The organism is Cryobacterium sp. Hz9 (genome assembly GCF_004402825.1).
Taxonomy (GTDB): Bacteria; Actinomycetota; Actinomycetes; order Actinomycetales; family Microbacteriaceae; genus Cryobacterium; species Cryobacterium gelidum.
Genome location: NZ_SOFC01000008.1, coordinates 286,566 through 328,288, shown reverse-complemented (window position 1 = coordinate 328,288; position 41,723 = coordinate 286,566). Strand labels below are relative to the sequence as shown.

The following is a 41,723-nucleotide window of genomic DNA, read 5'->3' as shown; positions in this document are numbered from 1 at the left end:
AAAGCCCACTCTTCCACCGTAATCACCCATCAATCGTGCTCGGGTGGCTCAGTTTTTACCGTCGATTCTGGCTCAATTTCTAACCGTCGCTGACACCGCGTGCAAAACGAACTTCAGAAAGTGGGCTATCTACGTAACTGCCGCGATCATGCGGCCGACGACCAATTCCGTAGGAAATGAGTGGGCCTTCAACTTCGTTGACTCAGGTTTCGCTTGCCAGCGAAATGGGAGCACCTGAACGTGACTTCGAGCATCGCGCACACGCCCTCTGGGTGTCAACCCTGCGCCGAGACAATGGATCTCTTTGATGTGATCGGGAATGTCGGACTCTTACCGTGGTATTTATTCCGTTTCGTGAGACGGGGACCATTTGGCAGGGCGGAAACCCTTAGCGTGTTATTGATTCCGTATCGAGAGCTGACCCCTAGAACTGCCCGTTGGTGGCCATGAGATCTGCTCGCTTCCTTTTGCTGAGCCCGACCGGTTAACCGGCGGGGACCCCTCCCTGGGGTTTGATTGCGGTATCTAGACGCATCAAGCCAGCTCAGGAGGAGGCCCATTTATAAACGGTAAACCCAGGTGGGCAGATCTGTTGGCCATGACTGGGCAGTTTTCATGGCCCTGACAGTCGAGCGCCGCGGGTGTCAGCGGCGCCGGAAACCGAAGATGTCGAAGGCGACCGTGACGTCCGGATCACCGTGCGCCTGGCTCGATCCAGCGGAACCGGAGTGGTGCGCAGACGGGCCCATGCCGATGAGCGACGCCACTTCTGCGGGCGTCAACTGCACAGTTCGCTCGACCTGGTCATGTACTTCGAGGCTGAACCAGGTAGCAAGAGTCCTGGTGAGATGGGTCGCCTTGTCTGCCTGCATTTCCACGGCCAGACCGGATTCGCGCAGCTGGCGGAGGTGCGTCGGCTGAGGAACAACGACCAATAGCAGGCCATCTGTTCGGAGCACTCGGTAGAATTCGGAGGCGTTGCGGGGTGCAAAGACGTTGAGGATAAAGTCGGCGGCGCCATCACGGACGGGAAGCGGCGACCAGACATCCGCTACCAGCCCGTCAACGCGATCGTGGGAGCGCATGGTGCGGCCAACGGCTGTGGGGGAGAGGTCCATTCCCAGCGCCCGCACGTCGTCTCCTGGGGGCAGCGCTGCCCGCAGGTAGTAGCCCGTGCCGCAGCCCACATCGAGTATGCGCCGGGCCGCCTCGCCAGCGACGATCTCGCGGATGGAATCTTGGAGGGGTTGATACCATCCGGCACCGAGAAAACGATCCCGGGCACCGAGCATGGCCGCACTGTCGCCGATGAACTTGTGCGGTCCGGTGGTCAGGTTGACGAAGCCCCGCTTGTTCACGTCGAAGCAATGCCCGCGCTCACACTCCAGCAACAGGGCACCGCCGGGGTGGAGGGGGAGAAAACAGTTCGGGCACCGAAGCCACTCCGATAATGACTGGAGTGACATCGATGCCCGTTCTGTTGGGTTCTGCTACTTTTCGGTGATCTCCGCCGGGTGATCGCCGTGGGCCCGACTCAGTTCGGTCTGCGTGACCGGAGTGATCCGGTCCTCGAAGAACCAGCGGGACAGGCCTGCACGAACCTTCTCGGCCGGGCCGATCTTGCCCTGAGCATTCGGACGCAGCATGAGCGGCTTGAAGTCGCTGTAGCTCGCCAGCTTCCAACGCTCGTACTCGTCGACGGGCTGGTGCACCTCGACGAACTCGCCGCCGGGAAGCCGAACGATCCGACCTGATTCATAACCGTGCAGCACGATTTCCCGGTCCTTCTTTTGCAGGGCCAGGCAGACTCGCTTGGTGATGAAGAAGGCGAGGAACGGGCCGAGCAACGTGGTCACCTGAAGCGTGTGGATGACACCCTCCATAGTGAGGTGGAAGTGGGTGGCCATGATGTCCGACGACGCTGCTGACCAGAGCGACGCGTAAAACGTGACACCGGCCGCTCCAATAGCGGTACGCGTTGGCGCATTGCGCGGACGGTCGAGTACGTGGTGTTCGCGCTTGTCCCCGGTGATCCACGCTTCAATGAAGGGGTAGACCATAACGGTCACGATGAACAGGCCTACCACGATCAACACCACCATGATGTTGAGCGAGTAGGTGTGGTTCAGCCAGACGAATTCCCACCCGCTCGGAATCAAACGCATGGCGCCGTCGGCGAAGCCGATATACCAGTCGGGCTGGGTGCCGGCAGACACCGGTGAAGGGTCGTACGGTCCGTAATTCCAGATCGGGTTGATCGTGAACAGCGACGCGATGAGCATGACGACACCGAAGACGATGAAGAAGAACCCACCAGCCTTGGCGGCGTAGACCGGGAGAACCGGGTAACCGACCACGTTCTGATTGGTGCGTCCCGCCGCCGGGTACTGCGTGTGCTTGTGCACGACGACGAACAAAAGGTGCATGGCAATCAGCGCGACAATAATGGCCGGCAGCAGCAGGATGTGCAGCGAGTACAACCGTCCAACGATGTCAGTGCCGGGGAATTCTCCACCGAAGAGCAAGAATGAGACCCAGGTGCCCACAACCGGGATGCCCTTGATCAGGCCATCGATGATGCGCAGGCCGTTACCGGAGAGCAGGTCGTCGGGGAGGGAGTAGCCGGTGAAGCCTTCGGCCATGGCCAGGATGAAGAGGATGAAACCGATGACCCAGTTGAGCTCCCGCGGTTTGCGGAACGCACCCGTGAAGTAGATGCGCAGCATATGCAACCCGATGGCCGCAACGAAGAGCAGCGCTGCCCAGTGATGGACCTGACGCATGAGCAGGCCACCACGAATGTCAAAGGAGATATCCATCGTGGACGACATCGCAGCGGACATCGGAATGCCCTTGAGTGGGGCGTACGAACCCTCGTAAACGACTTCGGCCATCGATGCCTGGTAGAAGAACGTCAGGAATGATCCGGACAACAGAATGATGACGAAACTGTACAGCGCCACTTCGCCCAGGAGGAAAGACCAGTGATCGGGGAAGATCTTGCGGCCAAGCTCCTTGACCGCACCTGAAATGCTCGTGCGCTCGTCAATGTAATTGGCAGCGGAGGCGGTGAAACCGCCGGATTTCTTCGCCCCGACGGCTTGGCCGTCAGCAGAATCGCGGGTGATTAGTGTTGTCATGCTCGCTCCCAGAAACTTGGGCCGACTGGTTCAGTGAAATCGCTTTGCGCGATCAGGTAGCCCTCAGCGTCCACGGCGATCGGGAGCTGGGGTAGTGCCCGTTTGGCCGGTCCGAAGATGACCTTGCAGTGGTTCTCAACGTCGAACTGCGACTGGTGGCACGGGCAAAGCAGGTGGTGCGTTTGCTGTTCATAAAGTGCGACCGGGCAGCCAACGTGGGTGCAGATCTTAGAGTATGCAACGATTCCATCATACGACCAAGACTTGCGGTCTTCCTGCTCGATCAGGTCGTTTGGGTCCATACGCATAAGGAGAACAGCGGCTTTCGCCTTCTCTTCCAAACGACCGTGGCCCATTTCGGACAAGCCCTCGGGAATGACGTGGAACGAGGATCCAAGCGTGACGTCTGCTGCTTTGATCGGGGTTCCGCTCGGGTCCATGGTGAGACGGACGCCCTTTTTCCACAGGGTCTCGTGGAGCAGGGCCACCGGGTCCTGGTCCATGGGGCCAAGCCCACGAAACAAGACGACGGCCGGCAACGGGAAGACGACGAGCGCGCCGATCAGGCTGTTCCGAATGAGCGTACGGCGACCGAAGCCCGACTCCTCATTGGCCTGCTGGAAGATCTCGACGGCGCGGGCACGAACCGGTTCGGTTCCCCGTACGGGGTGGCGTTCGTCAACACCCTCCTGATCAGCCATGAGGGCTTTCCCCCAGTGCACGGCTCCGATACCGATCGCCAGCAGGGCGAGACTGAGGCCGAGTCCGATGAAAAGATTGTTCAGGCGAACGGACCCGGGATCTTCTGCAACGATCGGAAAGGCCATGTATGCGGCGATCGCGAAAACACTACCCACGATAGACACGTAGAACAGCGTGTAGACGGTGCGCTCAGCCTTGCGTTCTTCCTCGGGATCAAGGTCGGTGATACGCGGGCGGTGCGGCGGGAGCCCTGGATTGACCAAGGCATCCCGTGTAACGACGGCTGTGCTTGCGACGGATGTCGCGAGCTGCGCGCCAGGCGAGTCGGCGGCGGTTACGTCTTCCGCGCCGTTTTCGTCCTTGGCCATTGTTCTCCTTCGTGGGCTGTGTAAAAACTTTGCACTGTGGTGCTCCGTGACGTCCGATCGGTTCCGAACGTCACGTCAGGACCGGATACCCGGCCTAGTTTGATTTTGCGGTGATCCACACGGTGAGGGCCACGATTGCACCCAGACCAAAGATCCAGATGAAGAGGCCTTCCGCTACCGGCCCCAAGGACCCGAGAGCCAATCCGCCCGGAGACGGGTTGTCCTCGACGTACTTCAGGTAGGTGATGATGTCCCGCTTGTCTTCGGGCGTCATGTTCATGTCGTTGAAGACCGGCATGTTCTGGGGGCCGGTAAGCATGGCCTCGTAGATGTGCTGGCCCGACACGTTCTCGATCGCGGGGGCGAACTTACCCTCGGTCAGCGCGCCACCGGCACCGGCGACGTTATGGCACATGGCGCAGTTGATGCGGAACAATTCGGCACCCGCCGAAGCATCGCCGGAGGCTTTGACCAAGTCGGCGGTGGGAATGGCCGGGCCAGGAGCAAGTGAAGCGACGTAAGCGGCCAGTGCGGCAGTCTGCTCGGCTGTGAACTGCACCGGCTTCTTCTGTGCTTGCGGACCTTGCATCTGCAGCGGCATACGACCGGTACCGACCTGGAAGTCGACCGAGGCAGAGCCGACGCCGATCAGGCTGGGACCTTCTGACGATCCCTGAGCGCTGAGCCCATGGCAGGTGGCGCAGTTGGCCGCGAAGAGTTTTTCACCCTGGTCGATGGTCTGCTGCGAGGAAGCATCGGTTGTGGCAACGGCGGTGCTCGTGCTGAACGCTACGTACGCGCCTCCGGTGAAGAGCAATCCGATGGCGATCAGGGCGACACTGGCAAGAGGATGGCGACGCCCGGTCTTGCGAGCCCGGCGTGTGCGTGGGGTTTTGATCGTGGTCATGCTGAAGTTGTCCGCTCCTGTTTTCTATTTAAGAACGTAGATGACCAGGAAGAGCCCGATCCAGACGACGTCGACGAAGTGCCAGTAGTAGGAGACCACAATGGCACTGGTGGCTTCCTTGTGGCCGAAGTTCTTGACCGCGAAACCGCGCCCAATCACAAGAAGGAAGGCGATCAGGCCGGCAGTCACGTGAATCCCGTGGAAGCCGGTCGTGATGTAGAACGCCGAACCGTAAGCGTTCGACGAAAGAGAAATTCCCTCTGAGACCAGAGTGGCGTATTCGAACACTTGGCCGGTGACGAAGATCGCGCCCAGCGCGTAAGTGAGGAAGAACCATTCGACCATGCCCCACTCGCTCGGCTTCCAACCCGTCGAGCGCGCCTGCAGCCGTTCGGCGGCAAACACTCCGAATTGGCAGGTCACCGAGGACGACACCAGGATCAGCGTGTTGATCAGCGCGAAGGTGAAGTTATGCTTGTCGGCCTCGAAGAGCCAGAGCTCGGGGGAGGTTGAACGGAGCGTGAAGTAGATTGCGAAGAGACCCGCGAAGAACATCACCTCGCTGCCCAACCACACAATGGTGCCTACAGCCACGCTGTTGGGCCGGTTCACGACGGGCGCACTCGCCGTCTGAGTAATTGAGGTGCTGGTCACCCTTCTATTATGGCCGATATTCCCACAGGTTTTTCTCAATCGGGCGTGCAAGTGAGACTTTCTACCCGATTGGAGTCGGCTAATTCAGCACACGAACGGCGTGAATTCGGGGGAGTTGCGTCGGTTCTCCTAAGATCGGATTCATGCTTGAATCGCAGTCTTGGCCCGACATATTAAATTCCCTCCTGGATGGACGGAACCTGAGTGTGGCGGATGCCGCCTGGAGTATGGAACGGATCATGCTCGGCGAGGCGTCTCCGGCCCAACTGGGCGCTTTTCTGGTGGCCTTGCGTGCCAAGGGGGAGACTGTTGACGAGATTGTTGGATTCCGGGATGCGATCCTCGAGCAGGCCGTTGCGTTGCCGGTCAATCCCATGGCCCTCGACATCGTGGGGACCGGTGGAGACAAGTTCGGCACCGTCAATATCTCGACGATGGCATCGATCGTGTGCGCGGCGGCCGGAGTACCCGTCGTCAAGCACGGCAACCGGGCTGCCAGCTCCGCCTCCGGATCGTCCGACGTTCTGGGCGAGTTGGGAATCGACTTGTCCCGAGACGCGACACGGGTGGCCCAGATCTTCAGGGAGACCGGGATCACCTTTGCCTTCGCGGCGGCTTTTCACCCCGGATTTCGGCATGCAGCGCTCACCCGGAAGGAGATAGGCATCCCCACCGTGTTCAATTACCTCGGCCCGCTGTGCAATCCGGCAAGGCCGGAGGCATCCGCTGTCGGTGTGGCTGACCTTGACCGCGTTCCGCTGTTCGTTGGAGTATTTCAGACGCGTGGTGCGACGGCCGTGGTCTTTCGCGGCGACGACGGACTCGACGAACTGACCACGACCGGGCACAGTCACGTCTGGGAGGTGTCACGCGGCCTGGTTACCGAACACGACATCGACCCGCGAGAGCTCGGCATCAAGCGGGCGCATATCAGTGACCTGATCGGCGGTTCGCCCCGGCACAACGCGGGTGTCGTGCACTCCGTACTCGCTGGCGACCCGGGACCGATTCGCGACATCGTGTTGCTCAACGCCGCAGCAGGTCTGGTCGCCTTCGACCTGGCCAATGACGCCTCTCAGGTACAGGTGGCCATTCTCGATCGTTTTGAGAGCAAGTTGGCTGTCGCGGCCGAGGCCATTGATTCCAGCGCGGCCACGGCCAAGCTGTCGGCGTGGATTGCGGCGACCCAGGTCTGAGGCCGGAGTCGCCGCGCCGTGGTCGCTCGCTAGAGAACGTCCTCGTCGACCCATCCGAAGGTCTTGGTGACTGCCTTCTTCCAGTTGCGCAGTTGTCGGCTACGTTCACCCTCGTCCATCTGCGGTGTCCACCGGCTGTCTTCCTGCCAGTTCGTGCGAAGTTCGTCCAGGCCGCTCCAGAAGCCAACCGCGAGGCCGGCTGCATAGGCGGCGCCCAGAGCTGTGGTCTCCGCCACGACCGGCCGCACCACGGGCACGCCGAGGATATCGGCCTGAAATTGCATGAGCAAGTTGTTCGCGATCATGCCTCCATCAACCTTGATCTCGGTCAGGGGAACACCCGAATCGGCGTTGACCGCGTCGATCACCTCCTGAGTCTGAAAAGCCGTCGCTTCCAATGCCGCGCGGGCAATGTGACCCTTGTTCACGAACTGGGTGAGTCCGACCAGGGCGCCGCGGGCGTCGGAACGCCAGTACGGGGCGAACAGTCCCGAAAACGCCGGCACGAAGTAGGCTCCGCCGTTGTCGTCCACCGTTTCGGCCAGGCCCTCAATCTCAGAGGCCGAGCTGATCATGCCGAGGTTGTCGCGCATCCACTGAACCAGTGCACCGGTCACCGCGATAGACCCTTCCAGGGCGTAGTGCGGAGCGCCGTCGCCGAGCTTGTACCCCAGAGTGGTCAGCAGACCGTTCTTGGAATGCACAATCTCGGTACCGGTGTTGAAAATCAGGAAGTTGCCGGTGCCATAGGTGTTCTTGGCTTCGCCCTGGTCGAATGCAGCCTGACCGAAGGTCGCTGCCTGCTGGTCACCAAGGATGCCGGCAACAGGAACCTCACGCAGCAGGCTCGAGGTGTGCGCGGTGCCGTAGACCTCAGAGGAGGAGCGGATGGAGGGCAGCATCGATTTGGGCACGTCGAAGATGGCGAGTATCTCGTCGTCCCACTGCAACGTTTCCAGGTCCATGAACAGGGTGCGGCTCGCGTTGGTGACGTCGGTGGCATGCACGCCGCCGTCAACGCCGCCGGTCAGGTTCCACAACACCCAGGAGTCCGTTGTGCCAAAAAGTAGGTCACCGGCATCGGCTTTAGCCCGGGCTCCCTCCACATTTTCGAGGATCCAAACGATTTTCGTGCCGGAGAAGTAGGTGGCCAGGGGTAACCCGACCTTCTTCTTGAACCGTTCGACACCGCCATCAGCGGCGAGGCGGTCGACGATCGGTTGAGTGCGGGTGTCCTGCCAAACAATGGCGTTGTAGACGGGAACACCGGTGATTTTGTCCCACACCACGGCAGTTTCGCGCTGGTTGGTGATTCCGATGGCCCTGATATCGTGCCGGGTGAGGTTGGCCTTGGACAGTGCCTGCCCGATCACTAGTCGGGTGTTGTCCCAGATTTCTTTCGGGTCGTGCTCGACCCAGCCGGCCTGGGGAAAAATCTGCTCGTGTTCGAGTTGACCGGTTGACACGATTGATCCGGCCTTATCGAAAATAATGGCTCGAGAACTGGTCGTTCCCTGGTCGATGGCGAGAATGTAGTCAGTCATTGGTGCGTGTCCTCCTTGTGAGTGTGCGGGAAGTACAGATGTGCTCACACGACAACAGGCCGGTTCGCTCGGGGAACCGGCCTGTTTGTTCGAGTCAGGTGGCGAGCAGTGGCAGCAGAGACAGCGCGGTCCAACCGGCAAGCAGGCCGCCGATGATCGGCCCCACGACGGGTACCCAGGAGTAGGCCCAGTCGGAGCTGCCCTTGCCCTTGATCGGCAGGATGAAATGGGCGATGCGCGGACCGAGGTCACGAGCCGGGTTGATGGCGTACCCGGTCGGGCCGCCGAGGGACGTGCCAATGACGATCACGAGCACGGCGACGGGAAGTGCCCCGAGCGAGGCCAGGCCTCCGCTCGCGCCCTGCCGGTTACCACCGAAAGCGATGACGACGAAAACCAGCACGAAGGTACCGATGATTTCGGTGACGAGGTTCCAGCCGTACGAACGGATGGCCGGTCCGGTGGAGAAGACACCGAGTTTGTTGGCCGGGTCTGGTTCGGCGTCGAAGTGTGGCTTGTACGCGAGCCAGCAGGCGATAGCGCCAAGAATTGCGCCGACCATCTGCGCGCCGATATAGGCGAGAACGGATACCGCGTTGACGGGAACGCCCAACCCGAATTCCTTGGCACCGTTGGCGACGAGGCCGAGGGTGACAGCCGGATTGAGGTGTGCCCCCGAACGGTACGCCACCACCACGCCGGCGAACACCGCGAAGCCCCAGCCGATGGTCACCATGAGGAACCCACCACCAAGACCCTTGTTCTTGGCCAAAGCAACGTTGGCCACGACGCCGGTTCCAAGGAGAACAAGCATGGCAGTGCCGACAACCTCCGAGACGAATACAGCTCCGATATTTTCCACGAGAACCTTTCTGGTCAGGCCGGGGATGCCGCAGCTACCCCTCTGCGGTGAGCGGACGGCAATAACATAGCGCGCGGTGCAACGGAGGGGAATGGTCTGGTGCACTTCGTTCCTGCCCCTTATTCTGGGCGGTGGCACTGCGTATGTTGACCGTGGGAAACTGACTGGTGTTGGCGGTGCCCGGCCCCGCCGTCTTCCCCGTGTTTCGAGCCGAGTGTCACCGAGTGAATGGATGGTCATGAAAAAGCTCATCAACGATCCTAAGAACGTCGTCAACGAAGCCGTCGCCGGATTTGAGTCGGCGCACGCCGACATTGTGCGGGTATCGCACGATCCGATCTTCATCGCGCGAATCGACGCACCTATTCAGGGCAAAGTGGGAATCGTCAGCGGTGGTGGCAGCGGGCATGAACCGCTCCACGGAGGATTTGTCGGGTACGGCATGCTGGATGCCGCGGTTCCAGGCCCCGTTTTCACCTCACCGACACCCGACCCGATCATGGCAGCAACCCAGGCCGTGAATGGGGGTGCCGGCGTGCTGCATATCGTGAAGAACTACACCGGGGACGTGTTGAACTTTGAGACGGCGGCAGATCTCGCTTCCGCTGAAGGCATCGACGTGCGCACGGTCATCATCAACGACGACGTGGCCGTGAAAGATTCGCTCTATACCGCTGGACGCCGCGGGGTGGCCGGAACGGTGCTGGTCGAGAAGATCACCGGAGCCGCTGCCGAGCGCGGCGACGATCTGGATAGCGTCGTCGCCGTGGCGGAAAAAGTGAACTCACGCGTGCGCACAATGGGCGTCGCGCTGAGCCCGTGTGTCGTGCCCCACGCGGGCGAACCGAGCTTCGTGCTCGCCGACGACGAGATCGAGATCGGCATCGGAATTCACGGCGAACCGGGTCGGGAGCGGATCAAACTTCAGCCCGCCGATGCCATTGTCGACCGGCTGCTCGGCCCCATTCTCGAAGACCTGCCGTTTGTCAGCGGGGATGAGGTGCTCTTGTTCGTCAACGGTATGGGCGGTACACCGCAGATCGAGCTGTATATCGTGTTCCGCCGGGCTGCTGAAGTATTGAAAGAACGGGGGATCACGGTCACCCGCAGCCTGGTCGGTAACTACACAACAAGCCTTGAGATGGCAGGTGCATCCATTTCCGTTTTGAAGCTCGATGATGAACTCACCAGCCTGTGGGACGCCCCGGTTCAAACCGTGGGGCTACGGTGGGGTCGGTAGAAAGAAGATTCAATGACCCCGAACGAGCAATTCGACGCAGCCCTCACCGACGAGGCGCCCACACTGGACACGGCCTGGACCGTGCGGTGGATTCGGCGCAGTGCTGAGGTGCTTGCCACCAACCGCGCCGCGCTCAATACTCTCGACCGGGATATTGGCGACGGTGATCACGGTGAAAACATGGATCGAGGCTTCCAGGCGGTGTTGCCCAAGCTCGAGGGCCTGGCCGACGAGACAACGCCCGGCGCCGTGCTCAAGCTGGTCGCTACGACACTGATCTCCACCGTTGGCGGCGCTGCGGGCCCGCTGTACGGCACGGCTTTTCTCAAAGCCGCCGGTGCTGTCGGGTCTGCAGAATCGCTGGATGCGGCCGCACTGGTCGCCCTGATGACGGCGGCCCGCGACGGTATCGTGCTGCGCGGCAAAGCCGAGGAGGGCGACAAAACCATGATTGACGCCTGGACTCCGGCGGTGAACGCGGCGGCGTCAGCGCAGGCGGCAGGTTCGGGTGTGGCTGCTGTATTGCACGCCGCAGCGGATGCCGCAGAGCAGGGTGCGCAGGCCGCGGAACCGCTCGTCGCGCGCAAGGGACGGGCGAGCTATCTCGGTGAGCGAGCCATCGGGCACCGCGACCCGGGCTCGCAGTCGACCGCGCTGCTGCTGCGTGCTGGGGCCGACGTGGCGCTGGTGACCGAGTGATGGCTGTGGGATCAGCACCCCGTGTCGGCATCGTCTTCGTCTCACACAGCGAGAAAATCGCGATTGGACTTGTTGAACTGGCTCGGCAAATGGCCCCGACCGCGCGCCTCATCGCGGCGGGGGGAACGGACTCCGCCGGGATCGGAACAAGCTTTGAGAAGATCAGCGACGCTATCACTGAAGCAGACACCGGCGACGGTGTGGTTGTGCTCTGTGACCTTGGTTCGGCAATTCTGACCGCGGAAACAGTCCGGGATTTCCTGGAGGCGTCTGAGCAGCACCGGGTACGGATCGTCGATGCTCCGCTCGTCGAGGGCGGGGTGGCCGCAGCGGTGGCCGCCGAAATCGGGGGAGACCTGGATGCAGTGGTGGCGGCGGCGCAGTCAGCGTTCCAGCCGACGAGTAAAACCATGCTCCCAACACGCCACGATGAAACCGGGGACGATGCTTTGGGCGTGGATGCCCCCCTTCCGGCGGCGATATCGCGCACGGTGATACTCATCAACAAAGATGGCCTTCACGCCCGCCCGGCCGCAGAATTCGTGAACCTGGCGAGCACATTTTCTGTTCCGATCACCGTGAACGGAACGGACGCGAGCAGCCTGCTGAGCATCATGTCGCTCGGGCTGGCCCGGGGGAGCAGCGTGCAGCTCGCCTCGACGGACCTGTCGGCCTCGCCGGCAATCAACGCCCTCGCGGACCTGCTGCAATCCGGCTTCGGCGAGGACTAGTCCGTTCGGTCCCGGGAGATGGTCGAAAGATACGAAAAAGTCGTGTGCCTTTGTGTCGAATCCGGCGTATTGTGAGGGCATGATTCAGGACACGAACACCCCGAGCGGTCCGGAAGAGCGGGGCCCGACCGATTTGCAGGCGTGCCCGATCTGCGGCGAGGTCATGCGCGAACACACCATCGATCACTCCACTCGAAATACCGTGGTGAACTGTCCTGTTCCCCACCCCGGGGCCTGGGACCGCGACGCCTTCGAACCGGTCAATGAATTCGGCATGGTGATTCACCGGTCACACGCCTGAGTCGCAGGATGGACAACGCCACCGCATGACGGCCCGCTCGCCGCGATGGCGCGCCAACCGCTCAGAAGAAAACGGCTCCGAGGTTAGCCCGGCGACGCGATCAATCCTTGGTCCGCGCGCTGTTGCGGTTTTCGGCGCCGGTTTATCGCTGAATGCACGAGGGCGCTTTCCTCGACGATTTCTGCACTGAAAGCCGGTTTGTTGACATAATGTGCATTATCGGTCATGCACATACCGCTCTCGAGAGGGGTTGAGAATCTTGATTCTGGCGGCGCTACTGCGGTGATTCAAGCCCCCAGCGTCGGCACCGACATACGTCGCGAGATGTTCGCCGGTGAGAGTCGACCGAGCCGCTACGAGGTCTGCGGGAATGCCTTCAAAGACGACCCGACCGCCGTCGTGGCCGGCGCCTGGGCCGAGATCGATGATCCAGTCGGCGTGTGCCATAACCGCCTGGTGGTGCTCGATCACGATGACCGATTTACCCGAGTCGACGAATCGGTCCAGCAGGCCGAGCAGATTCTCGACATCGGCCAGGTGGAGGCCGGCGGTCGGCTCGTCCAGAACGTAAACGTCGCCCTTCTCGGCCAGATAGGTGGCGAGCTTCAGCCGCTGCCGTTCGCCACCGGACAGGGTTGGCAACGGCTGGCCAAGGTGGAGATAACCGAGTCCGACGTCGTTGAGCCGACCGAGAATCGCGTGAGCAGTCGGAATGCGTGCCTCCCCCGCACCGAAGAATTCTTGGGCCTCGGCCACTGACAATGCCAGCACCTCGCTGATATTGCGCCCACCGAGGTGATAGTCCAGAACGGATGCCTGGAATCGCTTTCCTTCACATACCTCGCAGGGTATCGCGGCGCCTGCCATCATTCCCAGGTCGGTGTAGACGACCCCGGCGCCGTTGCAGTTCGGGCAGGCCCCTTCAGAGTTGGAACTGAACAGTGCGGGTTTGACACCGTTGGCCTTGGCGAATGCCTTTCGGATCGGCTCGAGCATCCCTGTGTATGTGGCTGGGTTGCTGCGCCGGGAGCCCTTGATCGCGCCCTGGTCAACGGACACCACGCCGTCGCGGCCCGAAACCGATCCGGTGATCAGTGAGCTCTTCCCCGACCCTGCCACGCCGGTGAGCACCGTGAGCACGCCAAGCGGAATGTCGACGTCGACGTTCTGCAGGTTGTGATCGCGAGCGCCGCGCACTGATAGGGTGCCGGACGGCGTGCGCACGGTCGGCTTCAGGGTGGCCCGGTCATCCAGGTGCCGACCCGTCAGCGTGCCGCTGGTTCGCAGCTCGCCGAGGGAGCCCTCAAACACCACTTCACCACCGTCTGTTCCAGCACCGGGACCCAGATCGATGACGTGGTCGGCGATACTGATCATCTCTGGCTTGTGCTCCACCACGAGTACCGTGTTGCCCTTGTCCCGAAGTTGGAGCAGGAGGGTGTTCATGCGCTGGATGTCGTGCGGGTGCAGCCCGATCGTCGGCTCGTCGAAGACGTAGGTGACGTCGGTGAGTGAGGAGCCGAGGTGACGAATCATTTTGGTGCGCTGGGATTCCCCGCCGGAGAGTGTGCCCGAGGAACGGTCAAGGGACAGGTAGCCCAGCCCGATCTCGCCAAACGAGTTCAACAGATGCTGCAACGAGGCAAGAAGCGGCGCGACGGACGGGTCGGCCAGCGCCCGCACCCAGTCGGCAAGGTCGCTGATCTGCATCTTGCAGGCATCCGCGATGCTGATCCCGCTGATTTTCGATGATCGGGCCCCCTCGCTCAGCCGCGTGCCGTCACAGTCGGGGCAGACGGTGAAGGTCACCGCCCGCTCCACGAAGGCGCGGACGTGCGGCTGCAGGGAATCCACGTCTTTGGAAAGCATCGATTTCTGGATTTTCGGGATCAGTCCCTCGTAGGTGAGGTTGATGCCGTCGATCTTGATTTTGGTAGGCTCCTGACGGAGTAGGTCGTTCAGCTCTTTTTTGGTGAATTTGGCAATGGGTTTGTTGGGATCGAAGAATCCACAACCGTTGAAAATGCGCCCAAACCAGCCGTCCATGCTGTACCCGGGGATGGTCAGGGCGCCCTCGTTGAGCGACTTCGTGTCATCGTACAGCGCGGTCAGATCGATGTCGGTGACGGAACCCCGTCCCTCGCAGCGTGCACACATTCCGCCGGTGATGCTGAAGCTGCGCCGCTCCTTCACGGTCTGTCCGCCGCGTTCGATGGAGACGGCGCCCGCGCCGCTGATCGAGGCGACGTTGAAGGAGTACGCCTGCGGCGAGCCGATATACGGCTGGCCGAGCCGGCTGAACAAGATGCGCAAGAGTGCGTTGGCGTCGGTAGCGGTACCCACGGTGGAGCGCGCGTTAGCACCCATCCGTTCCTGATCGACAATGATGGCCGTCGTCAGTCCGTCGAGCACGTCGACGTCAGGCCGGCCCAACATGGGCATGAATCCCTGCACGAACGTGCTGTAGGTTTCGTTGATCATGCGCTGGGACTCGGCGGCGATCGTGCCGAATACCAGGGAGCTCTTGCCGGAGCCGGACAGACCCGTGAACATGGTCAGCCGCCGCTTCGGGATGTCAACGCTGACGTTCTTGAGATTGTTTTCGCGGGCGCCCTGCACCCGGATCAGGTCGTGGCTGTCGGCAATGTGCAGTTCAGACGACGGGGTGGCCGCTTTCGTGGTCCTGCTCATCGTTTCTCCTGTGATTGAGGGCACTGGGCAGGTGACGGGCCCACCAGTCCAGAATAATCTCGAACCGTTGCAAACGGTGCCGTGGATGACCGGTGCGGCTCAGGTCGTGGTTCTCCCCCGGAAAAATGACCAGTTCGGTCGGCACTCCCCCGCGTTTGAGCGCCGCATAGTAACGCTCGCCCTGTGACAGTGGGCAGCGCAGGTCCTGAGCCGAGTGCAGTACCAGGGTCGGGGTAGTCACCTGCCCGACGACAGCCTGTGGACTTTGCGACCGCACGAGGGTGACATCCGTTCCAACGTACTCGTCGCCGAAGAAGTCCCCGATGTCGCTGGTGCCGACGAATGCTTCGGGATCGAGAAAGCCGCGTTCCACGATGGCCGCGGCAAATCGGTGGTCGTGCGCGATCGTCCAGGCGGTCAGATAACCGCCGTAGGACCCGCCCATGATACCGACCCGGTCTGCGTCGAGAACGGGCTCGGCCCGCAACGCTCCGTCGAGGAAATCCAGCACATCGGCCAGGTCGAGGGTTCCCATGCGCTGGCGAATGGCGCGACCGTGTGCCTCGCCATATCCAGATGACCCGCGCGGGTTGCACAGCACCACCGCATAACCCGCGTCGACGTAGACCTGGGTCTCATCGAGGAGCGCGCCGGTGTACTGCGCGAACGGGCCGCCGTGAATGGTCAGGAGGACGGGGTGGGGGCCCGGCCCGGGTGGGGCATGCACCCAGCCGTGCACCGGGTAGCCGTCCCGCCCGGTGACCGTGAGCTCGATGCCCGTCACGAGACCGGTGGCGCGCAGGGCGGCGGAGAAATTAGTGAGGCGCCTGGGTTCGATGTCCTGCGGTTGTGTGCCGTGGAGGACGGCTCGGGCGAGAACGAGGTCACCGGACGTGGCGGCGGACTGCACCGCCGCGACGATTGTTGTGTCCCGCGCATCCACGGCGGTGACGACGGCCGCGCCGCAGTCGACTATCTCGACGTGTCCCTGGTTGTGCACCCGGAGCAGCTCGACCCGGCCCCGACTGCCGTTGAGCACGAGTACGGAGCCGTCCGCCAGCGGCGTGATCTCCCCCGTGGCGTCCAAGTTGAGACGGTTCGGGTCGGTCTGGTCTGGGTCGGTCACGCGGATCGGGGCTGAACCCGCACGTGGGGCACCGCTGCGGTACAGAGCGGATACCCGGCCGACGAAATCTCGACCGGTAGCGCCCACATCCGTCGCGAGTAACCAGAGCGTACCGTCATCGGCGCAGGCGAGCGCCGAGATGCTCAAGTTTGCCTCCGCACGCACCGTCGTGCGAACCGGAGCGACCGTTCCGACGCCATCGGTATCGTCGAGGTTGAGTTCGAAGACTTCGCTGCGCAAATCGTTGTCGCGACCAGCATGACGTGCCGAGATGGTGAAGAGTCGGGATCCATCGGGTGCGAAGACCAGCCCGGAATGATCGAAGTCCCCGTCGGTCAACTGCTGCGCGACCGGAACACCGGAAGGCCGGGTGGCGGGAACAGCGAGATCTGTCTCGGGCGCGCTTCCCGACTCTGTGCGAGTGACATCGGCCACGGACGGCGCGGTATCCGGCGTCGGCTCGTCCCACACGTTGGGCACGACGGCCAGGAACACGTGCACGCGGCGATCGGTGGTGTAGCCGACCCCGTTCGATCGGTATCGCAGGGTGACGATTCGCCGGTACGGCTCAGACTCCGCAGACAAGCCGGTTACAGTGCCATATCGGCCTTCCTCTGGCACCCGGGCCAGGAAGGCGATCGTTTGGCCGCTCGGATGCCACCGAAATTCGGTCACGCCCACAGGGGCGTCGGTCACCGCCACAGGCTCTCCCCCCGCCGCGTCGACAACGTGCACCTGCGCCGCACCGCCGGCACTGACCCGCAGGAACCCGATCAGACTGCCATCCGGGGAGTACCTGGGCGCCGAGTCACGAAAGCCGCGAGTGATGCGGTGTGGAGCCGGCTCCCCTTCCAGCGCGACGGTCCAGAGTTGGCCGACATAGTCATCCGCTGCAAAATCCGCTCGTATCCGGGAGACCACCGCTCGCGAACCGTCGGGATGGATCGTGGGGCGTGACACCGATGTGAGCAACGGCAGATCGGCGGCCTTCATCGGTTACTCGCCAGCTACTCGCCGGTGAACCCGGTCGTGTCTCCGACGTACCGGGTGTTGCCGACCGGAACGGGTTCGACGGCGGCCGCGACGATTTCCGCTGCGAACTCGCTCACGTTGTAGAGGCGACCCGCCGCCTCTTTGCGGGCACTCAGGGCACCCGGGTTGGACCGTTCGAGCAGGGTCGCCGTGATGGTTCCCTCGATCATGTCGCCGGAGACGACGACGAATCCGATGCCGGACTCTTCGAGCTGTGGGATGACGGCGCGCAGGGCGTCTTCGCCGGCCCGTTTGCTGCGGGCGACCGGCTCATACTCCGGCATGGTCGGTGTGGTCTTGATGAAGTGCGCCTGATGGCTGGTCACGAAGACAACCCGGGAGTCGTCGCCGAGAAGCGGGATGGCGTCGGTCAGCAGGTTCACCTGGGCGTCGCGGTTGAGCTTCATGGCGTAGTTTTCGGCCATGCCACTCTCCATACCTCCCGACGCATTCATCACGAGAATGTCGAGGCCACCGAATTCGGCCCGAATGGTCGCGAACATCGCGGCAACGGACGCCGGATCGGTCAGGTCGGCACCGACTGTGATGGCTTCCCCCCCGGCGGCACGAATGGCCTCGGCGAGTTTGTGGGCCCGTGCCTCTTTGTTGCGATAGTTGATGACGACGCGCGCGCCCGCTTCGGCGAAGTAGCCGACCGTGTCGGCGCCGATGCCGCGAGACGAGCCGGTGACGAGTACACGCTTGCCCTCGAGTGATCCTGCTGCAAGTGGATTGGTCACGCATGCTCCTCTAAATTCAGTCATCTTGATTTCATGGGTACCTGGTGACCCGATCAGCCGCCAGCTCCACTTTCGACCTTATCAACAAGCCTCGGCCTCTCCCCCGGCGTGTTGTCCCCGGCACCTGCTAGTTTCAGAGTGAAACGGAACGTGGAGGGTGTCACACATGGTCGACCTGACCGACTATCTCTGGATTTTGTGGCTCGTGTTCATTCTCGTGGCCATCACCGTCGAACTTTTGACCCTGGAATTCACGTTCCTGATGATTTCCCTCGGCAGTCTGGGGGGGCTGGGCGCGAATTTGCTCGGCTTGGACTGGTGGCTGCAGATCGTGGTTGCTGCGGGCCTGTCGGTATTGCTGCTCCTCACCATTCGCCCTTTTTTACTGCGTGCCTTACGCAAGGGAGGCGATCCGGCGCTCAGCAATATCGACGCCCTGATCGGAATGACGGGCCGGGTCGTATCGACGGTCACCGAAACCGGCGGACTGGTGAAGCTCGCCAACGGTGAGACCTGGACCGCTCGTCTTCTGCCGCCCGGCCCCGGTGATCAGACCAGTTTCCAAGCCAGCGCCGACCCCGGCCAGCCGGTCACCGTGCATCTCATCGAAGGCTCCACCGCCATCGTCATCTCCGCCGAAAGGACCCCGCACAATGCTTGACCCCGCAGCTTTCATCGGTCAGATCTTCGTGTTTGCCCTGCTCGCCGTTTTAGCGGTGTTCGTCATCGTCATCCTGTTGCGGGCCATTCGCATCATTCCTCAGGGTAATGCCGGGGTAGTCGAACGCCTCGGCAAGTACCACAAGACGCTTCTGCCTGGCCTGAACCTGCTCGTGCCGTTCGTCGACCGGGTGCGGCCGCTCCTGGACATTCGCGAGCAGGTCGTATCGTTTCCGCCGCAGCCGGTGATCACCGAGGACAACCTGGTCGTCTCCATCGACACCGTCGTCTACTTTCAGGTGACAGATGCCCGGGCCGCCACATATGAGATCAACAACTATCTCGGTGCGGTCGAACAACTCACCACGACCACGCTCCGCAACGTGGTCGGCGGGTTGAACCTCGAAGAGGCGCTCACCAGCCGCGACAACATCAATAGCCAGCTGCGCATCGTGCTGGACGAAGCGACCGGCAAATGGGGCATTCGCGTCGGCAGGGTCGAGCTCAAGGCGATCGAACCGCCCCACTCCATCCAGGACTCCATGGAAAAGCAGATGCGCGCCGAACGTGACCGTCGTGCGTTGATCCTGACGGCGGAGGGCACCAAGCAGTCTGCCATTCTCACCGCTGAGGGAGCACGTCAGGCAGCGATCCTCGAGGCCGAGGGCGACGCAAAAGCCGCTGTACTCCGCGCGCAAGGCGAGGCCGAAGCCATCACCACCGTATTCAAGGCCATCCACGACGGCGACCCCGACCCGAAACTTCTCGCCTACCAGTATCTGTTGACCCTGCCCAAGCTCGCCGAGGGCAGCGCCAACAAGCTCTGGATCGTGCCGAGCGAACTGACCGAGGCGATGAAGGGAATCGGCAGCGCGTTTGGTGCGAACACCCAGAACCCCGCCGCGGCTCCGCACTCCGCGGCCACGCCGACAGTATCCGCCACCCCTACGTCGCCGCAGGTTTAGTCGGTGGCTGGGAGCGCTCAGTCAGTATTTCTAGCCGCACCCTATCCTCGTGTATTCGCCCACCGCGGTCTCGCGCAGGACGCTCCGGCAAATACCCTGCTCGCGTTCGCGAAAGCATTAGCGGCCGGCGCAACCCACCTCGAGACCGACGTGCACGTGTCGCGGGACGGTGTGGCCGTCATCAGTCACGATCCCGACCTCGCGGCGCTCGGACGGGACGTGCGCATCGACCAGCTTGCGATCGCCGAGCTGAAACGGATCAATCTCGGTTTTGGCCAGTCGTTCACGTCTCTCGCCGATGCACTCGCGGCTTTTCCTGCCGCGCGATTCAACATTGATATCAAAACAGATGCCGCGGCGGAGCCGGCGGCCCGCGCGATACGTGACCTGCGAGCCACCCCTCGGGTGCTCGTGACCTCCTTCAATGAACGCCGCCGACAGCACGTGGTCGGCCTGCTTCCCGGCGTGGTCTCGTCGGCGTCAGCATCGCTCGTCGCCCGAGCCGTAGCTGCGGCGAATCTCGGTCTCTACGCCCAAGTCCGACGCACGCTGCGGGGGTGCGTTGCGGTGCAGGTGCCGGAACGGGCTGGTCCCGTTCGAATAGCCACTCCCCGCTTCGTTGCCATGATGCATCGAGCGGGCGTTGAGGTGCACGCGTGGACCATTAACGACCCCCTTGACATGATTCGTCTCCTCGACCTAGGTGTTGACGGTCTCGTCACGGATCGCACCGATCTCGCTGTAGCCGCCGCTACTCGTCGAAGCTGAGAATTACCTCCCAGAACGGGGGGTCTGGGAAGGTTAACGCCCAGCTTGATGGTTTAGAACTATGAATGCATCGTGGTCGAATTGTGATCGCGAGCGAGAGGAGACCACACTATGGCTGACCGCAGTTTGCGTGGCATGAGACTGGGCGCACAAAGCCTACAGAGCGAAGAAGGCGTCACCTTCTCCCCGCGGGTCACTCACACCTACCGGTGTGAGACGTGCGGGCGCGAAACGGTAATGATTTTCTCGGCCGATGCCGAGGCTCCGGACGAATGGGAATGCAAGTACTGCGCACGGACCGCGACTCGCCTCGTTGACTCCCTGCCGGTGATTGTCGACCACTCTGATGAGAAGATTCCCCGGACCCACTGGGATATGCTGCTGGAACGTCGCACCAGGGACGAACTCGAAGAGTTGCTCGAAGAGCGCCTCTCCGTGTTGCGTCTGCGCCGTGGTGGCCAGCAAAAGATCGGCGCTTAACCGCTGATTGCTCCCCGAACGACCCCGCGCCCCGTGCCGGGGTCGTTGTTGGTTCACGACCCGCGCGGCCAGCGGCGCCGGGCGGCACCGATGCATAGGGCCAGGCCAGCCAGTCCCAGACCGGACACGAACCATTCCACGCCCCGGCCAGCCGACATCGCCGGCGTGATGGTGTCGCTGAGCGGAACTGTCTGCACCATGGAACCCGCCGTGAAGGTCGGGAGGCTGTCCAGGTTTTGCCCGTCGGGCGTGATGATGGCGCTCGACCCGACCGTGGAGATATTCACCACCGTACGCCCGGTCTCCAGCGCGCGGAGCCGGGCGATGGCCAGCTGCTGAACACTCTCGTCGGTCCGCCCGAAGTCGGCGTTGTTGGTTTGGGCGAGAATGATTTGCGCGTCATCGTCGATCATCTCGTGCACGAGCTGATCGTCGGCGATGTCGAAGCAAATCGCGATGCCCGCCAGAACGCCGTTGATGTCGAAAATATTATCGCGGGTGCCGATGCCGTAGTCCCGCCCAATGAGGTCGATCAGTTCCGGCGCGAATGGCCGCCAGAAGGCCCGATCGGGCATATATTCCGCGAAAGGCACTGGGTGCACCTTGTCGTAGACGTCAACGGCTCCCCGACCGGCCTTCCAGAGCAGCGAGCTGTTGTAATAGGTGTCCCCCGGCTTGGTGATGGTGCCGGTGATGAGCGGGGCGTCCATTTCGGTGCTGACGTAGTCGAGCACCTGCGCGGCCGGCGCCGACCGGGTGGGGTCGATGTCGCTCGCGTTTTCCGGCCAGACCACAAAATCGACCTTCTCGCCGATCAGCGGCAGGGTGGCCGAGGTGTGGTCCTGCAGAATCTGGCCCGGCGAATTCTCGGCGAACAGTCCGGCATCCGCGTTGCCCTGTACCGCGGCCAGTCGAACCTGGCCACTGGGGATGGTCGGCCAGTTTGGGATGGCGAGCGTGAGCGCGACGGCGCCGACGGCAAGGCCCGTACGCAGCATTCGGGCTAGATCGGGTTCCCTGAACAGCTGCACGGCGAGGGCGCTCAGCCAGACCATGATGAAGCTCAGCCCGGACAGGCCGACCCACGCCACGAGCGGTCCGAACGGGCTCTCCGACTGCGACAAAGCGATCCGGCCCCAGGCGAAGCCACCATACGGCCAGACCGCGCTGATCGCCTCCCGTGCCGTCCACAAACCGGCAACGATCACCGGCACGATGCCGAGCCGGCCCCAGACGCTCGGCCACACGCTGGGACCATGCCTCAACACGACGGCGGTGAGGCCGAGCCCGACAGCGAAGAACAGGCTCTCCAATCCGCCGAGCGCGAACCACGGCACGAGGCCCAGGTAGAGGGTGATCCAGACGATATGAATCAACCAGAACGACAATCCGGCGACCAGTCCGACGAGTAGTCCGGTGGCGAGGCTCCGGCCGAGGAGGGCCAAGAGCATGAGCGCGACACCGACGGGCGCGAGGAACCACCAGTTTCGATCGGGAAAACCGGCATCGAGGATCGCTCCGCCACCGGCCGCGACGAGAACGGATGCCCATAGCGGCAGGCTGAACGCGCGCTTCCTCCCCCACATGTGGATTCAGGCCACCGAGGAGTACGCGACAATGCCGCGACGAATCGCGTCCATGGCTGCGCGGGCGGTCGGTCCGACCTGTGCATCACCGGCTATTGAGAGCTGGTCGAGCAAGTCGATGGTCTGTTTGGTCCAGCGCACGAAATCGCCGGCGGCCATCTCCGCCTCGTAGAGCACGTCGCTCAGCGCCGCGCCGCGAGCCCACTTCCACATGGCCAGGCTGAGGCCAACCGCGAGCGGGTTGCTGCCCGGTAGTTTGTGGTCGCGTTCGAGGTCGTCGATGCGGCTCCATAGGTCCTGGGTGTCGTCCAGTGCCGGACGGAACGGTCCCTTCGGCAGGTAGCGAGCATCGATCAGTCCTTCCTCGCGCCGAGGTTCGAAAACGAGCGCGCAGGCCATCGCTGCGAGGCTCGCAGCGTCGAGCTCGCTCCATAGGCCTCTGCGCAAGGACTCGGCCACGAGCAGGTCACGTTCGGCGTAGATGCGGCGCAGGATGCGGCCGCTGTCACTGAGCGCGATCGTGCCACCGGCATCGGATTCGAGGTAGCCGTAACCAAGCAGCACATCGGACACACGGTCGAAAACGCGGGCGATAGCTCCCGTGCGCTGCGAGATTTGCTGGTTGAGGCCATCCGTTTGCCGTTTGAGCTTGAACCAACGTTCCGCCCACCGGGAATGGGCCTCCCGGTCCGGGCAGTGGTGGCAGCCGTGGGCGCGCATCTGTTTGCGCAAATTGGCCACTTCACGCTGGCGTTTGTCGCGTTCACCGCGCAGGGAATTATCGGCTTTGGTACCCTCGCGTTCCAGCTCGGTCAGGCGCCGACGAATCGAGGAGTATTCCTCGAAGTTACCGAGATGGCACGTCATGCTGGTCTCAAACCCGGCCAGGGACTCCTCCTGCTGACGCACCGAGCGGGCCAGGTCGACGACGGCCCGATCCGCTTGGAATTGGGCGAACGACGACTCCAGCACATCGCGGGTGCGGGCGACACCGAACTGGTCGATGAGGTTGACCGCCATGTTGTAGGTCGGCTTGAAACTGGAATTCAATGGATAGGTGCGCCGGGAGGCGAGTGAGGCCACAGCCTGCGGATCCAGCCCCTGCGCCCACTGAATGACCGAGTGGCCGAGGGTATCGATTCCGCGTCGACCGGCACGACCGGTCAGCTGGGTGTACTCCCCCGGAGTGATCGGCACTCGCGCCTCGCCGTTGAATTTCTCGAGCTTGTCGAGAACGACCGTGCGGGCCGGCATGTTGATGCCGAGCGCGAGCGTCTCGGTCGCGAAGACGGCTTTGACGAGCTTCTTCTGGAACAGCTCCTCAACGACCTCCTTAAACGCCGGCAGCAGACCGGCGTGGTGGGCGGCGACTCCGCGTTCGAGCCCGTCGAGCCACTCGAAGTAGCCGAGCACGCCGAGGTCTTCGTCGAGCAGTGTGCGACAGCGGTCGTCGACGATCCGGCGAATTTCTTCGCGCTCGTGTTCTTGCGTCAAACGCACCCCGGAGCGGAGCACCTGCCGCACAGCTTGGTCGCAGCCGACCCGGCTGAAGATGAAGAAAATGGCCGGTAACAGGTGTTTGCCGTCGAGCATACGCACGATGTCGCCACGATCCATTCGGCCGGCGTCAAACTGTGGTCGCTGTTTGTCGTGACCTCGATAACCCCCAGCGGATCCGCCCTGGCGGCCAGATCCCCGACCGCGCCCACCCGCCGAGCGCCCGCCCGCATGCGCAAGACGCACAAGTTCTGGGTTTACCCGATGAGTGCCGATCAGGCCGGTGGAATCGAACAGGTCGAGCATATTGTTCTTAACGAGTACGTGCTGCTCGAGCGGCACCGGCCGCTCTTCAGACACGATTACGTCCGTATCACCGCGGACCGCCTGCAGCCAATCTCCAAATTCTTCCGCGTTCGACACGGTCGCGCTGAGCGACACCATGCGTACTGGCTGCGGTAAATGAATGATCACTTCTTCCCAGACGGCTCCGCGAAAACGATCGGCGAGGTAGTGCACCTCGTCCATCACCACGAAAGCGAGATCGGTCAGAAGATCGGAATCGGCGTAGAGCATGTTCCGAAGCACCTCGGTGGTCATGACCACGATGCGTGCCCCCGGGTTGATGTTGCTGTCTCCGGTGAGCAGCCCAACCTCATGTGCACCGTATTCGGCGACGAATTCCTGGAACTTTTGATTGCTCAGTGCCTTCATGGGCGCGGTATAGAACACTTTCGCGCGGGACTGTTGCATCGCCAGATAGATGGCGAACTCGGCCACGATGGTCTTGCCAGCTCCGGTCGGCGCGGCCACGAGCACACTGTTACCGGCCTCCAGGCAGGCGCAAGCCTCACGCTGGAACGCATCCAGGTCGAACTTGAGGCCGTCTTCAAATGCGCGCAGTTGTGGCTGGGCGGCCCGGGTGCGCGCGGCCGAATACCGTTCGGCTGGCGATTGCGTGTGCGTCACGTGATCCTTAATAGTTTCTATGTCCGGGTCTGCGTACTACAGCGCGAGTTCTTTTTCGAAAGCCAGCACTTTCTTAGCCGCCCGGCGATCGTGCAGCCAGGCGATGCCGTAGGCGGCAAAGTACAACATGACCATGGGAATGGCCAACAAGAACATGGAGACAACGTCGGCTGCCGGGGTGGCGATCGCCGTGAAGAGCACGATGACCAGAATGGCGATCCGCCAGGATTTGATAATCGACGCCGCACTGATCACGCCGGCGAAGTTGAGCAGCACGATGAAGACGGGCAGGACGAACGCAATGCCGATCGCCACGACGAGTTTGAGCACGAAGTCAAAGTAGCCCTGCGCATTGATGAATGCCGAATCCTCGGTGGGTGCGAAACTCGTCATGAGCTCGACTACGTGTGGGAGCACGATCCAACCCGCCGCACAGCCGGCCAGGAACAGGGGAATGGCCGTGAAGATAAACCCGAAGGTGTATTTCTTCTCGGTTCGGGTGAGCCCGGGCACCAGGAACGCGAAGACCTGGTACAGCCAGACCGGACTGGAAACAATCAGACCGACGTAGAGCGAAATCTTCAGTTTGAGGTCGAAGGCGCTCGTTATGTCGGGATAGTTGATCTGGGCGTTGCGATGCTGCGCATTGATGATGGCGTAAATCGGTTCGCGCAACTGATCCCAAACGAAATCGGAGAGGAACCAACCGGCGATAGCGCCGACGAGAAGGCCAGCGGCCGCGAGATACAGGCGCTTGCGCAGTTCGATCAGATGCTGCCCCAGCGACATTTTCCCCGCTTCGGTCGCATTTCTGCGGGCGCGGACCGCCACCGGGCTAGGGCTTGACGGCGGGATCGGCTGGGCCGGCCGCCGTCGGGCCGGACGTTGTCGATGCGTTGTGACCCGTGTTGCCGCTCGGCTGGGCCGGGGCGTTGGGATCCGGTTCGACGGCGTCGCTCTTGATCTCGCTCTTGAATATCTTCATCGACTGGCCGAGGCTACGAGCGAGTCCGGGGAGCTTGGGCGCACCGAAGAGTAGCAGTACGACGACGAGGATGATCAGGAAGTGCCATCCGGTCAGGTTTTGCAGCATGAGGTTGTGTCCTCTGTGTAAGCGGGCGTGTCGGTTAGCGGGTCTTGCGTATCAGTTTACCCCGGAGGATCCGCGCATCACGACGAAGCTGCCGCCGGTGGGCGCGGTCCCCTCGACGTTGCTCGACATTTTGGAACAGTACGGCCGAATCGGCGAACACTGCTGGAGTGAACAGAACGGAATCGGGAACCCGATCGAGATCCACCGCCGAGACTTGATCACTGAGTGCTGCCAATGCGCGCAGGATGCCGAGCGATTTACGGTACAGCGTTATCGCGAACCAGCTGAGGACAGCGAGCAGAGTCAACGCCAGGCCAGTCCAGATGAGCAGCCACGACCACCACGGCATGGGCTAATCCTTACTGGTCGGGGACTGTTCATCCCCGCCATATTGCGCAAGTCCGGCTTCAGCCCAGTCCAATACAGCCCGGCGAGATTCGGCCGGTTCGAGCACGGTCACGATGCCAGCGAGGCTGGTGACGAGGCGTTTGAGCGCGTGGTCATGAGCAACACGCAGGGTGGTGCGGGTGCGTGCGCCCGAATCGACCAACTCCGAACGTTCGGGACGGTAGTCCGCGAGCAACGGCAGCGCAGCGGTTGCTAGCTCAAGCCGAACGTCGACATCGTCGGCGGAGGCCTGGAAGAGAGTATCGGGCAGCAGCAGGTCAACCGGGTGGGCGCTGAGTGGCACGGCAGAGACGCGGGGATCGCTCATACGGTCCAGACGGAAAGTTCGTACGGCTTCTCGCAAATGGCACCAGCCGCGCAGATACCAGTCGCTGTCGACGGATTCCAGGCGCAGCGGATCGACGACACGGTGTTCATGGGCGCCGCGAGCATTGAGGTAGTCAAATTCGACCTGCATCCCCGTGCTGAGGGCCGTCTGCACGATGTTGCGGGTGGTACCGCCGTCACGCTGCGCGACGGCGAGCTGGGTGGGCGGTGCGGATGCGCCACGGGTCAACTTGGCCATCAACGATGCGATGGCGTCGGTATCGGCATTGTGGGGAAGGGCCGACAGATACTGCAGGCCGGCGATGAGCGCCGCGGCCTCGCGGGCGGAGAATCGTGGGGAGTCGTCGATGGCGACCTGGTGCGTGAGTACGATCCGATCATTCGTTTCAAATTCGTCCCACAAGATGTCAAACAGGTCGCCGTGCAAATACTGGCGTGTTTCTCCGGGGATGCCGGACAGCGCGATGAGGCTGACCAGGGCACGCACCCGCTCCGCAGTCAGTCCGAAGTGCGCGGCCACCTCGGTGACGGTGACTTGTCCCTGATCAAGAAGGTACGGAACGAGGGCAAGTAAGAGCGTGAGCTGGTCGCTGGCGACTCGCGCATGCGTGCCGGTTTGAGCCGTCATCGCGTGCAGCGACGTAGTCCGGCGGCGCGGTAGGCGCCCAGACGGAGCAACCAAGAAGTTGGCGGCATGAGCGTCACGGGCGGCGACCAGTCGATTTCGCACGGCGGCCCGGAGAGCAGGAGGACTCTCGATGAACACTTCCGGGCCGAAGCCGGCCAGTTCGTCGGCAAGAATGTTCAGGTCGGTGAAGTGCAGAGTGCGCTCGGACGCCGTCGACAGGTCTACCGTGGACGCCGGGTTCTGCGCAGTTTGCCGGGCACCGAGCCGCACCTCGGCATCAGACCCGGGCGCGACGACGATGCGCGCGGTATTGCTGGCCCACAAAGCATCGAGCTCGGCGAGAGCCCGCGCGCCGTCGGTTGTGCCGTTGGCCGCGTTGCCGATGCTGGTCTCGTTCCCTCCGGCACTGGTTGGAGTAGGAATCGCATTGGGTACCACTGCAACCGTGCCGACGATGCGGCCCAGCAGGAACGTGCGCGGCGCCTGAACAACCTCGTCCGTGGCATACAGATGCCAGCGGCCTTCGTGTTGTACGAGGGCACGCGGAGTGACCACCCGACGGGCCGAATGCATCTCCCCCGGTTTGAGGTAGAGGAAGGCGACGACCTGCGCACGGCCGAGGGCCTTACTGAGCGGTTCAAAGCTCAGGTCTTTGGTGCGCAGCAGCGGCGCGTAACCGAGGAGCGGCTCGCTCGATTCCACACCGAGGGAGTTCAACTTCATCAGGGCCCGGCGGGATTCGCCGGACAACGATCCTTCCCGCCAGACCGTGCCAGCGAGCTTGAGCAGGGATACCTCGTCGGGAGTGAAGGTCACATCGGCGGGTAGGTCGTAGAGCCCCTTCGGAATTCGATACCGGAGGAAGTGGTTGCTTCCCGGCTCGTCCGCGGGCTCGATCGTTTCGAGTGGAATTCCCAGCTCACGAATGTCGTCCTTGTCGCGTTCAAACTGCCGCTCGAGACTGTCGTTGGATCCGGCCGACGAGTACCGCTGGCGGTAGCCCTGCACGTTGGTGAGGATATCGGCCTTCGTCAGACCGGATTCCGTCGCGACCAAGGCCAGAACCAGGCTGAACAGTCGTTCAGGGGCCGTGACCGCCTGCGATTTGAGAACGGTCCGCGCGGTCGAATCTGGGTGCTGAGGCGTCGAAGTCACGGTGTGATCCTATCGTCCGAACCACACCGCACCCGCGGGACCACGGGCGCGACGGGTACGTCACGCACGACGGCGTGCAGCGTGTCGAAAATCAGTTGATGCCAAGAATGTCCACGGCGTAAACCAGCGTTGATCCGCCGGGGACCTCGCCTTGCATGTCCGGACCGTAGCCCAACGCGGGGGGAACAACCACAACAAGCTGGGAGCCGACGGTCTGACCAGAAATCGCGGTCGCCAGGCCGGCGGGCAGGTCGGTGAGAGGTGTCAACCGGGGGCTCCTGGTCGGCCAGGTGGATTCGAAGACCGTGTCCCCCTCCCACAGCACACCGGTGTAGTGGATTATGACCGTGGAGTCATCTTGAACCTTGTCGCCCGCACCCTTTTTGAGCACGCCGACTTCCAGGTCTTTCGGCAAATCCCCGGAGGGAACGACGATGCCCGGAGTGCCGTTGGCATCCAGCACAACGGCGGGAAGTCCATTGGCGACGGCCTGGTCAACTCCGTCGGCTTGCGGCAGGAAGGCCTTGACGATGTCCACAACGAGAACAAGGGAATCAGTCGCGGCGATGCCAAGCTGGTCGTTGGCACCGATGCCGTCCTCCGGCGCAATCACAACCGCGACACGCCCGCCTTCACGGGCACACACCAGACCGTCGACAATTCCGGGAAGGGTCGTGTCACCCAGAGCCAGGGGCATGGCCGTGCTGCCGTCGAAAGCGCTCACTTGAAGCGCAGCACCGGTGGTGCCGTTATACAGGTTCAATTCAACGGAGACCATCTGGCCGGCAACGACCTTCTGCCCCGAACCCGCGATGACTTCGGTGCGCTGGGTGGTGGAGGACTTCAAAGGGGTCGGAAAGTGAACGTCCGGAGCCGAGCCGAAGTCCCCGGTAACCGAGACCAAGTCCGAGGCCGGACCCGACGTGGCGCCGGTATCGCAGGAGGCCTGGCCTGTGCCGGGGCTAGCGCACGCGGTCAGTGCCGTCATCAGGAGGCCAGCGGTGACGATCAGCGCGGATGCTTTGCGCACAAGTCCTTCTTTCGGTACGGGGTTGCTGCAGCATGGATCTGCTGCGCGGGTTGAGGATGCGGGTGCTGGGGGGCCAGATGGCTCCGGCTTCAGCGCAGTACAACCGAAACGGGCCGGGGCCTATTCTAACCGGCGTCGAGGTCGCGAGCCTTGGACAGCTCGGCGCTCATTCCGGCTGCCCGCACGCGTTTACGCATGACCTTGGCGCTCACGTTGCGTTCGCCCAGCGCTCCCGGGGTCCAGGCCTCGACATCCGCGTCGCTGAAGTCCGTCTTGGACGGACGTCGCTTCAGTTCGGGCAGGATCGTGTCGGGGGCGAGGCGGCGAACGGTGATCAGGAAGCCGGTGTGGCCGATCATGCGGTGGTCGGGCCGAACGGCGAGTCCCTCGACATGCCAGCCACGAATCATCGTTTCATTGGAATCCGGATTGGTGTAGAAACCGGTGCCGCGGATGGCCTCAGCCACGCGGGAGAGCTGGGTCACCGTGGCCACGTAGCAGAGCAACACTCCCCCCGGCTTGAGGGCATCGGAGACGGCGGCGAGGCATTCCCAGGGCGCCAGCATGTCGAGAACGACCCGGTCGACGCTTTGCGCCGGCATGGTATCGGGCAACGTCTCGGCCAGGTCCCCGAGCGTGATCGTCCAGTTCTGCGGATCGTTCCCGAGAAAAGTGGCGATGTTGTCTCGGGCGACGTCGGCAAATTCCTCGCGTCGTTCAAAGGATGCGAGGTGGCCGGCCGGTCCGATGGCTCGCAGCAGCCAAAGCGACAGCGCACCCGATCCGACGCCGGCTTCCACGACCGTGGCACCGGGAAAGATATCGGCCTGCGCCAGAATCTGGGCCGCATCCTTGGGATAGATGATGGCGGCGCCGCGCGGCATGCTCATCACGAAATCCACCAGCAGCGGACGCAGCGCGAGGTGCTCAACGCCGACATTGTTCACTACGACCGAACCGTCGGGCTGCCCGATGATATCGTCATGCGCGAGGATGCCGCGGTGGGTGTGAAAGGTCAGCCCAGCCTGCAGCGTGATGGTATTCATCCGCCCCTTGGGTCCGGTGAGTTGCACACGGTCGCCCACGCGAAAGAGTCCACTGTTTTGAATGACCTGGTTGTTGCTCATGCGAGTGGTGCGCTTTCGTTGCGGGCGGACCCGATGGGGGCGAGAGGATGACCGGGAATGGCCGAAACGGTTGACGTGGAGATGTGGTACAGCGCCGTGATGTCATCAAGCGTGCGCCCGTCGAGTGTGGGCCAGCGGGTGTAAGCACCGCTCTCCGGCAGGTCGATCTGGTGCGGAACGGCGATGGTGATGGTGCCGGCGGCGACAGCGGAAGCGACGCCTGGAACGGAATCCTCAATCGCGACGCACTCCCGTGGATCCACGCCGAGTCGCTCGGCGGCAAGCAGATACGGATCGGGATGCGGCTTGCTGTTAGCGACCATATCACCGGCGACGACAACCTCGAACGCGGCGAAATCGATGAGGTCGATGATCTGGCGGGCCATGCGCTCAACGGACATGGTCACCAATGCGGTCGGAACGCCGGCGGTTTTCAACTCCTGCAGGAGCTCACGTGATCCGGGACGCCAGGGAATGCCGTGTTCGGCCAGCTGCTCTTGCACGCGGTCGGTGAGGCGCGCCACGATGGCATCCGGGGTGAGATCCACACCGCGGGATTGCAGGATCGCCGCGGAAGCCCACAGCCCGGAACCGACCAGCAACATGCCGTCGTCGTGGGTCCAAACACCGCCGAACTCGGCCACCAGCTCGGTTTCCGCGCGCATCCAATACGGTTCGGTGTCGACGATGGTGCCGTCCATGTCCCACAGAACGGCGGCGGGCAGGCAGGCGGGCGTGGGGACGGGCAGAGGAAAAACATTCACGGGATTCAAGTGTAGGGCCACCGCCTATCCTTGACTGAGGCCTCCACGCTGGAGGCCTCAGGAATTGAGGACGTACACGGTGGCTGACGGTAATGGGTTTCTGGGCGGACGACTTCTCGTCGTCGCTTTCGAAGGCTGGAACGATGCCGGCGAGGCCGCGACGGGCGCCGTTCGCGCGCTGAAGGATTTGCTCGACGTCGAGATGATCACCGAGGTTGATCCCGAGGTGTATTTCGATTATCAGTTCAACCGGCCAACCGTTTCAACCAACGAAGACGGCGTTCGAGTCATCGGTTGGCCCGGCGCGATCATGTATGGCCCGACCACACCCGGTGTCCTCAACGTTCCTCTGGCCGAGGACGCTCAGTTGCGCGTCAGCGGAACCAATGCCGGCAACATCTATCTGTGCATTGGCACGGAGCCGTCGCGGAGTTGGAAGAGCTTTGCCGCGGAGATTGTCGATGCGGCACTGGCCGCCGATGTGAGCGGCGTGGTATTTCTGGGAGCGATGCTCGCCGACGTTCCGCACACCCGTCCCATTTCTATCTTCGTATCGAGCGACAACGCCCAGGTGCGCGCCGAACTGCAAATCGAACGCAGCAACTACGAGGGGCCGGTCGGTATTCTCAGCGTGTTGTCGGATGCCGCCGAGACGGCGGGAATTCCTACCCTGTCGATTTGGGCATCCGTTCCCCACTACGTGCATAACGCACCGTCTCCCAAGGCGATGCTCGCCTTGATCGACAAGCTGGAAGAGGTCATCGACGTGGTGATCCCCCGGGGGGCGCTCGTGACGGAGGCTGCCGAGTGGGAGGCCGGTATTAATGTTCTGGCCGGTGAGGACGAAGAAATGGCCGCGTACATCGTTCAGCTTGAACAGGCCCGCGACACCGTAGATTCGCCCGAGGCGAGCGGTGAGGCGATTGCTCAGGAATTCGAGAAATACCTGCGCAAGCGCGGCAGCGATGGGCGCGACGGGCGTGCTGATGGCCGGCCCGATGGGCCCGGCAGCAGGCCTGACGGGCCACGGCACTAGTTACCCGAAGGGCAAGCCAAGAGGTTGTGACCCGCGAGGCAGCACCGGGCTCTACAGGGCGACGCCGAGCAGCGCACTGATCGCACGATTGACCAGCGCCGGATCGTCGAGCGGGGCGGCGGTGGCGTCGTCGATGAGCTGCAGGGCCTCGGGGGTGTTCAGGTCATGTCGGAGCGCGACGCGAAGGGATTGCACGAGCGCGGCGGCGGCACCCGCCGTCTCAGCGTTGGTTTCGCTCACGCCCGTAGCTCCGAAGGCCGCAGTCCACGCGGCCAGGCGCAGGACGGCTTCGTCGAGATGAGCCGCGGTCCATTCCCAATCGGTGCGGTAGTGGCGGGCCAACAGGGCCAGTCGAATCGCACGCGGGTCAATACCCTCGGCGCGCAGTCGTGAGACCAGAACGAGGTTCCCGAGCGACTTGCTCATCTTCTCGCCCTGATAGGCGACCATGCCGGTGTGGCTGTACACCCCGGCGAGCGGATGCCCTGACAGCGCCTGGGCATGACCGGCACTCATATCGTGGTGCGGAAAGATGAGGTCAGACCCACCGCCCTGCACGGTGAAGTCGGTGCCGAGCTCTTTGAGGGCGATGACCGAACACTCGATATGCCAGCCGGGGCGCCCCGCACCGACTGGCGATTCCCATGCCGGTTCCCCCGCACGCGCGGCCTTCCACAGCAGGGGGTCGAGGCGATCACGCTTCCCCGCCCGTTCGGGGTCTCCCCCACGCTCGGCGAACAGGCCGAGCATGCTGACCAGGTCGAGGTTGCTCTCGTCGCCCAGCGTCCAGTCCGTGCTGGCTTCGGCGGCACGAACGTCGAAGTACAGGTCAGCGGAGATCGTTCCGTCGGCACCGGCGATGGCATCGTCGGTTGGCACGGTGTAGGCGAGGCCGGCATCCTGCAGCAGCGCCACCGCGGCGGCGACCTCGTCGATGACCTCGGTCACCGCGACGTAATCATTCGGCGGAATGATCCCCAGGGACTCCATATCGGTGCGAAAAAGTTCAACCTGCGATTCGGCCAGATCCCGCCAGTCCACGCCGGTCGCGGTCGCCCGCTCCAGGAGCGGGTCATCGACGTCCGTCACATTCTGCGCGTAATGCACGCGAAAGCCAGCGTCAAGCCAAACCCGCTGCAGGGTGTCGAAAGCGAGGTAGGTGTTGGCGTGGCCAATGTGGGTCGCGTCGTAGGGAGTGATGCCGCAGACGTAGAGTCGGGCCGCATCGAGCGGGCGGGCCAGCACCAGGCTGTCGGTTTTTGTGTCGTGGAGCCAGGGTGCACTCGACTCGCCGGGGACAGAGACAATTTCGGGTCGTTTCCATGCACGCATAGAACCAGCCTAGCTTCGATGCGGCGATCGCTTTGCGACCCGGCTTCGACTTGGCAACCGCTTCGCAGGTCGGCTACGCGGAGATGACGTTGGTGCCGAGGAGCACGAACAGCACGATGCCCAGGACGATGCGATAGATCACGAACGGTAGAAAACTGCGCTTGGAAATGTAACTCATGAAGAAGGCGATCACGGCGAGGCCCACGCCGAAGGCGACGACCGTCGCCACGAGCGTTTCGATCGGGCCGAAGATTTCGGGGGTGCAGGTGGTCGCGCCGGCCAGGCAGGGCTCGGCGATGGATTTGTAGACCTGGTACAGGCCACTGCCGAATACGGCGGGAATCGCCAGCAGGAAGGCGTACCGGGCCGCTGCAGCGCGTTCGTAGCCGAGGAACAACCCGGCGGTGATGGTGCCGCCCGACCGCGATACGCCGGGGATCAAAGCGAGCGCTTGCGCAAAGCCGTAGATCGCGCCGTGGCCCACGGTGATGTCCTGCAATTGGCGCCGTTTGGCGCCGACGTGGTCGGCAATACCGAGCAGGACGCCGAAGACGATGAGCATGGTGGCGGTGATCCAAAGCGAGCGCAGCACGGTTTCAATCTGGTTCTGGAACAGCAGACCGAGAACGATGATGGGCAGTGAACCGAGGATGATCAGCCAGCCCAGGCGGGCGTCGGGATCCGTGCGGGGGACGCGGCCCGTGAGCGATTTCGCCCATTGGCCGATGATGCGCACGATGTCACGCCAGAAGAAGATGACGACGGCCGTCTCGGTGCCGATCTGGGTGATGGCCGTGAAACGAGCACCGGGGTCCTCACCGGTGCCGAGAAACTGGCCGACGATGGCGATGTGCGCACTCGATGACACGGGAAGGAACTCGGTCAATCCCTGAACCAGGCCCAGGATGATCGCATTCAGAAAGTCCACAGGCTTCGCTTTCTCACAGGGCACCCGACCCCAAATGGGCCGAGCGTGACGCTCGGGGCATCAATAATTTGACAGCAGATCGGTCAAAACCTGCTTGCCAAACACTAATGCGTCCAGCGGTACCCGCTCGTCCACTCCGTGAAACAGTGCCGGAAAGTCCAAGTCGGTCGGAAGCCGAAGCGGCGCAAAACCGTAGCCCTTGATACCGAGGGTGCTGAGTGCCTTGTTGTCGGTTCCTGCGGACAGCAGGTAGGGCAACACCGGCGCTCCGGGGTCGTGGCGTTCCAGGGTGCTCACAACGGCGTCGATCAGCGGCCCCTTGAATTCGGTCTCGAGGCCGATGTCGCGGTGCATCGTGACGATTTCGATGTCCGAACCGACAATCTCTTGAATCTGGGCGAGCACGAGGTCTTCCTCCCCCGGCAGCGAACGAATATCGATGAGGGCTTCGGCCGTGTCGGGAATGACATTGTGCTTGTAGCCGGCGGTCAGGCCGGTGGGGTTGGTTGTCGTTCGCAGGCTGGCCTGAATGAAGCCGGAGGCCGTCCCGGTTGCCAGGGCGAGCTCGTCGGGGCCGACCCGCTGCGGGTCAACACCGAGAATATGGGCAATTTCACCGAGCAATTGCTCAGTCGTGTCCGTCAGCCGAATCGGCCATTCGTATCGACCCAGTTTCGCCACGGCCTCGGCGAGCCGGGTGACGGCGTTGTTCGGGTGGATGCGGGAGCCATGCCCGGCGTCGCCGCGCGCGACCAGTTTGACCCAGATCAGCGCCTTTTCACCGGTTTGCAGCAGGTAGGCACGTTTGCCGCCGAGGGTGATCGAGTACCCGCCGACCTCGCTGATGGCTTCGGTCGCGCCATCGAACAGGTGGGGATGCTCGTTGACGAGAAAGTGCGATCCGAGCACACCGCCCGCCTCCTCGTCGGCGAAAAACGCGACGACGAGGTCGCGCTCCGGCGCTCCGCCGGATCCGATGATGTCTTCGAGGGAGGCGAGGATCATCGCATCCATGTTCTTCATGTCAACAGCCCCGCGACCCCACAGCAGGCCGTCCTTGATGACGCCAGCGAACGGATCAACGCTCCAGTTTGTCGGGTCGGCCGGAACGACGTCGAGGTGGCCGTGTACGACGAGCGCGTCGCGGGTCGACCCCCGCCCCTGAACCCGCGCGACGACGCTGGTACGACCGGGTTGCGAATCGAACAGTTCGGGCGCGAGGCCGAGGGCCCGCAGCTTCCCAGCAACGTACTCGGCGGCATCCGTTTCGCCGTTGGAACGGCCCTCCCCGTAGTTCGTCGTGTCGAAACGGATGAGATCACGCGCGATTTCGGCGGTCCGGTCGAGTTTCTGACGGACGTCTACGGTTGGGGTACCCGCTGAATCAGCGGAACTCGAGGCCGGGGGTACGTTCAAAAAGGAAGCCATGATCAAACGCTACCCGTCGGTGCCGTGGGCGGTGACACAACCGGGGTTGTAATCCGTGCTAAGTTATTACCTCGGCAGCCGGTTCATCCGGAGGCCGTTTCACCCAGTCCGGGTGGCGGAATTGGTAGACGCGCTGGCTTGAGGTGCCAGTGCCCGTTAAGGGCGTGTGGGTTCAATTCCCATCTCGGACACGGAGATTTCTTTCGGGAGATCAACGAGGACTGGTTGAGACAGTTCACAAGGCCGGATCCTTTGGATCCGGCCTTGTCTCGTTAAGCCAGCGTTCTGTCCTCGGGTCGATGGTCAGGACAAAATGTCCTTGGTCACAAACCTGCTGTACGCCAACGCCCCGAAAACTGCCAGGTAACAGACCTGCACGATCGCGTTCTGGCCGAACGAGCTGAGGTCGAGTGGTTGCCGGAGCAGGTCAGCGAAACCGAGCCAGTAGTGGCTGAACAGCCACGGATGCAGCCAGGATAGTTGCGGAATGACATCGAGGATCTGCGCGACGACCGAGACCACGATCGTCGCCGCCATAGCCCCCACGGGAACATCGGTGAGGGTAGAAATGAACACCCCGATCATCGACAAGCCGAGCAAGGATACGGTGACATAGGCGGCCACCAGCAGCGAACGCAACAGCGACTCGGTCACGCTGATGGTGTCGCCCGACAAGAGCGTGACCGGTCCAACCGGAAACAGGGCTGCCCCGATGAGCGCACCCGAGACGGTGAGGGTCAGCGTCGCTACGAGGCAGAACAGAGCCGCGCCCGCGTACTTGACCAATAACAGCCGTACCCGGCCGGCTGGCGCCACGAGCAGGTAGCGCAGGGTACCGAGGCCGGCTTCCCCGGCGATCGTGTCTCCGGCCACCACACCGATGGTGAGCGGCAGGAACAGGGGGATGGCGACGACCATCGCGGTGAAGCCGACGAACAGGCCGTTCTGGGTCACCCGATCGAGAAACGGCGGCCCCTGCCCCGGCGCCAGCGTGGAGGACGACAGACGAACGGCGACGGCGAGCAGTACCGGGATCAGCGCTACTGCGACCAACATGGCCCAGGTCCGGCGGCGGCGAAACAGCACGGAGATTTCGGAACCGAGCAGGTCCCACCCGCCCCCGCGGCGCACCGGGATATCGCTGCGGCTGGCCGCTGGCAGAACATCACTGGACGACATCAAAACCCTCCCCGGTCAGTGCGACAAAGCGTTCTTCGAGGCTCGGTTCCTCGATGGCGAAGCCGCGGATACGCACCCCGCCGGCGACGAGCGCCGTCACGATGGCCTCGGGCTGCCAGTGGCTACCGACGAGCGGCGCGACCACGACCGGGTCAGCATCATCGAGCACGCTGCGCGCGGGCTCCAGCCCCAGGTGGCTGAGCACGCGGATCGCACCCGGCGCATCCGGCGTGCGCACACGCACCCGGGTCTCACCGACCTGCCGCAGCGCGGCCAGCGTGCCCTGGGCGACGAGGCGGCCGGCACTCATCACGGCGGCGTGCGTGCACATCTGCTCTACCTCGGCGAGCAGATGGCTCGAGACGAACACGGTCGTTCCCTCTGCGGCCAGTGAGCGCACGAGGCTGCGCACCTCCCGGGTACCCTGGGGGTCGAGGCCGTTCGTGGGTTCGTCGAGTACGAGCAGCTGCCGCGGGAGCAACAGGGCGTTGGCGATGCCGAGCCGCTGCTTCATGCCGAGGGAGTAGGCATGAACTTTCTTGTTGGCCGCATGGGAGAGTCCGACCCGCTCGAGGGCCCGCTGCACCCGCGCACGCCGGGTGCCGCTCGGCGCATGCCGATCGGCAGTGTCGAGGCGGCGTAGGTTTGCCGCACCGGAAAGAAAGGGATAGAACGCCGGCCCTTCGACGAGGGCGCCGACCTGGGGCAACACCTCGTGCAGGCGGGCGGGCATGCTTTGGCCGAGCACGGCGATCGTGCCGCTGGTCGGCTGAGTGAGTGCCAGCAACATGCGGATACTGGTGGTCTTGCCCGAACCGTTCGGACCCAGGAAGCCGAAGACCGATCCGCGGGGAACCGCGAGGTCGATGCCATTCACGGCGGTTTGCGGGCCAAACCGCTTGGTGAGACCCCGGCTCTCGATCGCGAGGTCGAGAGCCGGGGTATCGCCGGTCACAGTGTGATGCGCCTCACTGCGGTGCGCGTCACTGCGGTGACGATCACTCTGCGGCGGCCTGGAGTTGGGCGAGCGGAACCGCGCCGGCGAACATCCGCCCGTCCGCGGCCAGGAACACCGTCATGAGGGACGTTGTCAGGGCGCGACCTTTTTCGACACCATTGGTCAGCTGGTCGATCAGGGGGTTGTTGCCGAGCTCGGCCGGTACGGCGGCCGCGGGCACCTCGACGATGCTGGACCAACCGCTTCCCGTGATCCGGGGCAGTTCTGCCGCTGTCGGACGTTGCGCGCCCGTGTGGTCACCGGTAGCGCGGTCGGGCAGGTCCGGAAGGGCCTGCTCCGTCACCGTGGCGTTGGCCGGCGGCACGAAATCGAACCGGTCGGCGTCGGGAGCGGCAAAATCAATAGCAGTGAAGCCGACCTGCAGCGCCGGTGCGCTCTGACCCTCGGCCATCACGACCACCTGGACCGGCAGGCCGGTCTCAGAGTCGACCGCGATGGAAACGGATGCGACGAGGCTGTCAGTTGCTTTCGGCGTGAGCACCAACTGGTACACACTGCGTCCAGCGACGCGGGCGTCCGTGCCGACCGACACCGTCGTACTCGGGTCCAGCTCGCTGAGAAAACGCTCGGCGAGCTGCGCCGGGGTCGAGAGGTCGGTGGGGAGTTGCGACTTTAGCGCGGCGAACTCCGACTCGGCGGTAGCAGCGAGATCGGCCGGCACGCTCAAGTGTGTCGCTGCGTTGCTGCTCGAGTCGTACAGCCACACATCGCTCCCGTTCTGCACCACGTCACGCTCAGCCATGCGGTCCTTGATCTGTACGCGAGACTGGCTTTCGCCACCGGCATACACCCGGAACTCGTGGGAGCCGCTGAGCAAGTCGAGTGCCGTGCTCAGTGCTCCGATGGTGGACGCTCCCGAGACGGAGGAGGCCGCGCCTTCCGGCCTGGACTCGGTCATTGATTTCTGCATGGATTTGGTCATGCCCGCGCTGAGATCCAGCGCGGGGAGACCGAGATCGGACGATTGGGAGACCGTACCGGAGAAGGTCGACACCGTGCTGTCGTGCACCAGGAGGAGAACCTGTTCGGGCGTTTTATCGGGTAGATCGACGGCGGCACCGGCCTGGAACGGCACGGCGATGACCGCGGCGACCACGACCGCCGGTACGACGACGGCGGGGAGCCATTTGAGAGAATTGCGAGACATGATCAACGCCTTGGTGCATTCGGATTCATACAATGATCGTACGCCTCGGGCGTGCGCCTCGGTGGCGAGATCAGCGTACTTTCAGGTGCCGGAAGGGGATCAGACGGGTTCGCTCTGGCCAGGTGCCTCGTCGGTGATTCCAATGAATTGACTGCCGATCCCGTCGCACTCGGTGCGGCCAAATCCGGCGGCTGGCTCAGGCAGCTCATCGAAGCCATGGTTCGAGCAACTGATATAGGTGAACGTCGGCCACCATTTCTTCGGGCGCACGGCTTCGGTATACCCACAGATCGTGCAGGTGAGTTGCACCCACACCGGTTTCTTGCCGGTGCGATTGGCGCGCGACTGCAGCAGCCACACCGGCGCTTCTGCCTCGAGTTTGGCGAGCTGGCCCTCGCTGAGGCGTGAGGGAATACCGTGGCGTGCCGCCATTTCCAGCGGAATATCCAGGCGCAGTGCTGCTTCTCGTCGCGTAATCATCTTCGGACAAGGATAGGCGCTCGGCTGAGTGGGCGCAGCATCCGCCTCTCACCGTTGCCTGATTCCATGCCGACGGTTATGGGAGAATGACGAAATGCCTACGCCTGTGTCCCCGCTGGGATTGCTCCTCGACGTCGATGGTCCGATCGCGAGCCCGATCACGCGCACCATCGCAACACCGAGCATTCTGACCGACCTGATCACCCTTGCGGCCGGGCAGGTGCCGATCGCGTTCATCACCGGGCGGTCAGCGGACTTTATCCGCGAGCAGGTTGTCGCCCCGCTCGTGCTCGCGGGGCTGCCCGAGAACTTTCGCATGTATGGGGTGTGCGAGAAGGGCGCGGTGTGGTTTCCGATCGGGCCGGACGGTATGGGCGATGTGGTGGTCGATCGGGTGCTCGCGCTGACGCCGGCGGTCATCGACGACGTACGCCAGCTGGTCATGGAGTCGTTTGCGAACGAGATGTTCTTCGACGAGACCAAGCAGGCCATGATCTCGGTCGAGCAGCGCACCGACGTCAGCGCGGCCGACTTTCGTGCCCGCCAACCCGCGTTCAACACGGCTGCTTTTGCCATCTTGGTGAAACACGGGCTCGGTGTGCGGTTCGACGATCACCAATCGCCCGACGCCTCTGGTCAAATCCCGTATCGGCTCGATGCCACGATCATCTCGACCGATATCGAATCGGTCACGCTGGACAAGGACCACGCTGCCAGGCGAGCCCTCGCCTACTTCGCGCAGAGCGGCCCGTTGCCCCGGCTGTGGCGATCCGTGGGCGATTCGCGCAGCGACTACCGAATGGCCGACCACCTGCACGAGGCTGGTTACGACGTGTCCCATGTGGATGTGCGGCCATCCGATGGGATTCTGGACCGACCGTACCCGGTCATCGTGATCGGTGACCAGATTCACGATGAAGCCGGGGCGACTTTTCTGCGCTATTGGGTCGACAAGCTGGCGCTGCGCTCGTAATCACGGATCGCCTAGGTAGTGACGAATCGGATGCCGTTCTGCAGGGTGCTGCGCAGCTCGAAGACTTTTTCAAAACTGCCACGTTCCATGCCGGCCAGCCCGTCGCGGAGCACCCCGACGAGGCGCGAGCGCGGAATCACGATGATCATCGGTCGTCGGCCGCGTTTGGGCAGCGACATGGGCTCGTCGAGGGCCCCATCTGGCAGTACGACAATGAGCGCCGTGAATCGCACCTTGAGGCCACGGGTGATCATTCGGGCGGCGTCGTCGAACCGGTGGATGGGGCGATCCTCGTCGGGCAGGTCGTCACCGACCAGTTCGCCGCGGCGCAGCTGCACCGATCCGCCCCAGTCCTCGGATAGTATGCCGAACAATCCGGCCGGGCCGAGGATGATGTGGTCGAGCTTGTCGGTCTGGCCGCCGGTGTCGATGTCGTGCCAGGCGGTGAATCCGATGCCCAGGTTGGCCACGAGCTGGGCAGCGGCCTCCTCGGCGAGAGCTTTGGCGAGGCAGTGGCGCACGAGTTTCGGCGCGCTGCGAATGAGAGCAGGGGCGTACGGATCGTCGATCACCGTGCCGCGGCCCGCCCATTCGCGTACGAGATCGAGGTATCTCAGCCGCGCCTGGCCGCCGGGGTGGCCGTGCATGCGGGTTTTCAGGCTGGACTTGGTTGCGGGGCCGCGGGCGGAGGGAGCCGCGTAGGCATCCCTTGCGACACTCGGTTCGGTGTTGTCAAAGCGTCGACGATCGTAGGCAGCCCGGTTCTCGGGGTTGCCAATGCGTTCCCAGGCTAGCTGCAGAGCGTGGAATTT

At 63.2% G+C, this 41,723-nt stretch carries 38 protein-coding genes and 1 tRNA gene (1 of these 39 only partly in view); 12 read left to right on the top strand and 27 right to left on the bottom strand.

From position 1 onward, the window contains the following. Positions 1-644: 644 nt before the first annotated feature. From E3N85_RS03605 to E3N85_RS03585, 5 genes are all read right to left on the bottom strand, one after another. Complete coding sequence (locus tag E3N85_RS03605) at positions 645-1,466, bottom strand: methyltransferase domain-containing protein (RefSeq protein WP_134459404.1); 822 nt, start codon at positions 1,464-1,466, stop codon at positions 645-647. Positions 1,467-1,490: 24 nt separating this feature from the next. Continuing rightward, the gene (locus E3N85_RS03600) at positions 1,491-3,140 is read right to left on the bottom strand and encodes a ubiquinol-cytochrome c reductase cytochrome b subunit (RefSeq protein WP_134459402.1); all 1,650 of its coding nucleotides are present in this window, start codon (positions 3,138-3,140) and stop codon (positions 1,491-1,493) included. Next, positions 3,137-4,210 carry a ubiquinol-cytochrome c reductase iron-sulfur subunit gene (locus tag E3N85_RS03595; RefSeq protein WP_134459400.1) on the bottom strand — a complete coding sequence of 358 codons (1,074 nt, stop codon included), beginning with the start codon at positions 4,208-4,210 and terminating at the stop codon, positions 3,137-3,139. The genes E3N85_RS03600 and E3N85_RS03595 overlap by 4 nt, the downstream gene beginning before the upstream one ends. Before the next feature lie 94 nt (positions 4,211-4,304). Then, positions 4,305-5,117, bottom strand: coding sequence for a c-type cytochrome (locus tag E3N85_RS03590; RefSeq protein WP_134459398.1), 813 nt, complete (start codon positions 5,115-5,117; stop codon positions 4,305-4,307). 24 nt (positions 5,118-5,141) lie between these two features. Further along, positions 5,142-5,771, bottom strand: a complete 630-nt coding sequence (locus E3N85_RS03585; protein ID WP_241978278.1) for a heme-copper oxidase subunit III — start codon at positions 5,769-5,771, stop codon at positions 5,142-5,144. Between the two features lie 143 nt (positions 5,772-5,914). Between E3N85_RS03585 and trpD the strand changes: the two genes are divergently transcribed. Further along, positions 5,915-6,967 (top strand): anthranilate phosphoribosyltransferase, encoded by a 1,053-nt coding sequence (gene trpD, locus E3N85_RS03580; RefSeq protein WP_134459396.1) that lies wholly within the window; start codon positions 5,915-5,917, stop codon positions 6,965-6,967. Positions 6,968-6,996: 29 nt separating this feature from the next. Here the strand turns inward: trpD and glpK are convergent, their stop codons facing one another. Further along, entirely contained in the window at positions 6,997-8,511 is a 1,515-nt protein-coding gene (gene glpK / locus E3N85_RS03575) for a glycerol kinase GlpK (RefSeq protein WP_134459394.1), read from the bottom strand. Positions 8,512-8,605: 94 nt separating this feature from the next. Further along, positions 8,606-9,373 (bottom strand): MIP/aquaporin family protein, encoded by a 768-nt coding sequence (locus tag E3N85_RS03570; protein ID WP_134459392.1) that lies wholly within the window; start codon positions 9,371-9,373, stop codon positions 8,606-8,608. A gap of 238 nt (positions 9,374-9,611) precedes the next feature. On the opposite strand from E3N85_RS03570, the gene dhaK reads away from it, so the two are divergent. From dhaK to E3N85_RS03550, 4 genes are all read left to right on the top strand, one after another. Beyond that, positions 9,612-10,613: a dihydroxyacetone kinase subunit DhaK gene (gene dhaK, locus E3N85_RS03565; RefSeq protein WP_134459390.1), complete on the top strand. Its 1,002-nt coding sequence runs from the start codon at positions 9,612-9,614 to the stop codon at positions 10,611-10,613. A 12-nt stretch (positions 10,614-10,625) separates the two neighbouring features. Further along, the gene (gene dhaL / locus E3N85_RS03560; RefSeq protein WP_134459388.1) at positions 10,626-11,312 is read left to right on the top strand and encodes a dihydroxyacetone kinase subunit DhaL; all 687 of its coding nucleotides are present in this window, start codon (positions 10,626-10,628) and stop codon (positions 11,310-11,312) included. Continuing rightward, positions 11,312-12,043 carry a dihydroxyacetone kinase phosphoryl donor subunit DhaM gene (gene dhaM / locus E3N85_RS03555; protein ID WP_134459466.1) on the top strand — a complete coding sequence of 244 codons (732 nt, stop codon included), beginning with the start codon at positions 11,312-11,314 and terminating at the stop codon, positions 12,041-12,043. The genes dhaL and dhaM overlap by 1 nt, the downstream gene beginning before the upstream one ends. A gap of 79 nt (positions 12,044-12,122) precedes the next feature. Further along, positions 12,123-12,344, top strand: coding sequence for a hypothetical protein (locus tag E3N85_RS03550; protein WP_134459386.1), 222 nt, complete (start codon positions 12,123-12,125; stop codon positions 12,342-12,344). A 216-nt stretch (positions 12,345-12,560) separates the two neighbouring features. Here the strand turns inward: E3N85_RS03550 and E3N85_RS03545 are convergent, their stop codons facing one another. The 3 genes from E3N85_RS03545 to E3N85_RS03535 are packed head-to-tail and all read right to left on the bottom strand — an operon-like array spanning position 12,561 to position 17,933. Beyond that, positions 12,561-15,035, bottom strand: coding sequence for an excinuclease ABC subunit UvrA (locus E3N85_RS03545; RefSeq protein ID WP_134459384.1), 2,475 nt, complete (start codon positions 15,033-15,035; stop codon positions 12,561-12,563). After that, entirely contained in the window at positions 14,998-17,154 is a 2,157-nt protein-coding gene (locus E3N85_RS03540; RefSeq protein ID WP_134459382.1) for a S9 family peptidase, read from the bottom strand. The genes E3N85_RS03545 and E3N85_RS03540 overlap by 38 nt, the downstream gene beginning before the upstream one ends. Before the next feature lie 14 nt (positions 17,155-17,168). Continuing rightward, entirely contained in the window at positions 17,169-17,933 is a 765-nt protein-coding gene (locus E3N85_RS03535; protein ID WP_134459380.1) for an SDR family oxidoreductase, read from the bottom strand. 166 nt (positions 17,934-18,099) lie between these two features. Here E3N85_RS03535 and E3N85_RS03530 point away from each other — a divergent pair, with 166 nt between their 5' ends. From E3N85_RS03530 to E3N85_RS03515, 4 genes are all read left to right on the top strand, one after another. Next, entirely contained in the window at positions 18,100-18,594 is a 495-nt protein-coding gene (locus E3N85_RS03530) for an NfeD family protein (RefSeq protein ID WP_134459378.1), read from the top strand. After that, positions 18,587-19,558 (top strand): SPFH domain-containing protein, encoded by a 972-nt coding sequence (locus E3N85_RS03525; protein WP_134459376.1) that lies wholly within the window; start codon positions 18,587-18,589, stop codon positions 19,556-19,558. The genes E3N85_RS03530 and E3N85_RS03525 overlap by 8 nt, the downstream gene beginning before the upstream one ends. A gap of 3 nt (positions 19,559-19,561) precedes the next feature. Beyond that, complete coding sequence (locus E3N85_RS03520; RefSeq protein ID WP_134459374.1) at positions 19,562-20,326, top strand: glycerophosphodiester phosphodiesterase family protein; 765 nt, start codon at positions 19,562-19,564, stop codon at positions 20,324-20,326. Positions 20,327-20,437: 111 nt separating this feature from the next. Beyond that, positions 20,438-20,806 carry an RNA polymerase-binding protein RbpA gene (locus E3N85_RS03515; RefSeq protein ID WP_134459372.1) on the top strand — a complete coding sequence of 123 codons (369 nt, stop codon included), beginning with the start codon at positions 20,438-20,440 and terminating at the stop codon, positions 20,804-20,806. A 53-nt stretch (positions 20,807-20,859) separates the two neighbouring features. Here E3N85_RS03515 and lnt read toward each other — a convergent pair whose 3' ends face one another. From lnt to E3N85_RS03465, 9 genes are all read right to left on the bottom strand, one after another. Further along, positions 20,860-22,392 (bottom strand): apolipoprotein N-acyltransferase, encoded by a 1,533-nt coding sequence (lnt, locus tag E3N85_RS03510; protein WP_134459370.1) that lies wholly within the window; start codon positions 22,390-22,392, stop codon positions 20,860-20,862. A 6-nt stretch (positions 22,393-22,398) separates the two neighbouring features. Continuing rightward, positions 22,399-24,858: an RNA helicase gene (locus tag E3N85_RS03505; protein ID WP_134459368.1), complete on the bottom strand. Its 2,460-nt coding sequence runs from the start codon at positions 24,856-24,858 to the stop codon at positions 22,399-22,401. A 36-nt stretch (positions 24,859-24,894) separates the two neighbouring features. Further along, positions 24,895-25,647 carry a twin-arginine translocase subunit TatC gene (gene tatC / locus E3N85_RS03500; protein WP_134459366.1) on the bottom strand — a complete coding sequence of 251 codons (753 nt, stop codon included), beginning with the start codon at positions 25,645-25,647 and terminating at the stop codon, positions 24,895-24,897. Positions 25,648-25,693: 46 nt separating this feature from the next. Further along, a complete protein-coding gene (gene tatA / locus E3N85_RS03495) occupies positions 25,694-25,951 on the bottom strand; it encodes a twin-arginine translocase TatA/TatE family subunit (RefSeq protein ID WP_134459364.1) in 258 nt (85 codons plus the stop codon). 34 nt (positions 25,952-25,985) lie between these two features. Further along, the gene (locus tag E3N85_RS03490) at positions 25,986-26,300 is read right to left on the bottom strand and encodes a hypothetical protein (protein ID WP_134459362.1); all 315 of its coding nucleotides are present in this window, start codon (positions 26,298-26,300) and stop codon (positions 25,986-25,988) included. A gap of 3 nt (positions 26,301-26,303) precedes the next feature. Beyond that, the gene (locus tag E3N85_RS16655; protein WP_241978277.1) at positions 26,304-28,469 is read right to left on the bottom strand and encodes a YafY family protein; all 2,166 of its coding nucleotides are present in this window, start codon (positions 28,467-28,469) and stop codon (positions 26,304-26,306) included. Between the two features lie 91 nt (positions 28,470-28,560). After that, complete coding sequence (locus E3N85_RS03475; RefSeq protein ID WP_134459360.1) at positions 28,561-29,499, bottom strand: FKBP-type peptidyl-prolyl cis-trans isomerase; 939 nt, start codon at positions 29,497-29,499, stop codon at positions 28,561-28,563. A 125-nt stretch (positions 29,500-29,624) separates the two neighbouring features. Continuing rightward, entirely contained in the window at positions 29,625-30,626 is a 1,002-nt protein-coding gene (locus tag E3N85_RS03470; protein ID WP_134459358.1) for a tRNA (adenine-N1)-methyltransferase, read from the bottom strand. Next, the gene (locus tag E3N85_RS03465; protein ID WP_255453852.1) at positions 30,623-31,390 is read right to left on the bottom strand and encodes an HAD family phosphatase; all 768 of its coding nucleotides are present in this window, start codon (positions 31,388-31,390) and stop codon (positions 30,623-30,625) included. Before E3N85_RS03465 ends, E3N85_RS03470 begins: the two co-directional genes overlap by 4 nt. A gap of 79 nt (positions 31,391-31,469) precedes the next feature. Between E3N85_RS03465 and E3N85_RS03460 the strand changes: the two genes are divergently transcribed. Then, positions 31,470-32,426: a PAC2 family protein gene (locus E3N85_RS03460; protein WP_134459356.1), complete on the top strand. Its 957-nt coding sequence runs from the start codon at positions 31,470-31,472 to the stop codon at positions 32,424-32,426. 51 nt (positions 32,427-32,477) lie between these two features. On the opposite strand, the gene mshC is transcribed toward E3N85_RS03460, so the two are convergent. The 3 genes from mshC to E3N85_RS03445 all read right to left on the bottom strand — a co-directional run bounded on the left by mshC (position 32,478) and on the right by E3N85_RS03445 (position 36,114). After that, complete coding sequence (mshC, locus tag E3N85_RS03455) at positions 32,478-33,758, bottom strand: cysteine--1-D-myo-inosityl 2-amino-2-deoxy-alpha-D-glucopyranoside ligase (RefSeq protein ID WP_134459354.1); 1,281 nt, start codon at positions 33,756-33,758, stop codon at positions 32,478-32,480. Between the two features lie 73 nt (positions 33,759-33,831). Then, entirely contained in the window at positions 33,832-34,686 is an 855-nt protein-coding gene (locus tag E3N85_RS03450; RefSeq protein ID WP_134459352.1) for an undecaprenyl-diphosphate phosphatase, read from the bottom strand. Between the two features lie 60 nt (positions 34,687-34,746). Next, positions 34,747-36,114, bottom strand: a complete 1,368-nt coding sequence (locus E3N85_RS03445; RefSeq protein WP_134459350.1) for a M20/M25/M40 family metallo-hydrolase — start codon at positions 36,112-36,114, stop codon at positions 34,747-34,749. Positions 36,115-36,220: 106 nt separating this feature from the next. On the opposite strand from E3N85_RS03445, the gene E3N85_RS03440 reads away from it, so the two are divergent. Next, a tRNA-Leu gene (locus tag E3N85_RS03440) sits at positions 36,221-36,305 on the top strand. A 112-nt stretch (positions 36,306-36,417) separates the two neighbouring features. On the opposite strand, the gene E3N85_RS03435 is transcribed toward E3N85_RS03440, so the two are convergent. From E3N85_RS03435 to E3N85_RS03420, 4 genes are all read right to left on the bottom strand, one after another. Then, positions 36,418-37,293 carry an ABC transporter permease gene (locus E3N85_RS03435; protein WP_134459348.1) on the bottom strand — a complete coding sequence of 292 codons (876 nt, stop codon included), beginning with the start codon at positions 37,291-37,293 and terminating at the stop codon, positions 36,418-36,420. Then, entirely contained in the window at positions 37,280-38,248 is a 969-nt protein-coding gene (locus E3N85_RS03430; protein WP_134459346.1) for an ABC transporter ATP-binding protein, read from the bottom strand. The genes E3N85_RS03435 and E3N85_RS03430 overlap by 14 nt, the downstream gene beginning before the upstream one ends. A gap of 43 nt (positions 38,249-38,291) precedes the next feature. Next, on the bottom strand, positions 38,292-39,458 hold the full coding sequence (locus E3N85_RS03425; RefSeq protein WP_134459344.1) for a sigma-E factor regulatory protein RseB domain-containing protein: 1,167 nt from the start codon (positions 39,456-39,458) through the stop codon (positions 38,292-38,294). 99 nt (positions 39,459-39,557) lie between these two features. Next, positions 39,558-39,938: a hypothetical protein gene (locus E3N85_RS03420; RefSeq protein ID WP_134459342.1), complete on the bottom strand. Its 381-nt coding sequence runs from the start codon at positions 39,936-39,938 to the stop codon at positions 39,558-39,560. A 94-nt stretch (positions 39,939-40,032) separates the two neighbouring features. Between E3N85_RS03420 and E3N85_RS03415 the strand changes: the two genes are divergently transcribed. Then, on the top strand, positions 40,033-40,911 hold the full coding sequence (locus E3N85_RS03415; RefSeq protein WP_174722452.1) for a hypothetical protein: 879 nt from the start codon (positions 40,033-40,035) through the stop codon (positions 40,909-40,911). A gap of 11 nt (positions 40,912-40,922) precedes the next feature. On the opposite strand, the gene E3N85_RS03410 is transcribed toward E3N85_RS03415, so the two are convergent. Further along, a protein-coding gene (locus E3N85_RS03410) for a DnaJ domain-containing protein (protein WP_134459340.1) crosses the window boundary here: on the bottom strand, positions 40,923-41,723 show its 3' portion. 135 nt of this gene lie beyond the right edge of the window; the window shows 801 of its 936 coding nt (coding positions 136-936); its start codon lies off the right edge, out of view — the gene reads right to left on this strand; it ends in the stop codon at positions 40,923-40,925.

Coding starts and splice junctions, on each gene's coding strand:
- E3N85_RS03605 (WP_134459404.1), bottom strand. CDS start 1,466: ATGTCACTCCAGTCATTATCGGAGTGGCTTCGGTGCCCGAACTGTTTT.
- E3N85_RS03600 (WP_134459402.1), bottom strand. CDS start 3,140: ATGACAACACTAATCACCCGCGATTCTGCTGACGGCCAAGCCGTCGGG.
- E3N85_RS03595 (WP_134459400.1), bottom strand. CDS start 4,210: ATGGCCAAGGACGAAAACGGCGCGGAAGACGTAACCGCCGCCGACTCG.
- E3N85_RS03590 (WP_134459398.1), bottom strand. CDS start 5,117: ATGACCACGATCAAAACCCCACGCACACGCCGGGCTCGCAAGACCGGG.
- trpD (WP_134459396.1), top strand. CDS start 5,915: ATGCTTGAATCGCAGTCTTGGCCCGACATATTAAATTCCCTCCTGGAT.
- glpK (WP_134459394.1), bottom strand. CDS start 8,511: ATGACTGACTACATTCTCGCCATCGACCAGGGAACGACCAGTTCTCGA.
- dhaK (WP_134459390.1), top strand. CDS start 9,612: ATGAAAAAGCTCATCAACGATCCTAAGAACGTCGTCAACGAAGCCGTC.
- dhaL (WP_134459388.1), top strand. CDS start 10,626: ATGACCCCGAACGAGCAATTCGACGCAGCCCTCACCGACGAGGCGCCC.
- dhaM (WP_134459466.1), top strand. CDS start 11,312: ATGGCTGTGGGATCAGCACCCCGTGTCGGCATCGTCTTCGTCTCACAC.
- E3N85_RS03550 (WP_134459386.1), top strand. CDS start 12,123: ATGATTCAGGACACGAACACCCCGAGCGGTCCGGAAGAGCGGGGCCCG.
- E3N85_RS03545 (WP_134459384.1), bottom strand. CDS start 15,035: ATGAGCAGGACCACGAAAGCGGCCACCCCGTCGTCTGAACTGCACATT.
- E3N85_RS03540 (WP_134459382.1), bottom strand. CDS start 17,154: ATGAAGGCCGCCGATCTGCCGTTGCTCACATCGGTGTCACGCCCCACG.
- E3N85_RS03530 (WP_134459378.1), top strand. CDS start 18,100: ATGGTCGACCTGACCGACTATCTCTGGATTTTGTGGCTCGTGTTCATT.
- E3N85_RS03525 (WP_134459376.1), top strand. CDS start 18,587: ATGCTTGACCCCGCAGCTTTCATCGGTCAGATCTTCGTGTTTGCCCTG.
- E3N85_RS03515 (WP_134459372.1), top strand. CDS start 20,438: ATGGCTGACCGCAGTTTGCGTGGCATGAGACTGGGCGCACAAAGCCTA.
- lnt (WP_134459370.1), bottom strand. CDS start 22,392: ATGTGGGGGAGGAAGCGCGCGTTCAGCCTGCCGCTATGGGCATCCGTT.
- tatC (WP_134459366.1), bottom strand. CDS start 25,647: ATGTCGCTGGGGCAGCATCTGATCGAACTGCGCAAGCGCCTGTATCTC.
- tatA (WP_134459364.1), bottom strand. CDS start 25,951: ATGCTGCAAAACCTGACCGGATGGCACTTCCTGATCATCCTCGTCGTC.
- E3N85_RS03490 (WP_134459362.1), bottom strand. CDS start 26,300: ATGCCGTGGTGGTCGTGGCTGCTCATCTGGACTGGCCTGGCGTTGACT.
- E3N85_RS03470 (WP_134459358.1), bottom strand. CDS start 30,626: ATGAGCAACAACCAGGTCATTCAAAACAGTGGACTCTTTCGCGTGGGC.
- mshC (WP_134459354.1), bottom strand. CDS start 33,758: ATGCGTGCATGGAAACGACCCGAAATTGTCTCTGTCCCCGGCGAGTCG.
- E3N85_RS03445 (WP_134459350.1), bottom strand. CDS start 36,114: ATGGCTTCCTTTTTGAACGTACCCCCGGCCTCGAGTTCCGCTGATTCA.
- E3N85_RS03435 (WP_134459348.1), bottom strand. CDS start 37,293: ATGTCGTCCAGTGATGTTCTGCCAGCGGCCAGCCGCAGCGATATCCCG.
- E3N85_RS03425 (WP_134459344.1), bottom strand. CDS start 39,458: ATGTCTCGCAATTCTCTCAAATGGCTCCCCGCCGTCGTCGTACCGGCG.
- E3N85_RS03420 (WP_134459342.1), bottom strand. CDS start 39,938: ATGATTACGCGACGAGAAGCAGCACTGCGCCTGGATATTCCGCTGGAA.
- E3N85_RS03415 (WP_174722452.1), top strand. CDS start 40,033: ATGCCTACGCCTGTGTCCCCGCTGGGATTGCTCCTCGACGTCGATGGT.